This is a genomic window from Paenibacillus phytohabitans (genome assembly GCF_013141775.1).
Classification (GTDB): Bacteria; Bacillota; Bacilli; order Paenibacillales; family Paenibacillaceae; genus Paenibacillus_AQ; species Paenibacillus_AQ phytohabitans.
The window spans coordinates 1-48490 of the sequence record NZ_WHOB01000028.1; the positions used below are offsets into that span (position 1 = coordinate 1).

Below are 48490 nucleotides of genomic sequence, written 5' to 3' on the forward strand. Positions count from 1 at the left end.
CACCCTCCGATATCTTCCGTTGATCTAATGTTAGGTTTCTTGCAAGTGTACTGCCCTACCGCCCACTTTCGGTGGAATCAGAGGGATTTATCCCTTTAATTTCACCCAACCGCCCACTTTCGGCGGAATTAGAGGGATTTATCCCTTTAAGTCCCCCCAACAAACGAATATCATCATCTCCCATACAACAGAAAAGCCGCCTGGTCCGCAGGTTGACTTCCCCTGCGGCCCGGACGGCTTTATCCTATGAATTGTATTCAGTCAGCTTATCCCTCCGCATAATATTTAAGCGGTCAGCTGTTTATATTTGGCAGTCAGTTCCTCGAACCACTGTTTATCCTGCAATGTCAACGCAAAATCAATTAATTCGGCAATCTCTCCCGGCTGCAGCTCCGGCGAATCATTGAAGCTGATTTCAGCAGTAGCGACCGCTGCCCCATCTGCCCCATCCGCAAAGTCATAAGAAAACATCAGCTTGATATCACTCTCCAGAAACTCATTCCGCAGGAAGTAGAGCACCTCGCACATCAATACAGGTCTGACATGACTGTCGAAGACACAATCCATTACTTTGGCCCAATAATGCTGGTTGCTGAGATGCAGCTTATCATTGGTCAAGAGATACTGCTCACCCTGAAAGTCGTTGACAAATCTCAGTTCCACCGGCTCCATTTTAAAAATACCGGTAATTTGCTTCTTGGTGATATTCACGATGTCCTGTGTTTCTAATCTCATCATCTCATACACCCCGTTCCTTATATTTGGACTTTCAGTATTTTTCCGCAAATACATGATTCGACAATAATTTTAACTAATTTAAAAGTATTATCGACTATTTCTCACAATTTGTTAATGTTTTTCATTAAAATTTTAAAAAAATATGTTTCTAATTGTGATGAAATGGTTAATTATATGCCCCGCACCGTATTAATGTCATTATTTTAGCACTAAAGGCTATTCTGCCAAGAGAAATCACATGCAAAAAAGGGATCCTACCCAGGCTCTGTAATGAGCGGGCAGCATCCCTTTTCGGTGATGTCTGTATGATCCGGCAAGACATTTGCCGGCTTCTGATCGCAGGATTTAGCTTACAAACAATGGAACCAGCTGAATCCCCTCTTCCGGCGAAATCCGTACCAGCCCTTTATCCGAGATCCGCAACGTCGGAATGACCGCCAGTGCAAGCAGCGACAAGGTCATAAAAGCATAATTCAGTGTGCAGCCTGCATCATACAGCGCTTTGCTGATGGCCGCAGACTGGGCTGCCGCAATCTCGAACGGCTCTGCCGACATCAGTCCGGCAATTGCCAGCGGGAACAGAGTTGTTCCGGAAGCGGTAATAACCGCAACACCGCCCTGAGCTTCAGCTACTGCACCCGCAGCTTTAGCCATGAGGTTATCATCATTGCCGATGACCAGCACATTATGGCTGTCATGGGCTACCGTCATGGCAATCGCAGCAGGCTCATGGAAGCCGATCCCCTCAACCACGCCAACCGATTTGTTGCCGGTTCCCTTATGCCGCTCCAGGACGGCGATTTTGCACAAGCCCTCCTGAACCAGCAGCCTGGACTCAGCCACCGGCAGATTGATGATCAATTCCCCGGTCTCCACATGATTCTCGATCACTTTGATGACCCGTGTGGCCAGAGTACCTTCAGCAATTGGCGCATGGATCACGAAGTCCTCCGGAGCCGGAGGCTGCAGCAGATGCACGGAAGCCAGCACTTCCTCCGGGTAGGTGTACGGACTCAGCTCAGCTGTCATGATCCCGTTCTCCGCTACGACCACTCCGGCCGCAATCGTCATGACAACATGAACATCAGCCAGATTTCCGTCCAGCAGAATGATATCTGCACAGGAGCCCGGAGTAATTGAGCCGATATCACGGGCTACCCCGAACCGTTCGGCGGTATTGATCGTTGCCATTTGAAAAGCCGTGACCGGCTTAAGGCCCTGGGAGATGGCGTGCCGCACCACAAAATCCATATGACCTTCATCCCGCAGCGATTCTGAGCTGCGGTCGTCGGTCACCAGCATCATCCGGCGCGGGTCGAGCCCATGCTCGGTGTGCGCGGTGATGGTCTTCGCCACATCATGCCAGGCGGAGCCGCGGCGCATTTTGGCATACATCCCAAGACGTACGCGTTCGATTACATCCTCCGCCGTCACACACTCATGATCGCCGGTTACTCCTGCGGCGGCATAGACCGGGAGTCTCCAGTCATCCGCCGGCCAGGTGAAATGACCGTCCACATAACAACCCGCACGCAGGGTCGCCTGAATTTCCCCGAGCATTTTCTCATCGCCGTACACCACGCCTGGGAAATTCATCACTTCGCCCAGCGCAATGACATCCTCGCCCCAGGTAAAAGCCTCGGCTACTTCCTCCGGTCCGATCGATGCGCCGGTCGTTTCGAATTCCGCCCCTGCTGAAGGTACGCAGGAGGCAACCTGCATATAAGCCGCCAGCGGAGTTTCACGCATCTCATCCAGCATCAGCTTAATGCCCTTCAGCCCGAATACATTGGCAATCTCATGGGCATCAAAGAATCCGCCGGTCGTGCCCATAGGCAGCACTGCACGGGCAAACTCAGTCACCGTCAGCTGTGTACTCTCAATGTGACAGTGCCCGTCAAGCAGACCCGGGGCAATGTATTTGCCCGCCGCATCAATGATCTGTGTCCCCTCACCGATCGTATGCGAGACATCCTTGCCAACGTAGGCAATACGTCCGCCCTGTACTGCTACAGACATACCCTCCAGAATCTCTCCGGAGCATACATTGACCAGTTTGCCGCCAGTAATCACCAGTGTCGCCGGCTGGTCGCCGCGGGCTGTAGCCACAAGTCCGGGCACGCAGTCCGCGAGTGGTTTTCTTGTATAAGTCATAATACACACTCCCTTCCGGTTAATGATTTCCTATATTTATATTCTATTTAGCAAAAACGGCCCTGACGCCCCCCACGGGTCGCAAGCCGTTGTTTGAACTACCGCCAGGAGGATAGACCTGACTGCTTATCTAAGCAGAGCTTAACGATGCTTATACAGAGGTACCTAGCTAAAATACAAGCCGTCCGGCTGCTCCGGATCGCAACTTGCGCTGCTTACCTTTCACCACTTAGCGCATTTTTAAGATTATCTTACTTTTGACTCGTATACGTCAAGTGCCGCCTGAACGCCCTGGCCGGCCGGAACGGAGAATCCGTGGCGTACAAGTGCCGCCTCCAGCGCTCCAAGCAGACGCAGCACATTATTCTCCCGGCAGCTGAAGCCCATCGTGCCGATGCGCCAGATCTGGCCTTTTAACGGACCGAACGAGCTGGCAATCTCTATCCCGAAATGGTTCAGCAGCATGGAACGCACCGCCTCCCCGTCTATTCCCTCCGGAATCAGCACACAGGTGACTACCGTCAGCTTGCTCTCAGGATCACCGTACAGCTCCAGACCCATTGCGGTCAGGCCGGCCACAAGTGCTCGCTCATGATGCTTATGACGGGCATGACGGGCTTCCAGCCCTTCTTCCAGCACCAGCCGCAGCCCCTCACGCAACGCGTACAGCATGGAGGTCATCTCCGTATGGTGATTCAGCCGCTGGGGACTCCAGTAATCCTGCAGCATGCCGAGGTCAAAGTAGTTGCTGCGGACAACCGGCAGCTCGCTTGCCTCATCGCCGCCGGTTCTAAGCCCCCTCTCCACCTGTTTGCGCTTCAGCAGCTTGGCTTCGGCACGCTCGTTATAGGTGACCGGGGACATGCCCGAAGGGACAGACAGACATTTCTGCGTTCCGCCGACCACGGCATCCAGCATCCAGGCATCCGTCTCCACAGGCACCCCTCCAATGGTTGCCACAGCGTCCACAATCAGCAGGGCATCCTGCTCACGGCAAGCCCGCCCGATCTCGGCCAGCGGCTGCACACGTCCAGTGGAGGTCTCCCCGTGGACAATCGCCACCACATCCGGCTTGAAGCTGCGGATGGCCGCGATCACATCCTCCGGCGGAAACACGCTGCCCCAGGTCTGCTCTATAGTGAACACCTCAGCACCGCAGCGCTCGGCAATCTCATGCAGCAGATGTCCAAACCGTCCGAAGACCGGAATCAGCACCCGGTCTCCCGGAGCAATCAGACTGACCATTACCGCTTCAATCCCGGAGCGTGATGTGCCGTTCACCGGATAGGCCCACTTATTGCCTGTGGCAAACAGCTCCCGGAGCATCTCCATCGTCTCGTTCATAATATCTGTAAACTCGGGATCGAATTGACCCAGTACCGGATAAGACATGGCCCGCAGCACACGCGGATCAACCTCTACCGGTCCCGGAGTCATAATACACCGCAAGGACGGCGACAAATCTTCGTAGCGCTTCATCACTCTCTCCCCTCTCGTCTCTCTGAATCTTCTGAATCTCCGGAATTCCACCCTCTTGTGAACCCCTGAGCTTCAGTTCTCTGTATAAGCCAATTTATATAAGATTGCCGTCAGTACTTCGAGTCCCGCAGCCAGCTCTTCCGGTGAAGTATATTCATCAGGAGAATGGCTGACCCCTCCCCGGCTGGGCACGAATATCATTGCCGACGGGCAGCGCGGCGCGAACAGCTGGGCATCATGCCCCGCCCCGCTGACCATGCTCCGGTACGACCGCCCCTGCTCCACACAGATTTGTTCCAGAGACAGGCATAGCTCCGTATCCATAGGTGCAGGAGTTGTAGCCAGCAGAGGCAGCACCTCCAGAATCAGACCGCGCCTGCCGGCAATCGCTGTGAACTTATCAAGCATCCCTAAGCAAAAGCGCTCCAGTGTCACGGCTTCGCTATGCCGGATATCCAGCGTGAACTGCACTTCGCCCGGAATGACATTCGGCGTCCCCGGATAGACTTCCAGCCTGCCCGTTGTTGCCACCAGCGGGTCCCCTTCTGCCACAGCGGAACGCTCCAGTGCCAGCAGCATTTCTGCGCTGCCTGCCAGCGCATCCTGCCTCAGCCCCATCGGCGTTGTTCCGGCATGATTGGCTGTGCCGCACACCTTGACCTTGTATCTCCGCTGACCGGCGATCGCCTGCACCACTCCGATCTCCTGGAACGACCGTTCCAGAATAATCCCCTGTTCAATATGCAGTTCAACGTAGGCGGCAATATCACTGCGGACCGGACTGTGTCCGAAGGCAGTGCCGCCACTCTCTGAAGTATTATAATGGCTAGCTCCGGAGGCTTCAATGCTTCCGCCCAGACCGCAGGCAGCCATCGCCGCTCCAAGCGTTACCCCTTCGCCGTCTGCACAGTTCTCACGCTCACTCCCGTCGTAGAGCCCTGTAACATTGCCGGAACCCCAGAACGTCAACGGAAAGCGGCTGCCCTCCTCCTCACAAAAGGACACCACTTCCAGAGTCCGCAGCGGCTGGCCGAAGGTCATCTGCAAGTAATGGAGTGCAGTGACGGCAGCGGCTACTCCGTAAGCACCGTCATAACGTCCGCCGTTCACCACCGTATCGATATGTGAGCCGGTTAGAATTACTTTATCCGTTACCACTGATCCGGCCAGCTTGCCGTATACATTCCCGACCTCATCCGTTCTGACCTCAAGTCCGAATCCAGACATTCTCTCCTGCAAAAAATGCTGGACACGGTACCACTCCGGCGTGTACAGCAGCCGGGTAACCCCCGGGCCGGGAGCACTGAAGGCTGCGAGTTCATCCAGCAGCTTCAGCATCTCTCCGGCCGGGACATGCCGGACCGGCAGCTTCACCGGGCCGGCTGGCGGCTGGAGAGCCGCAGCCATTCACCGCCATCCGCTGCAACAATGCCTTCTCCGGCGGTATAAACCACATTGCCGCGGGAGAGGGTTGCCGTTACCTTGCAGGATAAGGTCATACCGGCATAAGGACTATGCTTGTGGCGGTAATATAAATCCTCCGCCTGCAGGGTATAATTCGCATTCGGGTCAAGCAGCACCAGATCGGCATCCAGCCCCGGAGCGATGGAGCCTTTGCGCTGCTCCAGTCCGAAACGCCGGGCAGGCAGCTCCGACAATAGCGCAGAGATCTGAGTGACCGGCAGGCCGCGCACCTGGACACCCTCGTGGAACATCAGCTCCAGACTGCTCTGCGCCCCCGATATCCCTCCCCAGGCTTCAAAAAAAGACAAGCCGGGCGCCAGCTTCAATTCCGCCGGACAAGGGGAATGATCTGAAGCAATCAGATCCACTAGGCCCGCAGCCACCGCATGCCACAGCCGTTCCCGCTCCCCGCTGCTGCGCAGCGGCGGAGCACATTTCGCCAGCGGCCCCAGCTCCTCCATGCTGTCCTCGTTCAGAATCAGATAATGAGGGCAGGTCTCCGCTGTCACATCCAGCCCCCGCTGCTTGGCCTCGTGAATCAGCTCCAAGGCTGCGGAGGTGCTGATGTGCACGAAATGCAGCCGGCAGCCGGTCCGTTCACTATATAGGAGTGCCCGGGCAACAGCCTCTAGCTCCGCTTCGGGCGGGCGGGAGGCGGCGAAATCACGCGCAGTGCTCCGCCCCTCGCGGAGTGCAGCTGCTCCGAGCGCCGAGGTCATCTCTTCACTCTCCGCATGCAGGGCGAGAATGCCGCCGATTGCAGCGATGCGGACCATCCCCTGATACAGGGTGTCGTCATCCACTTCGCGGAACCGGCCTTCGCCTTCACCGCCGGGATTCGAGATAAACGCCTTGAAGCCGGTAACACCTGCCGCCGCCAGCTCCTCCAGGTCTTCCAGATTGCCGGGCACGAGTCCGCCCCACAACACATAATCCACCGCCGAATTCCCGGCTGCAGCTTCTGTCTTCAAGCGGAGTGCTTCTATATTTACAGTCGGCGGATTACCGTTCAGCGGCATATCCGCATAACAGGTACAGCCTCCAGCGGCAAGCGAAGCCGATCCGCTGCGGAAGCCTTCCCAATGGCCGAACGCCGGCTCATTGAAATGAACATGCATATCAATCATGCCGGGGAGCACATATTGTCCTGCTGCATCAATAATTGTAGTGGCAGGTGAGCCGTGCAGCGCTTCGCCCAGTGCAGCGATTCTGCCGTCCTTCACACCGATATCCAGCTTACGGACTTCTCCAGGGAGTACAACATCCCCATTCCTGATAATAAGCTCATAGGATTTCTCCATGAAACGGTCACCTCCGGTCTAGTGGTATTCGTAATGGTATTCGTATTTGTATCGGTACGTTTAACTGCCGCGGTATGTGCTGTATCCTCCCGGCGCAACCAGCAGCGGCACATGATAATGCTCTGACGGGTCCGCAATGTTGAAGCGGATCGGGATGTGTTCAAGGAACATGCTGCCGGTCCTGCTTGCCGCTTCACCGCCAGCACCCGCCTGAGCACTCCTGAAGTAGTCGCCGGCCATGAAGACCAGCTCGTAGCTTCCGGCCAGCAGTTCTTCCCCTGCCAGCAGGGGAGCGTCCAATCTGCCGTCACTGTTCGTGACAGCCTCACATATCAGCGCGGGCATTACCTCACCGAATCTCCATAGCTGAAGCGACATGCCCGCTGCAGGCTTCCCTAGCGACAGGTCCAGCACATGAGTCGTTAACCGCCCGCTCATGACAGGTATCCTCCAAGCCTGCATCTATTGATGCAGCGGATTTCCGATTCCGGCAGAAGCATTTCTGCGTTTTTTCCCGCATACTGACTGCTGTGCCTTTTGCTTATTTTTTTGTTCATTCTTCTCTCCATACTAAGGATTAAGCCGCTGGTTCCGGTCATGAACGACACCTCCTGCTGATTTGTTAGAAGCAAGTATGCTGTAGAGTGCGGATCGGATGAGGCCTCTTGCACTATGTCCTATTCCTCCGCCAGCAGATCCTCCAGCCGGAAGCGGGTAATCTTGCCGATCTCCTGCAGCGCCTGATCCCATTCTTCCTGCAGGCTGCGGTCCACCCGCTCACGGATGGCGTTAATGATGTCATCTTTATTTTTGCCGCGCACAGCCAGAATGAACGGGAACTGGAATTTCCCGGTATAGGCGGCATTCAGCTCCGTAAGCTGCTTGAATTCCTCCGGCGTCAGCCGGTCCAGACCGGCCCCCTGCTGCTCTGCCGCCGATAGCGGAGTGACCTGCAGCCTTGTTGCCAGATCAGGGTGGGCTCTAAGCAGCGCAAGTACCTGGCTACGATCCGCCTTCCGCGCCGTTTCCACCATAGTGTCATGCAGCTGCTGCACGGATTCAAACGGACGCTCGCTATAGGCACCTTCTGCAACCCAGGGCGAATGTTCGAATATACCTCCAAGGCTCTCTACAAATTCCGGTTGCCCCATGCTGTTGATCTGTTCCAGTGTCACAATATCCGCAGGTGTATTCAATGGCTCATCCTCCATCCATCTAATTTGCATAGTTTAAATTCAAACATTCTTTAGGGTAAAAAAAGCCCATTTCCGCATTCAAGCCATCTACTTAGCCATCAGCACCTGAAGTACCGATCTCTCAGTGATTTAAGATGTTCGAACTGCATGAAATGGACCATACCTGTGTTACTCCATAAATCCGCGTGATAGTTATAGTACTTCCTGCTCGCGTAAACTTACTATCTTATATTGTACCTTCTATGCAGCATTCAGCAACTCAGAACCGCTGTTCACGGACATAAGGGGTTCCCAGCGATTCCGGCGTGCCGGAAGGCTTGTTGCGGTTGCGGTATCCCAGATACATCAGGACGAGAATCGTAACGACATAAGGAATCATTTTGAGGAAATAAGACGGTACCACACTGCCCAGCAGCTGTATCCGGAAGCCCAGGGAATCGAGTGCCCCGAAGAAATATGCGCAGAAGAGCGCACGCAGCGGATTCCATCTGGCAAAAATCACCAGCCCGACGGCGATCCAGCCCCGGCCGGCCGTAAGGCCTTCATTCCAGGTCGGTGCATAGGCCAGCACCATGTCTGCCCCGGCAAGACCAATCAGCGCAGCTCCGGCTGTAACGTAGCTATAGCGGATCAGCTGTACACGGATGCCCATGACGTCCGCTGTAGCCGGATTGTCTCCGACTGCCCGCAGATGCAGGCCCCATGAGGTATGGTGGATCAGCAGATGCAGCACCAGCACAAGCAGCAGGCTGAACCAGGTCAGATAATCCATCCGGCCAAAAATATCCCCGATCACCGGAACCGACTTCAACGCCCCCAGATCCAGCTTGGGTGAAGTGCCCGGAAGCGGAATACCGCTGATAGACTTGCCGAGATAGGCGCTGAGTCCGCTGCCGAACAGCGTCATGGCAAGACCTGACATTGTCTGGTTCGCCCGGAGGGTAACTGTAAGGAAGGAATGTACCATACCCAGAAGCGCAGTAATGGCCACAGCTGCGAGCAGGGCAAGGATCAGATTCCCGCTGCGGATGTAGACGATACAGGTCGTCACCGCCCCCATCAGCATCAGCCCTTCCGCACCGAGCTGAATGATTCCAGCCCGTTCGGTCAGAATGCCTCCCAGTGTAGCCAGCAGCAGCGGTGTTCCGGCGGATATGGCGGCTATTAATAACTGTGTAGTGAAATCCATGGGTAAACTCCCTTCTCTAAGCGAATGCTGTTATGCGCTCCGGCGGATGCGGAAACGGTGAATCATGTCGCCGGCAATCAGGAAGAACAGGATCGCACCCTGCAGCATTTCCGATATGGACGAAGGCAGTCCGATGGTCTGTACACTATAGCCGCCGACGATCAGTCCGCCGAACAGAATGGAGGTGACAATAAGACCCAGCGGGTTCAGCTTGGCAAGCCAAGCCACAATGATTGCCGTATAGCCATAACCGGGTGATATCCCCTGCATCAGCTTATGTGTAACCCCCGAGACCTCAGCCATGCCGGCAATACCGGCCAGGCCGCCGCTGATCAGCATGACGATAATGATATGCTTCTTGATATGAATCCCCGCGTAGCGGGCAGCTGTTGGGTTGGCACCGATCAGGCGCAGCTCATAACCCCAGCGGGTGAATTTGATCATCAGATAATAGATAAGGACGGCCACCAGCCCGAAGATCAGCCCGATATGCAGCCGCGTGCTTCCCAGGACCGGCAGCGACTGTGCAGCGGTGAACATAGGTGAACCCGGGAAGTTGAAGCCCTTCGGGTCCTTCCACGGTCCGAAGACCACATAGTCCAGAGCCAGCAGAGCCACATAGTTCAGCATCAGCGACGTAATCAGCTCGTTGACACCGAAATGCGTCCGCGGAACGGCGGTCATCAGACCCCACAATGCCCCGGCCGCCGTACCGAAGACCAGCATCAGTGTGATTGACCAGAACGAAGACAGATCAGGGAAATAAATCGTTACCGCTGTAGCCGCCATAGCACCTACAGTCAGCTGGCCTTCCGCCCCGATATTCCAGACGGAAATCCGGTAAGCCACCGCGATACCAAGTCCGCATAGCAATAGCGGAATGGCTTTTACCATGGTTTCTGTGAAGCCGTAGGAGGTTCCGAAGGCTCCGCGGAACATTTTTTCGTATACCACAAGCGGGCTCATGCCATTGGCGGCAATGAACACCGCACAGAGCAGCAGCGCCAGAATAACTGACAGAACAGGCGTCCACCACGGTGAACGGGTACGGCTTGAATCGTATTCCAGCCTGAGGGAGTACCATTTCCCGCTTTTCCCCGGTGAGGGCTCCAGCACTGCAGTATTGCTTCCAGTATTCGGACTCATACGGCGCTCCCCTCCATGTTCCGGATTCCGGCCATCATCAGTCCGATTTGTTCCCGGTCCGCATGCTCATGATCGCTTTCACCTATAATTGAACCGTTGTATATGACCAGAATGCGGTCAGACAATTGCAGCAGCTCATCGAGATCCTCAGAGATCAGCAGCACGCCGCTGCCGGAGCTCCGCAGCTCCATCAGCAGCTCGTGGACACCGGCTGTAGCGCCGACATCCAGCCCCTGGGTCGGATGAACGGCAACCATCAGCTTCGGCTGGTGGCTGACCTCGCGGGCGAACAGCAGCTTCTGCTGGTTTCCGCCTGACATCTGCTGCACCGGTGTATCCAGCTCCGGTGTCTTCACATTGAAGCGGCGGACCAGCTCCTGTGACCAGGAACGGTTCTTCGCAGCCTTCAGGAAGCCGAATTTCGAATGCTCATTACTGCGGTAAGACTTGAACAGCAGATTATCAACGGAGCCCAGGCGTCCGGCCAGTCCGCTCTTCATCCGGTTCTCCGGCACATGCGAGATTCCCGAATCGATGGCGCCTCTTACCGAGGCTGTTTTTACAGGACTGCCGTCAAAAATAATCTCGCCCGTCTTCCACGTTCTAAGCCCGGTCAGCACCTCGGCCAGCTCCTTCTGCCCGTTGCCGGCCACACCGGCCACCCCTACGATCTCGCCTTCACGTACGGTGAGCGACAGGGCATCGAGCGCCTTGCGCCCATGATCGGCAGCAACATCCAGCTCCTTAACAACCAGCAGGGGTTCACCTGCAGTAGCCTCGCGCTCCTGACGGCTGATCGTGACTTCTCTGCCCACCATCAGCCGGGCCAGCTCCAGCTCATCCGTCTTGGCCGTCTCCAGAGTAGCAATCATTTTCCCTTTGCGCATCACCGAGATCCGGTCGGAGGAAGCCATGACTTCCTTCATTTTATGGGTCGTCATGATTACCGTCTTCCCCGTCTGCTTCATCACCTTGAGGGTTTCAAACAGCTGCTCCGCCTCTCCCGGTGTCAGCACCGAGGTCGGCTCATCGAGAATAATAATATCTGCACCGCGGTACAGGGTTTTGACGATTTCAACACGCTGCTGTTCACCGACAGACAATTGCCAGATCGGCCGGTCAACCGGAAATTTGAGGCCAAACCGTTCTCCGAGCGCCTCAATCTCTTCATGTTTATGCTTGATCCACTTGCTGCCACGCCAGAAAGACGACTTTTCGCCAAGCACGATGTTCTCCGCTGCCGTGAGACTTTGCACCAGTCTGAAGTTCTGAAATACCATGCCTACCCCGAGGAGTGCCGCATCTTTCGGAGAACGGATTTTGGCTGGTTTGCCGTGAATGAGGATCTCCCCCGCATCCGCCCTGTACACACCTGACAGCATACTCATGACTGTGCTTTTTCCTGCTCCGTTCTCACCAAGCAGCGCGTGAATCTCACCCGCATTTGCCGAAAAATCGACTTGATCGCTGGCCGTTACAGAACCGAACTTCTTCACTATCCCGCGCATTTCAACCGAATGGTCCTGCATTGTGGGAAGCTCCTTTCCTTTATAGTTGTAGTACGGGTGGGGAAGATTCCGACATACGGAACCCGCCCCACCCATAAGGCCGTGCTGTATTCAATTCAAAGCTGCTGTTATTGCGGGATGGTACCTTCTACACCCTTAACCAGCCAGTTCATGGAAAGCACTTCTTCAAGCGTCAGCTTTTGGCCGTCTTGAACCACTACATTTCCTTTGTTGTCCGAGATCGGGCCGGTGAATACATCCAGCTCTCCGCTGATGATTTTGGCTTTGGCATCTTCCACCAGTTGCTTCACATCATCCGGAACCTTGTTGCCGAACGGTGCAAGCTCAACCATACCATCGGCCATATCGCCGGAGTACTGCTCGCTCTTCCAGGTTCCATCCATAACGGATTGAACGGCTTTTACGTAATAAGGGCCCCAGTTCCATACAGGGTTAGTCAAATAGTTGTCCGGTGCATATTTGCTCATGTCAGAGTCATTTCCTCCGGCAAAAGCTCCGCGTTCTGCAGCAGCCTGCAGCGTAGCCGGTGAATCCTGGTAAGCCAGTAGAACATCTGCGCCTTTATCCAGCAGGCTGATTGCCGCCTGACGTTCAGTAGCAGGGTCATACCAGGTGTTGGTCCATACTACATCCACTTTGACATCAGGGTTTACACTTTGTGCTCCCAGGGTAAAAGCATTTAGGTTATAAATAACTTCGCTGATCGGGAAGGCTCCAACATAACCAAGATGATTCTTCGTTGTCATTTTGCCTGCCGCGATACCGGACAGATAACTTGCCTGATAGTTTTTGCCGAAGTAAGTACCCATGTTATCGGCTGTTTTGTAACCGGAGGCATGAAGGAACTTCACGTTAGGGAATTTACCGGCTACGTTCAAGGTGAAATCCATATATCCGAAGCTTGTGGTGAAGACAATGTCATGGTTCTGGGCAAGTTCAGTGATGATGCGTTCAGCATCGGCGCTTTCCGGTACATTTTCCACGAAATCGGCTTTGATGCCCAGTTCCTTCTCCATGTACAAACGGCCTTGATCATGCTGATACGTATATCCGCCGTCACCCGGAGGCCCGATGTAGACAAAAGCAACCGTCGGCTTCTCTGCTGCCGGCTCTGTTGTTGCTGCTGCCTCAGTGGCTGCTGCCGCATTCGTTGCCGCAGGCGCCTCAGTGGCCGCCCCATTCGTATTCGACGCCGTATTGTTGTTGCCGCACCCCGTCAGAACCACCGCTAACAGGAACATGGTTACCAGGCTGAATTTAAATCCCTGACCCCTTCTTTTCATAATTCTCCTCCTCCAGGATATCTCTCATAATGGCTCCAGCCATTAATGTATCTCTACTATACTGAGACACAGCAGTTACGTAAATTTATATAACATAGCTTTGTGTCATTTTATAAGAATCGCTGTCGTTTTTGTGTTTTGTGCACTAGAATACCTTGAATTATGCTTAAAATATGTGATATTTCCTAACATAATTTTGGAAAATAGCGATTTCGCTGTCAGTTGTCCCTTGGCACACTCCATTCCCTGCGAAGCTCCCCAAAACTGACCGGCAGCTCCGCATCCGTGAAATTCCGTTCGGAATCACTCTGCAGCATCATTCCCTTGTAGCCGGAAGATTGAAAAATAGCCGATAACCCCCTATCGCTGTCCAGTGCCTGAAGCTCCGGAAACACAGATTTTGCGAACAACACAGGGGGATTCACCACACCTTCATTTATGCTTGCCACATAGTCGAGTCCGGGATTCTGCACAAAGGCATCCGTCAGCCGGTTCACCAGCGCCGCAGGAATAAACGGCTGATCCGCCTGAGCGATGACAACGGCATCAGGCTGTAGCGATGAAATGGCATTCAGGCCGCAACGGAGAGAGAAGGACAGCCCTAAATGAGCCGTCAGGCAGGTCTCCGTACGCCTGCTACTCCGGGAACTGCCGGGAGGCATCCATTTCAGAGGATCATCTGCCCGGACCACCACAATCAGCGGATCAAGACCGCACCGCTCCAGCTCACTTAGCGTGGCTGCTCCAACCGTTATTCCATCCGGCTGCTTCAGAGAACCACTCCCGGCAACTGCTTCCTTGCTCCGGCTTGCCGCCAGATAGATTCCGGCTACTTTCAAGTGCACTCCACTCCTTCCGTTAATTTGCAGAGGTATACTGCAGCTATTCACGTTCCAGCATTCTGCGGAACAGGAATACCAGCTTCAGCCTCATGAGATCATTGATTTTTTTGAAATCGACATCCAGCAGCTCACTAAGCTTCTCAATCCGGTAAGTGGCGGTATTGCGGTGGATAAACAGCTTCTTCGCAGTTTCATTCACATGGCCGTCATTATCCAGATAGACCTCCAGCGTATGGAGCATTTCCTTGACGTATTCCGGTTCACGGCTGAGCAGACCGCGCAGACTGCCGCTGCAGTATCTCTCCATCGTCTCCGCCGGGATCTGGTTCAGCAACAGATGGAGCTCAAGCTGCCGGTAATGCACCACATTTCCGTGTGCCCCCCACTGCTGGACCACCCCCATACATTCCTTAATCTCGGCAAAAGCTTCCTTCAGCCCTTCCGGCTTCACCTTCACCCCGCTGACGGCAGCCCGCGGATAATAGCCTTTATCAAACTTCAGATTGTGAAAACATTCATTAATCAGCTCCCGGAACTGCTCCGGGGCTAGCGGGCCTGCCGGATAGAGGGAGAGCAATCCCTCTTCCATTATCAAATGAACCGCCTGCAGCCCATGCAGCACCGGATGCTCCAGATATTCCTCCTTCAGCCGCAGCAGCTCCGCCTGCCTTGCTTCCCCAGCAGCGGCTACGTCGGTCAGCAGAAGCTGGAACGGGGCTTGCAGCAGCTGGACATCCAGCTTAAGCGCCGCCTGGGACAGCTCCGCACACGACAGCCCGCCGTTCAGACAACGCCGCAGCAGCCCGCTGAATTCCCGGTGCTCGGCATGCTCGAAATAATCCTCAAACCCGGAATGGATATGATACGAAATAAGTTCAGCACCCTGGATGAACAGGCTTTCCTCGACCGGCAGCAGCAACGGATCAATCCTGCAGTACAGAAGATAACCCGAGCATTTCTCGCCTTGCATCAGAGGAATCCGGTATCCCGAGCATTCACCCATGCGGAAGCGCTGATTCCGGTTCTGCCAGGGCCAGCCCTCCAGCAGCTGGCTGTCGGAATAACCGGAGTTATTGAAGACCGTAGCACCCCGGACGCTGATCACCGCCAGCGGATAGCCGATAACCTCAGAGACCGATTCGAGCAGCGGACGGCTGCGCCCGGAACGCAGGGCGAAGCGCATGAGCTTGCGCTGCTTCTCCATAATGCCCTGCAGCACACTTGTGCTGCGCGAGAGTTCGGCGCGGAACAAGCCGTTCATCTGATCGGAGAAGGTGAACTGGAACGGCAGCTCAATCAGCGGGAAATTCAGCGTTTCCGCTTCGGCAATCAGCTTCTCCGGCACCGCATCCCAGAAGCGGCCCAGCTTGATGCCAAGACCCGCCGATCCGCGGCGGTTCAGCGTCTGCAGCAATGCCGAGGCATCCTCGAGACTGTCTTTGATCAGATAGGCGGTAGTCAGCAGCATTTCCCCTTCTTTGATCCAATCCGAGATATCCGGGGCATCCATCACGTTGATGGATTTGACAATCCTGTGTTTCCCTTTGGAGCCTGCAATGAGTTTCGCTTCAGATAAAGGATAAATGGACAACGCTTCTTCAACCGTAAGATGCATGCCATCCCTCCTTCTATAGGTTCATCTTCTTTAGTTCTTCTTTATGTTACTTTATGTAACATTATAGATAAAATGACCCTTCATGGAAAGAGGAAAGTGAAAATATAAACCACCAATGTCATGTAATATCACGTAAGTCACAGAATTTTAACGTTTGGGTTGCTGGAGGAAAATTAAATCATTACTTATTGTCAATCTAGTAAATCCTCAAGCACAGGTTTTAATCTGATGTACAAAACAGAAAAAGCCCTGTTTCTCCTCATCGGGAGAACCAGGGCTTGCTGTATGCAGTGCGATGTTAAGATGGATAATTAGCTGCTGTACGCAGCAGCTGGCGTCCTTCAGGACGATCCGGCGGCAATAAGCGCCGGTTTGGCAAATCCGCTGAGGGGGATCAACCGGTAGCCGTGAAGCGTTCCGGACTGGAGGGCCCTTATTGGGGCGAATTATAGCCTTCCACAGGTTATGAGGACTCAGATTCCGTTAATAAGCTCATTTCCCCTCATTCCCGGCTTCATTGAACAAGATAACGGCTCCTGAGTCCGCAACCGGCAGAATAACAGGTTTTTGGGCAAAATAGGGACTTCTGAGTCCGTTCCATTCTGCGGCTGCCCGTTTGCTTAAGTTTCGTCCACATGGTCAGCACATTCTTCTTATTCCTCTATTACTCTATTAATCTCTTACTCTCTTACTCTCTTACTCTCCCAGTACTCAGAGTATCACCGCTCCCATACCTCCTGCACCCATGACAGGAGTTCGAGATCCTGCCCATACCCGCCGATAATGGACAGTCCAAGCGGCAGTCCGCCGGGTCCCGCCACCGGCAGCGTAACCTGCGGCAGCCCGGCCAGGCCGGCAATGCAGCTGAGCATCATGGCGCCGCTGCGGTTCAGCTCCAGCTGCGCGGGATCTCCGCCACGCTGCGGCGCCGGTCCGGGCACGGTCGGAATGACGAGGCAGCCGTCATTCCCGAGCAGCCCCCGCAGCCGCTCCGCGAACCCCCTCTGCAAGGAGCGGGCCGCGCTGTGGTCCGCTCCGGCCAGCCCCGCCGCCCAAGTGAACCGGGCGGCAATATCCGGTCCGAAGACCGGCCGCTCCCGCTCAATCCACACGCCATGCGTTGCCCATATCTCGGCGCCCTGAAGTTCACGGAAGACATCCATCCATGTCTTCAAGCCTTCCGGGGCAATCTCCATTTCGGCAGTCTGCAATGCGGAACCTGTCTGAAGCCTATTCAGTCCCAGCTTCAGATATTTGCCGCACTCCTGACCGGCTAATGACCAGCATTCCGGCGGGATGAACATCCGGGACAGCCTGTGCGCATTGGTTTGCTTGCCAGTTTGCTTGCCAGTTTGCTTGCCGGTTTGCTTGCCGGTTTGCGTACCGCTTGGCTTAATGTTGTGCGGCTTGGCTTTATCGTTCCTCATACCGTTCCTCATATCGGCTGGCTCACCGTTTTGAGCATCCGTTTGCTTGTCCTTTTGAATCTCACCCGGCCGATCCGTCACCCTCACGGGCTGTCCCAAGAGCACCTCGCCAGCCTTCAGCAGCAGCTCCGCGCTGCCTGCAATCCAGCCTACCGTATCAAACCCCGGGGCCAGCGGGATTACACCCTCTATATCAACCGCTCCATGCGTTGGACGAAAGCCGTATACACCGCAATAGGCAGAAGGGACGCGGACAGAGCCTCCGGTATCTGTGCCTAAGGCAAAATCCACACTGCCGGAGGCCACCGCTACCGCGGAGCCGCTGGACGAGCCACCGGGAATCAGGCCCTCCCCGTGCGGATTCACCGGGGTGCCATAATGATAATTCTCGCCGCCCAGGCTGTACATCAGCTCATCCGTATGGGCTGCCCCGCGCAGCGCAGCTCCGGCTTGCAGCAGCCTGCTCACAGCCGGGGCATGGGCAGCCGCCGGTTCATGGGTGCGCAGCCAGTCCGGGTTGCCGGCGGATGAACGGTGTCCGGCTACCGCGAATACATCTTTAACGGTGAAGCTTAAGCCATGCAGAGTTCCGTGTCCGCTGCCGGGAACCGCAAGCTCCGGAACTCTGAACGCACCGTGATGATTATGTAGAGCCATGCTGTTCCCACCTTTCTTCCCGGACGGACCGGGTACCTCTGTTTCTTTACAGCTACCGTTAATCCGCTACCAGCCGATGGCTGAACCGTCACAACGCGGGTCCGTACCGCCGCTGCGGTAGCCGTTGCCGTCAATCGAAATGGCGTGGGCATGGCCCATAACGCCATCATAGCTTCCGACCGCACGGACCAGATGCCCCGCTTCTGCCAATTCTGCCTGCACGCCTGCTGCCACCCGGCTCTCTAACTTCAGCTCCTGGGTAGGCTCCCCCCAGGTTCTGCCCCAGACGAAGCGGGGTTCATTCACTGCCGTCTGCGGGTCCATGCCGTAATGAAGCATCCGGGTCAGCAGCAGCGTCTGGGTCTGCGGCTGACCTTCGCCGCCCTGCGTGCCATACAGATAGGCGGGCTTGCCGTCCCGGCAGGCCATCGCCGGCATCAGCGTATGGAACGTGCGCTTATGCGGCTCCAGCGTATTAATATGGCCGGGATCAAGCGAGAAGAATGAGCCTCTGTTCTGCAGCAGAATCCCCGTATCTCCGGCCACAACCCCGGAGCCGAATTCGAAATACAGGCTCTGGATGAACGAAACCGCGTTGCCTTCCCCGTCCACGACCGCAGCATAGGCCGTATCCCGGCCGACCGGCTCACTGCCGATAGCCAGCGCCTGCTGCGGGGAGATGGATGCCGCCAGCTGTGCTGCATACCCCTTATCCAGCAGCTGATCCAGCGGAATCCTGCTGAAGGCCGGATCGGTCAGCACCCGGTCCCGGTCGCGGAAGCTCAGCTTCAGCGCCTCCGCCAGCAGATGATAATATTCATACGAGCCGTGCCCGATGTCGGCAAAGTTATAACGCTCCAGTATATTGAGTGCCATAAGCGCTGTGAAGCCCTGCGAGTTGGGCGGAACCTGATAGACCCTGTGCCCGTGGTAGTCCGTAGACAGCGGCTCTTCCCAGTTCCCCCGGTGATCGGCGAAATCATCCCGGGTGAGATATCCGCCCGACGCCTGCATATACTCACTTATCTCTTCCGCGATCTTTCCCTTATAAAAAGCATCCCGGCCTCCGGCGGCCAAGGCCCGCAGCGTCCCGGCCAGCTGCCGCTGCACAAACCTCCCGCCCGCCGCCGGAATCCGGCCGCCGGGAAGATAGATCGCCGCTGCCTCAGGAGACAGCGCGGCTCCGGCCAGAACGCTGCCACCGTGCTGGTCCGGTGACAGCGGAAATCCATCGGTGCAGTAGCCGATTGCCGGCTCCAGCACCTCAGCCAGGGTCAGCCGTCCATACTCACGCTGGACGGCCTCCCAGCTGTCCGCCATTCCGGGTACCGTAATGGCGCTGCGCACACCCCGCCGCGGGATGGCCATCTCCCCCGCGTAACAGTCCCTGCGGACGGCGTAGCCGGATCGTCCGCTGCCGTTGTAGGCCCGGACGCGCCCTTCACCGGCGCTGTAGCCCAGCCAGAAGGCGTCGCCGCCGAGCCCGGTCATATGCGGATAGACTACAGCCAGCGCAGCGCTGACTGCAACCGCCGCATCATAGGCGTTGCCGCCTTTGACCAGCATCCGCGCTCCGGCGGCGGATGCCAGATAATGGGGACTGACCACCATCGTTTTCGTGCCGATTACAGGTCCTGTCATCAAGCTGACCATCTCCCATCCCGGTGTCGTTCAAGTTAGTGTCATTTAACAGTACGCCCGAAACCTTTGTCAATCGGTTCCGGGAAACCGTAAATTCACGCTGTTATTTTTGTGAGCCATGCACAAACTTTACGTCCATAAGAGCCTGTAATATAGAACCGGGCATATGAATTGTATAGAATAAGCTGATCAAGCGGCCAAGCACCATTCCGCGCTGCGGAATCCACTTACGAAATGGGGCCTATCCTCTAATGAAAACCACTGGTAACGAATACATCCAGATTGCTATGGCCATGTCCAGAACAGGCATCCTCGGCTATGGCGGCGGACCGTCCGTCATCCCGCTGATCCGGCATGATGCCGTAACCCGCTATGGCTGGCTGAGCGATGAGGAGTTCGGCGAGACACTTGCCATTGCCAATGCGCTGCCGGGTCCGATCGCCACCAAAATGGCCGCTTACCTCGGCTATAAGCTAAAAGGCGTCCGGGGAGCCATCCTCTCTGTGCTGGCACATATCTTTCCCAGCGGAATTGCGATGATCGCGTTGTTATCCGCCGTAAATTACTTAAGCGGTTCCAAGGTTGTAGCCGGAATGATCGCTGCGGTTTCCCCTGTGATTGCGGTTATGCTGGGAATGATGGCTTATGAGTTTGCCCGGAAGGCTTTTAAGGGCCTTGGCGTAATGATTGGGGCTGGCTTCCTGCTGCTTGCCCTGGTGCTGCTTGAAGTGCTGCATCTGCATCCGGCCATAGTCATCGTGCTATACCTCGGCTATGGAACGGTCCATTACCGGATACTCGCGAAACAGAACAAAGGGGGAACCGCCTAATGGAATGGCTCAAGCTGATCTACGGGTTTTTCATGGCTAATCTGCTCGGCTATGGCGGCGGCCCCTCCTCCATTCCGCTAATGTACGAAGAGATCGTGCCGCATTACGGCTGGCTGACTGATGAAGAATTCTCCAATATGCTGGCGCTCGGCAATGCGCTGCCCGGACCGATTGCCACCAAAATCGCTGCTTATGTAGGCTACGATGTCTACGGCTGGCCCGGACTGGCCGCTGCACTGCTGGCGACGATTGTCCCCTCCGCTGCTGCGCTGATCATCCTGCTGAACGTGATGCAGAAATACAAGCAGTCGCCTGTCGTCAAAGGCATGACGCTGCTTGTCCAGCCGGTTATCGCCATTATGATGGTTGTGCTTACCTTCAAAATGGCCAAAGGCCCGGCAGACTCCATCGGCATCTGGCAGACCCTGATCATTGCCGCAATAGCCTTCTGGGCACTGAAGCACTTAAAACTCCACCCCGCGCTGGTTATTCTCGCTGCTTTTGCCTATGGAGGGCTGGTTCTTCAGTACACGGTCTAGCCGGCCCTCACGTTCCCCTGGCTGATAACCTTCTCCGGGACCACGCTCACTTCAGAATATATTGCGACAGCACCGCCTGCACCTCATAGATATTGACGGACTTGTTGAAGGTTTTCTTCAGCGGCACCGCCGCACCGGACACATAGAGGCACAGCTCCGCATCGAGATCGAAATGCCCTGCCGTTTCCACCGAGTAATGGGTGATGCTTTTGTAGGGAATCGAATGATATTCCGTTTTCTTGCCGGTCACCCCCTGCTTATCTACGAGGATCAGACGTTTGTCCGTAAAAATAAACATATCCCGGATCAGCTTGTAGGCGCGTTCGATCGTTTCCTGCGGGGCCAGAATCTGCGCATATTCCCGCTTCACATCTTCCAGCGGGACCTGGGAAGCATTGCCCAGCAATCCGTTAAAAATCGCCATCATAATCCCCTTTTCCTATAATAGATTGGCAGCAATTCCTCCTCCGCCATAGTCCATACTACTTGCGGATTTATGGATTTATACCAGAGTAAGGGGATTTCCCTCTTGCTTATTCCCGGCTTATTGGTTAAAATGACTTTAAATTTAGAAGAAGGAGGTGTAGGAGAATGGATCACAATCGGACCAATAGTGTTAGCAGCCGGCTGATTAATATTATGGCTGGTATCGTTCATGTAAATGCCCTGGACGGGAGAAGTCTGTCCATTTACACGAACTTAATAACACTACAACATTGTGAAATGCCTTTCTCGCCTACACTTCAACGGATCTCATAAACCGGAGAATACTCAGGCCGCGGGGAAATTTCCCTGCGGCCTTTTTATGTTGTTTTGTAGTAGTCAGGGCGTTCCTATAAAAGGAGAATAACTATGATCATCTCATGCCAAAATGTCCAAAAATACCACGGTGCCCAGCTTGTTCTGGAGAACATCACCTTCGATATCCGCCAAGGCGAAAAAATCGGCCTGATCGGCCGCAACGGTTGCGGCAAGACCACCCTCTTCCATCTGCTGAGCGGGGAAGAACGTCCCGATCAGGGACAGATCTCCATCCGCCGGAACAGCGTCATCGGACTGCTCGCGCAGATCCAGGAGGCGAGTGACGATGAAACCGTATATGCGGTTCTGCAGCGCAGCTTCGTGGAGCCCTTGCAGTGGCAGCGCCGCCTGCGGGAGCTGGAGCAGACAATGTCCGCTTCCGGTGCAAGTGACGATGAACAGGCCTGGAACCGGCTGCTTAAGGAATACGGCAACCTGCAGGAGAAATTCGAAGCCGCTGGCGGATATGAAATTGAATCCTCCATCAGCCGTATTGCCACCGGCCTTGGCATTGGAAGCGGCCAATATGACCGCCGGTTCTCTTCCCTCTCCGGCGGGGAGAAAACCAAGGTCGGCCTCGCCGAGCTTCTGCTGCGCCGTCCAGATATTCTGCTGCTCGATGAGCCGACCAACCACCTCGATATGGATGCTATCGAATGGCTGGAGCAGTTCCTGCAGAGCTATGACGGCACTGTGCTGGCCATTTCCCATGACCGCTATTTCCTCGATGCCGTCGTTAAGAAGGTCATTGAGATCGAAGACGGGGAAGCCTTCACCTTCCATACGAATTACAGCGGCTATCAGGTCGAGAAGGAGGCCAGACTCCTGCAGCAGTTCGCCGATTATCAGGAGCAGCAGAAGAAGATTAAGCAGATGCAGGAGAGCATCAAGCGGCTGATTGAATGGGGAAAGCTGAATCCGCAGAACGTTTCGTTCCCCCGCCGCGCAGCTTCCATGCAGAAGGCGCTGGACCGGATGGTCAGAGTCAAACGTCCGGTTCTGGAGCGCAAGTCCATGGATCTGCAGCTGGAGCAGGATGACCGGACCGGTAATCAGGTCGTAATCCTTGACCAGATTAGCAAAGCCTTCGGAGAGCGTAAGCTCTTCTCGGCTGCCAGTGACATTCTCAGATATGGAGAGACTACGGCACTGATCGGCGGCAACGGCGCAGGCAAAAGCACGCTGCTGCGGATTATTCTCGGGCAGGAAGCCCCGGACAGCGGCAGCTGCACGCTGGCTTCCAGAGCCGTTGTCGGCTACCTGGCCCAGGAAGCTGTACCCGAGGAGAACGGCCAGTCCGTGCTCCGTTATTTCCGCGAGGAAGCAGGGCTTGAAGAAGGAGAGGCCCGCGGGCAGCTGGCCCGGTTTCTCTTCTACGGCAGTGATGTGTTCAAGAACATCACCAATCTCTCCGGCGGAGAATGGACACGGCTGCGCTTCGCGGTGCTGATGCACCGCCGTCCGAATCTGCTCATTCTGGATGAGCCGACCAACCATCTCGATATCGATTCCCGCGAAGCGCTGGAAGAGGCGCTGGAGGAGTTCCCCGGGACCGTGCTGGCTGTATCGCATGACCGTTATTTCATTAACCGCTGCTTCGCAAAGCTATGGAATATTAATAGCGGACAATTCTCATCCTTCTCCGGGAATTATGAATATTACAAGGAGAAGCAGGCTGAGAAAGCCGCGGCGGCCGAACGGCAAGCTACAGCAGGGAGTACGGCTGCTGCCGTCAGTAAGCCCCGCCCAGCCGGTGGTGCCGCATCCGCCGTTCCTTCCCGCAAGCCCCGTCCAGCGGCCTCCTGGGAGCAGGATATTGCTGCTGTTGAGGCTCAGCTAAGTGTTATCGACGGCGAGATGCTGAACCCGCGGTTTGCCAGCGATTCCGGGAAGCTGGCTGAGCTTATGACGGCACGGGATGCCGCGCAGCAGAAGCTGGATGACTTGTACAGCAGCTGGTTAAGCGAAGCGGATAACTCTTAGATCATTTATGTTAATTCTTTTACGTTTATTCTTTAGACTGATTTCTAATCCCATAACAGAGGTGAGCAAGGTGACATTAACCCCGGCGATAGCACAATACTGGGAGTCTTATCTGCAAGACCATCCTGAGGCAGCGGAGAATTTCGACAGCGCCTGGGCTTTTGGCGACAACCCCCGGCTGGCCGATGAACTGCTTGAGCTGGTCCTGGCTGGAATCAAGACCGGAACGGCACAAAATTATGAGTTAAATGAAGCACGCGGTACACCTCTGCCCTTTGCGGGCGGGCTATCCGTGCTGCTGGACAGTACGGGGCAGCCGCGCGGAATCATCGAGACTACGAAGGTTGAGATTGTTCCGTTTGCGGATGTAACGGCTGAGTTCGCGTATTCTGAAGGGGAAGATGACCGCAGCCTCGAATCGTGGCGCTATAACCATGAAGTATTCTTCACCAGAGAGCTTGAGGGTGAAGGTAAGCCATTCGACCCGGGTATGCGGGTCATCTGCGAGACCTTTCGACTGGTGCATATCAATAAAGAACTGTGAATCCTAGCACTTAAAAAGGCTGCTTCTTCGTAACCGAAGAGGCAGCCTTCATTGTATAGTTGCAAGTTAGTATAAGGTTAGAGCTTCAGCGATGAATCTTAAAATTTCCAGATGCCCGTAATCCAGCCGATAACCGAGATCCATAATGGAATACTGATTAGGACGCCCCATACCAGGCCGGTGGCAATATTACCTTCTGCAGGACGTGTTACACCTTCCTGCGTCAGCGGAAGTCTTAACTCTTCTTGTTCCATGCGATCCCCTCCTAAAATTGTTATCGACACAGCAGAGGAAAAAATGTAGACCGCCTGGCCCAAAAAGTTGTGTTTCTGATAAATTTTTAGATATAAAGGCTCAGCGGTCGATTAATGCAAAGGCTTACATAAATAATATTAACCAATTTTTGTCTACTTTAAAACTTATATACTCCCGGTCATCTATTATATGCAGTACTTTAGTCCAATATTACTGCCTTTTCAGGATTATGTAAATATTGGAACAGTGTGTGCAGCTGCTCCGCCGTATTGCGCTCCTCCGACAGTTCAGGCAAGGCATCCTCGGCAAAAAAGCCTACCCCGCTTGTCTCCACACCCGCTTCCGCTGACCCGCCGGTAATCCGGCACAGGATGAACATTTTGTAGACATGATAAGGCTCCGGGGGATGCTGGTGAAACTTCTTGTCCAGCACAGCGAGCAGACGCACGGCTTCCGCCTGATAACCGGATTCCTCTGCTATCTCTTTAACAACTACCTCACTCGGAGACAAGCCGATGTCCGCCCAGCCTCCGGGCAATGCCCATTTCCCGTCCAGCTTCTCGTGTACCAGCAGAATCCGGTTATCCTGAAAAATTACTCCGCGGATATCCACTTTCGGTGTGCTGTATCCGCCCTCTCCCGCGAAGGAGAGCCCGATGCGCTCCTTGCTCTCATACGTATAGTTAGCCAGAATATCTACGCTCAGCTCCCGCAGCGCCTGGTAACGTTCGATATCATATACATCCTTGGCATAGGTCAGACCAGTCTGGGCAATCCCCTGTATTTCTTTGGCCCAGGTTAACCATTTCTGTTCCATAAGTACACCGCCTTTAATCAGATATGGGATAGAACATACTTTTACAGAACTCCAGCAGCTCTATTCATTATATTAATATTAGCGCTACTCACACAGCATCAGATGACGGGAGAACGCACCCTTCTTCGCTATACAGCGGTCGATGATCGTGAAGCCGGCGGAGTGAATCATCTCATCCATCGCTTCAATCGCCACAATTACAACCCGGTCAGCAATCCGGCGGGTATTCGTGAGAATGGCGAACTGCTCCTCGGGAGTTATCCGCGAATACAGATTATAAGGCATATCCACAATAGCGACGTCGTAATGCTCCGTAATGTCGGCAATATCCCCAAGCGTGACTTCACTCTCGAAGCCGAAATGGGCGATATTCGTCCGCGCTCCGGCAGCAATAAGCGGGTTAATATCACGTCCTACAATATCAATCCCCATAGACAGTGCCTCAACCATTACTGTACCAATCCCGCAGCAGGGATCTATCATCTTCACTCCGGCTATGCGGGGAACCGCCATATTGACCGCCGCCCGTGCCACCCGCGTGCTGAGTGCTATGGAGTAGCTGCGCGGCTTCTTCATCTGCCGGAACCAGGTTGCCTTATTCTTATGATAAGCGCCGAAGTACCAGCGTCCGCCCAGCGTTACAATTCCATACACCAGCTCCGGATGATTCACATCCGCCTCGCCTTCAATCCGCAGCCCGATTTCCCGTTCAATCACTCTGCGCTCATCGTATTCAATTTTATGCTCAGGTGCCAGATCATTCGTCTTCACAAAAATAACCTTAAAGGTCTTCCCCTCCAGCTCCACCTGCTCCGTCTGCCGGTAGACTTCCGGGAGCGTGTCCCCTTCATACATCACATCAATCCGCTCTTTGATAAAAGGGCTGCGGCTGACGTCCACCCGGGTCCCGCTTGAGAATATAGCCGGCGGGATCTCCCGTCCAAACAGGCAGCGCAGCTCCATGCCGCATAGGGATGTCTCGTCCTCAGAATGGGCGTACGTATAGATATAAGACCTGTTTCCGCCCTGGGGCATTTGTGCTTCATATTCAAGACTTGCTGGTACATTCGCTGACACTGTTATTCCGCTCCTATCGCTTCCGCCGCTGGCGGCGCTTCTGTTTCTGATTCTATACTCAACTTTTCCGGGCTATCCGCCGGCTCCGCAGCTCCATGCCCGCTATCATAGCTGATCCTTGCCTTGGCGATTTCGCCACGGTTTCCATTCACCCATTCTACCAGTAAAGTCAGCGGGCCAAGAAGAGATTCACCCAGCGCTGTAAGACCGTACTCTACAGTCAAAGGGACAGTAGGTGTGGCTTTGCGCCAGACCAGCCCATCACGTTCCAGATGGCGGAGCGTCTGGGTCAGCATACGCTGCGAGATGCCGCTGGAACGGCGCTGCAGTTCCTTGAAACGCAAAGACTGCACACCAAGGTTCACAATAATCAGCATACTCCATTTATCGCCAACACGGTCCAGGATCTGCCGGGTAACCGTGCAATCCTCCAGCATAGTAAGCTGCTGTACCTGTAGCCGTTCGTTCGATTGATTGTTCAAGGCAGTTACCTCCATGTAACCTAAGCAGCTAATAGTGCCTTCTTGCCGCTTAAGCTAACTAAGTCTATCATGGTTACTGTTAGTAATCAACAACCTGAAAGGAACTGATGAATCATGAAAACTATCGCTATCGTAGGCGCAGGACCGGGCCTGGGATTATCTATCGCCAAGAAGTTTGGTGCACATGGCTTCCGTGCCGCTTTGATCGCCCGCAACGCGGACAAATTAAATAATTTAGTAGAGGAACTCGCAGCACTGGGCATTGAAGCCGCTGCCTTTCCGGCGGATCTCTACAATAAAGAGCAGCTGACCGCTGCCTTCCAGGACATCAAAGACAACTACGGCTTCATTGATGTCCTGGAGTTCAGTCCAACCAGCGGCAGCTATCCGCCGACTCCGGCAACGCAGGTTACGGAACAAATTGCCCTTGACGCGTTCCAGTCACAAGTCATCGGCGCGATCCGCAGTGTGGAGCAGGTGCTGCCGGAGATGCTGGAGAAGAAAACCGGCGCTATTTTATTCACAACCGGGCTGTCCTCCCTGTACCCGATTCCGATGATGGGCAATATGGGTATAGCTCTCAGCGGGCTGCGCAACTATGCGATGAACCTGCACTCGGATCTGGCGCCGCAAGGTATTTATGTGGCCCATCTGGCTATCGGCGCATTTATCAGGCCGGGAACTGCGGCCGATCCGGATCTGATTGCCGATGCATGGTACAATCTGTACGCTGCCGGAACCGAGGCCGAGGATACCTTCCCCCAAGGCGTTACACCGGCCACCATCCTCTGGTAAGCGGTTTGAACAAACCTTTTTGATCCCTAATGATATCTCCAGTATAATGGATGCATTACACTGCCGAACCTAAGCCCGTCCGGACCTGTTATCTTGCCCTGGCATGATACGGGTCTTGGCGGCATTATGCAGCGATTCCAAGGAGGTACATAATTACTATGTCTTACGAAACTTATTTTCAGGCTGAGCGTGAGGCTCAGCTAACCGAACTCAAGCAATGGCTGGCAATTCCCAGCATCTCAGCTATCTCTACCCACAAGGAAGATGTGAACGCCGCCGCAGGCTGGCTGGTAGAGACCCTGAAGCGTGCCGGACTGGACAATATTGAGCTGCACCCCACTGCAGGCCATCCTGTTATATATGCAGACTATCTTCATGCCCCGGGCAAGCCGACGATTCTGGTGTACGGACATTACGATGTGCAGCCGGTTGATCCGCTGAATCTGTGGACTACCCCTCCGTTTGAACCGGAGATCCGTGACGGCAAGCTGTACGCGCGCGGAGCCACTGATGACAAAGGCCAGGTGTTTATGCACATCAAAGCCATCGAAGCCATTCTCAAGCAGGAAGGCACACTTCCTGTCAACATCAAGCTGTGCATCGAAGGCGAAGAAGAGATCGGCAGCGTGAACCTGCCTCCATTCCTGGAAGCCAACCAGGACAAGCTTGCGGCAGATGCCGTACTTGTCTCGGATACCTCCCTGCTGGAACGCGGACGCCCTGCAATCTGCACCGGACTGCGCGGACTGTGCTCACTTGAAGTCACTGTGAATACCGCACTGACAGATCTTCACTCCGGCTCTTACGGCGGCGGCGTTCCCAATGCGCTGCATGCCCTAGTGTCGCTGCTCAGCTCGCTTCATGATGACAAGGGCCGTGTGTCCGTTGAAGGCTTCTATGAAGGCGTGCCTACGCTCTCTCCGCTGCTGCGTGATGAATTCGCCAAGCAGGGCGTAGATGAAGACAAAATCAGAGCAGGCCTTGGCCTGGAGCAATTATACGGCGAGGAAGGCTATAGCTTCGTAGAACGGGTTGGCGCACGTCCGACGCTTGAATTGAACGGCGTATACGGCGGCTTCCAGGGCGAAGGCAGCAAGACTGTTATTCCAAAGGAAGCCCATGCTAAGATTACCTGCCGCCTTGTCGGCGACCAGGACCCGCAGCATATTCTGGATGCTGTAGAAGCGCATCTGCAGGCTAATATCCAGAGCGGCGCGAAAGTGCATGTGAAGCAGATGGAGAAAGCCCGCGCCTTCAACATCGATCCTTCTCATCCAATTCTGCAGACTGCTGCAGATGCTTACGGCAAAGTGTACGGTGCCCGTGCCCTCTTCACCAAAGACGGCGGCTCGATCCCGATCATGGAGAGCTTCTCCCGCATTCTGAAGGCTCCGGTGGTTCTGATGGGCTTTGGCCTCGATGACGAGAACCTGCATGCTCCGGATGAGCATTTCAATCTGGAGAATTTCGATAAAGGCCTGCTGACGATTGTAGAGTTCCTGAAGACCGTATAATCCGGCACAGCATTTCCCAAGCTGATCCACAATAGCTGCAACAGCAAAGCCAGGCTCCCGGAGAATCGGGAGCCTGGCTTTTTGCGGATCATAATACTTAATACGTATGACTGCCCTATAATCCTATTCTCGCCGGTTGTATAACGAAAATAAGCAACGAAAAAACCCTTGCGGACAAGGATTTGGAATTAAAATATGGAGCGGGTGATGGGAATCGAACCCACGCTATCAGCTTGGAAGGCTGAAGTTCTACCATTGAACTACACCCGCAACTCAAATTGAGTACAAGAAACATTGTAGCATTACTACGAATAAATTGCAACCCTAGCAGGATCTCCAAGATCCCATTACGATGGCATTTCCAGCAGCGGCTTCAGAAAAGACAGTTCGAACTCCTCTGCCTTGACCGGCTTGCTGAACAGAAACCCCTGAGCTTCATGGCAATGCTGCTGGCGCAGGAATTGCAGCTGTTCCTTGTTCTCAACGCCTTCCGCAGTTACCTTAAGCTTCAGGTGGTGAGCCATGGACGTTATCGTGGAGACAATCGCCGCATTGTTGCTGTCCTCCATCACTTCCGAGACAAAGGAGCGGTCAATCTTGAGCCGGTCAATCGGCATGTTCTTGAGATAATGCAATGAGCTGTAGCCTGTTCCGAAGTCATCAATACTGATGCATACGCCAAGTCTCTTCAGGCGGTTCAACTGGTCAAAGGCAGTCTCCTTATCCAGTGTCATGCTCTCTGTAATCTCCAGATCAACATAGCTGGGATCGAGACCGATCTCCTGCAGAATTGCCCCAATCTTACCAGCCAGATTCGGCTGCAGGAACTGACGCATCGATAGATTAATAGAGACACAAATGGGCCGATAACCGGAATTTTGCCATGTTTTATTCTGCTGGCAGGCCGTTCTGAGCACCCATTCCCCGATTGGAACAATCAGCCCGCTCTCTTCTGCGATTGGAATGAAATCAACGGGAGAGACGAGTCCGCGTTTGGGATGATTCCAGCGCAGCAGCGCCTCCATGCCGACAATCTCTTCAGTCTCAAGCAGTACCTGAGGCTGATAGACAAGATAGAATTCATTACGCTCCAGGGCTCTGCGCAGATCATTCTCCAGCTTGAGGCGTTCCTTCGCCTTCATCTGCATAGCCGGAATATAGCGGCGGATATCCACCCCTTGCTCCTTGGCATTGTGCACAGCAGTATCCGCGTTCTGGATTAGCTGCTCTGCCGAATCACCGTCTCCGGGGAAGATGCTCATCCCCAGACTAAGCGAGATGTGGTATTCTCCGGACTCGAGGCTTACCGGTGTCTCGAACAGCCGCAGCAGCTCATTCGCCCGGACCAGACAGTTCTCAAGACCGGTCCGCTCTGTCATCAGAAAAGCAAACTCATCCGCTCCCATACTATAGAGCTCCTCATTCACTCTAACCTGACTCCCGATCCGCTGGGCGACCAGCTGCAGCAGCAAATCTCCTGCATAATGTCCGAGAGAGTCATTAATATTCTTGAAATGATTGATGTTCATGATGACCAGGCCCGAGAATCCGCGGCTTTTGTCCTTCTCACTCTGAATCACAATCTCTTCCATACGCTGCATCAGGCGGCGTCTGTTCGGAAGACCTGTAAGATCATCGTGGAAGGCCAGATAATTAATCCGCGCCTCTGCCTGCTGGTTCTCCTCAAAGGGCTCCTCAATCGTCAATCTGTAGACACCAGTCAGCAGAAGATAATAAGCAACTCCGCTGCTGAGCATCCCGAACAGATAATCCATATCTCCGACACTGAACAGATTCATGAAGAAGACCTGGCCCAGTGCAAAGAATACAAGGGAGCGGATAATAATCAGCAACGAAGCCGACTTCTCAATTTTGCCCGGATATACAATAATTCCTACTCCAAGCAGATAAACGAACAGTACGGCCATATTCACCAGATCTCTTACGGTCTCCACCCACGGATAACCCGCCAGTCCAGGGATAATCAGGTTGCCGGCGCCAAACGCTGCCACAGATAGCAGAATTAACATGAATGAATTCCGGAATACCTTGTGCTTGCTGTCAACCGACACCGGCTGATCTGCCCTGCAGAAGATAAGTACGATCCCCAGTGCACTGGCAAGCCGCGAGAAGGTCAGCAGCCATAGGGACTGTCCGGAACTAATATAAGAGGCAACTCCGGGAATGCCTACAAAACTGAGAACATGCAGGAAATCAAAGATGCTTACACCCAAAAACAGCGCGGATGTATAAAGTCTTGCTTTGGATAATTTATTGGAGAATAACAACCTGCCCTGGGCAAAAATCGCAAAGCCGAAAGCCACAGTGCAGCAGCCCGAAATAAGATAGAATGCCAGCAGTAAATCTTTATCCTCTATATGGCCCAGCGGTGTACGAAAAATCTGGATCAGAAGGAACAGCGCAGCCCCTATAACCGCCGCATGAATGGTCTTTCTCTCTTCTTGTCTCATAAGTCCCTCGCGTCTAAAAATGATATCTATAATAACTAGTCGATGTGTATTATGTCCTATGTATAAATATCGGTTGAATACTCCCGTAAAGTTACATCGTTCATCCTACAATATTATAAAGAAGCCATCTCTGGCAGAAAAAAAGCACCTTCCTCTAAATAGAGGTCAGTGCTTTCTTCTTCCGGACGTTTATTTATCCCCGAAATTAACCTCAGGTGTAGTCAGCTTGTCATAGAAGTCAACCGCCTTGTCTTTATCGGCTGAAGAACGCAGCGCCATCGCCGAGCGCGGATGCTCGTCCAGAGTTCCCGTGATCATGTATGGGATGATATATCCCCACTCTTCCTTCTCGCGCAACGGAATCATCAGGTTCTCAACGATATCCAGAACGGGACGGAGGGTGTATCTGGTGTTCTTCAAATGGGTAACCAGCAGCTCTGTAGGACAATTGCCGGCAGCACGGCCCATGCCGTAGCAGGAAGCGTCCAGCAGTTCGACACCTTTTTCCGCTGCAATCAGTGTATTGGAGAAGGCCAGCTGCAGATTGTTATGCGTATGTACACCCAGGCGTTTATCCGGCAAATGTGTTCTGAACTTCTCTACCAGGTAATGGATGTCATTGTGATCCAGACTGCCGTAGGAATCTACGATATATACAACATCAACAACGCTTTCGCGGATCTGTTCGAACGCTTCCAGCAGTTCATTCTCCATGACATTGGATAGAGCCATAATATTAATCGTAGTCTCATACCCCAGATCGTGGAAGGTCTGCACCAGCTCAAGCGCCTTGTCCACATCTTTGCTGTAGCAGGCTACACGAATCAGATCCAGCATACTTTCACTGCGGGGCAGAATATCATTCACGTCTACACGGCCGATATCGACCAGTGCCGACAGCTTGGTGTGGCCTTTTTGCGGGATAACCTTGCGCAGGAAATCATCATTCAGAAAACGCCATGGACCGGCACCCTCCGACCCTTTCAGCAGCTTCGGTGAGTTTTTATATCCGATTTCCATATAATCAACACCGGCTTCATTCAAACCAGCGTATAATTTCTGAACAAATTCAATACTGAAATCCCAGTTATTCACCAATCCCCCGTCACGGATGGTACAATCGACAATTTTGCTCTGATTAGTCTTCACAATCTGTTCTCCCTTCGGGCTTAGCTTCATATTATATCCTCATAATAAACAAGGCCACAAACTTACTATGCTTACATTATCGTTCAATCATACTTTAATGAAGAATAAATTGTAAAGAAAATTTCAGTAATTTCCATATAGATTTCAGGAGATCAAAACAATGATATTAGTCACGGCAAAGTTTCTAACAAAATGCTACAGTACAAGAAATAATTGAGATTGATTATCAATCTCTCTCGGAGGGATTACAATGGCTTCTGCATCCTGCTCCTTGCTGCGTTTACAACCGGGCACTACCGGCTCTATTTATAGAATTGAAGGCATGAACCCCATCTTGCGCCGCCGTCTTGCCGATCTGGGAGTATCCGAAGGTGTAATGATCCGCCTGAAGGGTAAAGGTCCTTTTATGGGCCCCATTACGCTGGAATGCAACGGTCAATTATTCGCTATCCGCCGGAAGGAAGCTTCGATGATTGAGGTGAAAGTTTCATGAGCTCCATCGCCCTTGTAGGGAACCCAAACACCGGAAAGACCTCGCTTTTCAATACACTCACATCTTCGTATGAATATGTCGGGAACTGGGCAGGCGTTACTGTTGAGAAGAAGGTCGGCAGCCTGAAGAACGGAGCCGGCAAGCTGATCGACTTACCCGGAATCTATTCACTTCATCCGCTCTCCCGCGATGAGGGCGTAGCCGCCCAATATCTGATCGAAGAATCACCCGAAGCACTCATCAATATTGTCGATGCATCACAATTGGAACGAAATCTGCTGCTTACCCTGCAGCTGCTCGAATACGGCAAGCCGATTGTACTCGGATTGAACATGATCGATGTTGCCAATGCCCGCGGAATTCAGGTCAACCCTGAAGTACTGCAGGCACAGCTTGGGATAACCGTGTTACCGCTGATTGCCAGAACAGGCAAAGGCAGCAGCCAGGTGCTCAGCGTTCTGGAGAAGCCGGCTAATATTCCGCCTGTGAGCTTCCATCTGAATTATGGTGAACTCGTTGAAGCGACGATAGCTTCTATTTCAAATCAACTGCAGCAGATCTCCGGGCTGCCTAACCTGCGCTGGGTTTCCCTGCAGCTGATGGAGCAGAATCCGGTAGTACTGGAGCTGCTCAAGAAACGTATGGATACTTCCGAGCTGATGCTCCTCTGCGATGCCTGTCAGACCCAGTTGCAAAAGCAGAAGCTGGCGCTTACCCTTCCGCAGTGGATCCGCTCCATCCGCATGGACTACATCCGCAGTGTATGCGCGGCAGCCATCGATGCGACGAAGCAGAAGCCGCATAATCTGACGGAGCGGCTGGATTCTATCCTGACTCACCGTTTTCTGGGATTGCCTCTGTTTATCGTCTTTATGTACGCTATGTTCAAAACGACCTTTGACTGGGTAGGCGGACCTTTATCGGATCTTCTGGACGGCTTCATTGGGGGCCCTCTCAGTGACGGAGCCAACTCATTGCTGCAGGCGATCGGTGCATCAGGCTTTACTCATGCTTTGATTGTCGATGGTATTATCGGCGGTGTCGGCGGTGTGCTTGTCTTCGTTCCCCAGATTTTCATTCTGTTCCTGATGATCTCCTTCCTGGAGGATTCCGGTTACATGGCACGCGTCTGCCTGCTGATGGACAGCACGATGGAACGGATGGGCCTGAACGGTAAAGCCTTCATCCCTTTCATTATCGGCTTCGGCTGTAACGTGCCGGCGATTATGGCTGCACGCAGTATCGAACAGCCCAAGGACCGGATGCTGACAACGCTGCTGATGCCGCTGATGTCCTGTTCAGCCCGGCTGCCGGTGTACCTGCTGTTTGCAGCGGTCTTCTTCCCGGCCCGGCAAGCAACGGCTGTGCTGGCGATGTATGTGATGGGAGTAGTCTTCGCCCTGATTCTCTGTAAATTATTCTCCAAACATCTGTTCAAGAATGAATCCTCCATCTTCATCATCGAGCTGCCTCCTTACCGGATGCCGCAGTTCAAGACACTGGGCCGCAGCACCTGGGAGAAGGGCAAAGGCTTCCTGCGTAAAGCAGGAACCATCATTCTTGCCGGTTCGGTCATTATCTGGCTGATGTCCTACGCGGGTCCTGCCGGATTCAATGTAGAGATGGATAACTCGTTCCTGGCCAAATTCGGCGGGCTGATCGCACCGCTGCTGCAGCCGCTCGGCTTCGGCACCTGGCAGGCCGGTTCCACACTGGTTCCCGGCTTCCTCGCCAAAGAGGTTGTGGTCTCCACCATGAATATCATCTACCATGCGCCGGATAGCGCAGGGCTGGAAGGACAAATTGCTTCAGTCTTCACACCGCTTAGTTCGATCAGCTTCATGGCCTTCATCCTGCTCTACATTCCTTGCTTGGCTACGGTCGGAGTAATCAAGAAAGAGACGGCATCCTGGAAATGGACCTTCTTCTCCATGGGATATTCACTGGTACTGGCGTATGCCGTGTCACTGGTTATTTTCCAGGGCGGCCGGCTGTTGGGATGGTCGTAGAGGCAGCAAGTCCAAGATTTACTGAGAGGAAGCGAGAGCAGCAATGATAGTCAATATTCTGATTGTAGCGCTTATCTTCGGGTACTCCGGCTGGATGCTGTACCGTCATGTTCAAAAGGGCAAAGAAGGCGCCTGTGCCGGCTGTGACAAAAGCAAAACATGTTCGGCAGCATCGCTGGATTCACCCTTGTCCTGCTGCGGAACTACAGCCGATCCCAAACACTAGATCCGTCTGCGTCCCTAGAGAAAAGAATACAATTCGTTTAGAATCCTTGGCATGCGGGTATGTTAGTTATAAGCAATTACAGCCAGACCATACCAAGGAGGAATTACCATGAACACCAAAAAGACATTGTTTACTACGGTAGCATTGGGAGCAGCCTACTTGCTGAAGAATAAGAATACGCGGGACAAGATCATGAATGGGGTCCAGTCCTTTACTGCACAGATGAAAGCCAGAAAATAGGATGTAACTCAACCTAAACTCGCTTCTTCCAAAAATAGCCCTATCTTAAACAGCCGCAGTCCCGGGAATCCGGAGACTGCGGCTGTTTAGCTTCATACGGGTCATAACAGTTTTATGATGAGGACTGCGCAGTATCTGCCTCGAATCCAGAGCCAGGAGCTAAGCGGAGCAGATATTCCAGCAGCGTTCGCACCATCACCCCCGTTGCCCCCTTCGGGTTCACTCCCCGCTCTTTCGACAAAAATGCCGTTCCGGCAATGTCCAGATGAATCCAGGGCAGACCTTCGGCAAATTCGCCGATGAATAATCCGGCTGTAGTAGCTCCGCCGTATCTTCCGGCAGCATTGCGGATATCGGCGACCTCGCTTTTTAGCATCTCGCGGAACTCCGGATAGACGGGCAGGGCCCATATCTGCTCGCCTGACAGCCTGGAGGCCTCCAGAAGCTCCGCCAGGAACTCTTCATCATTCGTTACAGCGCCCGTAGCCACATCGCCCAGAATGGACAAGACGGCCCCGGTTAGCGTGGCGACATCAATAATCCGTTCCGCCCCCCACTCCCGCGCGTACGTGATTGCATCACCCAGAACCACTCTTCCTTCCGCATCGGTATTCAGCACTTCAATCGTTCTTCCGCTGAGGGAGGTTATAATATCACCCGGTTTAAAAGCATTGCCTGCCGGCATATTCTCCGCCGACGGAATAAGCATGACGACATTGATCCGGGGGCGCAAACGCCCCAAAGCCTCCATGACTCCGAGTACTGCGGCTGCACCGCCCATGTCACTGATCATATCCTCCATGCCAGGAGCTCTTTTGAGCGAAATGCCTCCAGTGTCGAAGGTGATGCCCTTGCCGACAATCCCCACCACATTCTCCCACTGATTGGTTCCCTGATAGCGAATGGCTATCATACGCGGCGGATTCACACTGCCTTTGCCTACGGCCTGTAATCCGCCCATTCCTTTAAGCTCAATCTCACGTTCATCCAGCACCTCAGCTGGAAAGCCATGGCGTTCGGCTACTTCGATGGCTGCTGCAGCAAGCTCTGAAGGGGTCAGCAGATTACCCGGGAGATTGGTTAAGTCCCGGGCCAGATTCGTTGCTTCCCCAAAAGCCTGCCCCCGCAACAAGCCTGACTTCCAGCGCTCATCCTCTGACTCTTCGGTCTGACGCTCCATATGCAGCCTTACGGCGCTTAAGCCGGCGTAGCCCGGCTGCTCCAGCTTGTATTGTCTGCGGCGGTAGGCCCCAAGGACCAGGCCTTCTGCGAGGGCCTGGCCTGCTGTCTCTGCCTTCAGGGCCTCAGGCAGCTGGTTCAGCTGATCCGGGATCTGCACAATCAGAGTATCTGCCTTCAGTCTATGAGCCGCCCTGGCGGCCTGCGCCATCAGCAGCCGCAGGTCATGGACTGCTGTGCTGCCATTGCCGCTTCCGGCCAGAATGACTACCGGCAGCTCCGGACGGCTAGTCACCGGCAGCAGGTAAATTTGCCCCAGCTTGCCGCTAAACAGCCCTGCCCTGGACAACAGGCTGATCCTCTCCGCCCATTCGGCCGAAAGTCCTTCTCCCTGCGCCTGTGCCTCCGAGACTATGAAACATAAGGCATCGCCTTGCAGCGAAGCTGCCTCTGAACCGCTGCTCCATTCAATATTCATGCTGCATCCCTCCACTGACTCACTGTATTATTGCAAATAACGCAGACAGGGCTGATCTCCCGCACATGACCGTGCACTGCAGGAATCAGCCCTTAATATATTGATTATAACCCGGAAGCCTGGAAATACCGAGTCTATTGTTCGATTAATGAATGAGCGGAAGCGAAATCACGAACCGGGTTCCCTCATTCAGCCGGCTGCTGACAGAGATGCAGCCTCCATGATTCTTGATGATACGGTCACTGACCGAGAGTCCTAATCCCGTACCATTCTCCTTCGTGGTAAAGAAAGGATTGAACAGCCTATCCAGTGTGCAGATATCCATGCCTTTGCCATTGTCAGAGATAAAAATCCGCACCTCTGTTCCTTCTTTGCGCGCTCCGACCTCTATTCTGCCCATGGAATCATCCGCTCTCTCCGAGATCGCTTCCATAGCATTCCGAATCATGTTTAAGACGACCTGCTTCATTTGTTTCGTGTCTCCGGAGATGAACAGATCTTCCTGAAGCACCTGCAGATTAATCTGGCAGCCCTTCATCAGAGCTTCACTCTCCGTAAGCAGAACGACTTCCTTAAGGAGCGCCGAGACAGGAATCATACTGACCTGTGGCACCGAAGGCTTGGAGGAAGTCAGAAATTCATGAATAATGTCATTGGCACGATCAATCTCAGCCAATATAATCTTCGCATACTCCTCCTTGCCGAGCAGGTGAAGATGGGGATGCAGCAATTGTATAAAACCCCGGATCGCAGTCAGCGGGTTGCGGATCTCATGAGCAATTGAAGCCGATAATCTGCCGAGCATCGCCAGACTGTCGTTCTGGTATGCTGTCTGTTCAATCAGCTTGAAGTCTGAGATCTCTTTGAGCGTGAACAGGTAGCAGCCCTTCATCTGCTCACCGCTGCAGAGAGAGGCGCGCCAGTACCGGCCATACTCATCTACAAATTCATAGCTTGGCTTACCTTTGACCACCATTTCACGGTAGCTCCGCAAAACGAGCTTCTTCTTAAAACGGCTTAGTTGAATATGGCTTATCAAATGAGTCAGGGTGCAGCCAAGCAGAGAATGACGGCCCAGCTCCAATATGCCGTACATCTGCTTGTTTACAAACGTCAGAACTCCCTCTTCATCAAAAAGCAGAATCCCGCTGTCGATATGCTCCAGAACATCCTCATATGTAGTATCCATCGGTCCGGATTGAAACGTTCTTGCCGGTAAAAGCAAGCTTTCCTGATATTGGCTTATCACGATACGAAGTTCCCCCTTTTACTGCAATTGACGAAGACGCTTAAGCGACATCAAATTACTATGTATATGAGTATATGACGAAGCCGCCAGAACATTCGGAAATCGTATTATATTATCCAACCGTTTCAACTATATTCCAATCATATCCAAGAGAAGAAGACAACGCAATCGGAGAAACTGTCGAATGATAAAAATATTCTTAAAATGATTCTTAAGACACATTAAATATCGTTAGAATGTTTCGTTTCCTGCAAATACAATGAAAAGAGCCTCCGCATTTCGCGAAGACTCTCCTCTTTTATGACATTGCGTGGAAGCATTAAGCTTGGTATTCAGGCTTTCTGCTGCAGCCGGTGGCGCCGCTGACTCATAACCGCCAGACGCTTCTTCAGTTCACGTTCCCATTTGGTATCGCCAATTTGTTTGGCTACGGCCAGCAGGTCAAGCGACATGTCGATTTGGCTGCGCACAATAGCGAGCGGATCCTCGCTCTCCATATTTATCACATTCTCGAAGATCGCTTCCTCATCTTCCATTACATAATCCTGGAAATCAACATCCGTAACTCCGTCGCCATGGGCATATTCTGCCAGGATTTCATATTCATTTTCGACTTTATAATGTACCTCTACCCGGTGGCATACCGGACAAAAAAGCAGGGGAACATTATGGACTTGCGTGCGATAATGCTTTAGGGTCCCCTTAGTTCCAACCATACTCGCTCCACAGCAAAAGCTCATTTTTGTTCACCCTCCTTGATTTTTTCCGTTGAATTCCTATTATTATATTACACAATGGCAGGAGAGATTCCTCTCCTTGAAGCTATATATTAACCTTTACGCCTATTTTCAAACGGCTTGTCCGCTAAGGATGGGCCGTTTTGGTGCAAAAAACCCCCTTGCCGGGAAATACTCCCGCAAGGAGGTTCTCTTCGTATATCAAAGATCGCAGCTGATGAGGACCGGCAGCTTACAGATTCTTGTCGCCCGGTTTCCAGTTCATAGCGCACAGCCCGCCGGATTGCAGAGCCTGCAGTACACGCAGAGTTTCTTCTACACTGCGGCCTACATCATTGTGGTTAACCACTTGATATTTCAGTTCGCCGTCAGGATCGATAATGAACAATCCGCGGAGTGCGATACCTTCTTCTTCGATCAGGACGCCATAATCGCTGGCAACCTTCTTCGTGATATCAGACGCCAGCGGGAAGTTAACCGGACCAAGGCCATTCATATCCTTAGGGGTTGTCAACCAGGCTTTGTGGCTGTGGATGGAGTCGATGCTCACACCAAGAATTTCTGTATCGAGTTCTGCGAAATCAGCCGCAGCATCACTCAGTGCTGTAATTTCGGTCGGACATACAAATGTGAAATCAAGCGGATAAAAGAAGAATACAAGCCATTTGCCGCGATAGTCGGACAAGCTAACCTTACCGAAATCCTTACCGTCGCCCGTTACTGTCTCCATGAAGAAATCAGGGGCTGGTTTACCTACCAAACGTTCTGCCATTGCTTAAATCCTCCTTTGATTATGTAAGAAAAACAACTACGGTGCCGTTAGCCGGTGCAATATGCTTTTCTTGATTTTGATGGATGGTTACATTGTTGCTGCTACAGAACAAATGTTATCATCGTACAAAATCAAAGTCAATATTACATTGATTACTTTTTTATAATTATTATAAATAAGCAATATTTTGTGAAGTTTTTCTTCTTTCTGCGTCAAAGGAGGGCATATGTGGTAGAACTAGGCTTTGCGGATAGCGGCAACAATCAGATCGCCCATCTCTGTAGTACTGATTGCCTTGCTCTTGTCTACAGCGATATCGCTGGTCCGGTGGCCGGCATCGAGTACCTCTGCGACAGCTGCTTCTATGGCAGCCGCTGCCTCTTCGTAGCCGAAGGTCATGCGGAACATCAGCGCAAGCGACAGAATCGTCGCGATCGGATTCGCGAGCCCCTGGCCGGCAATATCAGGCGCAGAGCCATGTACCGGCTCGTAGAGGCCGTAGCTGCCTTCTCCCAGTGACGCGGAAGCCAGCATACCAATAGAACCGGTCAGCATCGCTGCTTCATCACTCAGGATATCTCCGAACATATTCTCAGTAACGATGACATCGAAGCTCGAAGGACGGCGCAGCAGCTGCATTGCACAGTTATCCACCAGCACATGCTCCAGCTCTACCTGCGGATATTCCGGCGCCAGTCTGTTCACTACCTCACGCCAGAGGCGCGAGGTCTCCAGCACATTGGCTTTATCGACACTGGCCAGCTTATTGCGGCGTTTGCCGGCAATCTCGAACGCCTGGCGTACAATGCGCTCTACTTCCGTTACGTTGTATACGCAGGTATCCACAGCCTCTTCCCCGTGTTCACCCTGACGGCGCAGCTTCTCACCGAAATAAATACCGCCTGTCAGCTCACGCACCACCATCAGGTCCGTGCCTTCCAGTACTTCCGGTTTCAGCGTTGAAGCATCCTTCAGGCAGTCGAAGACAACTGCAGGACGCAGATTGGAGAACAGACCCAATGCTTTGCGGATGCCCAGCAGTCCCGTTTCCGGACGCAGCTCCTTCGGATTGTTGTCCCACTTCGGTCCGCCAACGGCTCCCAGGAGTACTGCATCTGCACTGCGGCAGATTTCCAGCGTATCCTCCGGCAGCGGTGTTCCCCGCTCGTCAATGGCAATTCCGCCGAAGAGGGCATGCTCCGTTTCAAAAGCAAAGCCAAACACTTCTTCCGTTCTTTTCAATACTTTTTCCGCTTCTGCCACAACTTCAGGTCCGATACCGTCCCCGGCAATTACGGCGATTTTCTTAACCTCGCTCATTCCTGTCACTCCTTAGGTAGTCCTGCTGCTCGCAGACATAGTTCTTCTGTATATTGTTGTATCATAACAACAGACAAAGGACAAAGATATAGATTCTATTGAACTGATAGGCGAAGCCTATAGGAGTACGATTACCGTATCTTGCACTGATAAAAACTGCACCGCAGTTTGCTCTTGATTCTTAAGTTGTTTACAATTAGTAGGCAAATGTTGTATTTAACCGTTAGGCCATCTTAATGAGGGAGTGATACTAAGGTGCAATATACTAAGCTTGGCAAGTCCGGTATGAAGGTTAGCCGCCTCTGTCTGGGAACGATGAATTTCGGGCCAATTACCGACGAGAAGGAAGCCTTCCGCATCATGGATGCTGCGCTGGACGCCGGAGTCAACTTTTTTGATACCGCTAACGTATATGGTTGGGGTGAGAATTCCGGCCTGACCGAGACCATTATCGGGCGTTGGTTCAAGCAGGGCGGCGGACGCCGTGAAAAGGTTGTGCTCGCCACTAAGGTTTATGGCGCAATGAGTGACAAGCTGGATGGTCCAAACGATGAGGCCGGCCTTTCTTCTTATATTATCCGCAGGCACCTGGAAGCCTCTCTGCAGCGTCTGCAGACCGATCATGTCGAACTCTACCAGATGCACCATATCGACCGCAACGTGTCGTGGGACGAGCTGTGGGGCGCCTTTGAGCTTGCTGTCAGCCAGGGCAAGATCGGTTATGTCGGCTCCAGTAACTTTGCCGGCTGGGATATTGCCGTAGCCCAGCAGGAAGCGAAGGCCCGCGGGTTCCTGGGTCTGGTATCGGAGCAGCATAAATACAGCCTCACCTGCCGTCTGCCGGAGCTGGAGGTTCTGCCTGCTGCCCAGCATCTCGGTCTTGGAATTATCCCGTGGAGCCCGCTTGACGGGGGACTCCTCGGCCGCAATGCCTTGAAGAAGATCGAAGGCAGCCGCAGCGGGGGCAATTCAGAACGTGTAGAGCAGCATAAGAGCCAGCTGGAAGCCTTTGCGGAGCTGAGTCTGGAGCTGGGCGAACCGCAGGATAATATCGCACTGGCCTGGCTGCTGGCTAATCCTGCGGTGACGGCTCCGATCATAGGACCGCGTACGCTGGAACAATTCGAAAGCGCGCTGCGCAGCCTGGAGATCACTCTGGACGAGTCCGTGCTGAAACGTCTGGACGAGATTTTCCCGGGACCCGGCGGTGCTGCTCCGAAGGCTTATGCCTGGTAAGCAGGGTTTAAGAACCCGGATCTGACTCGTATTCTTGTTCTATAGCAGGTCATAAAAAGAGCTGTTCACCGGCAATTATTCCGGTAAACAGCTCTTTGTGCGATTTATTGTGCGGTGTCCACTGTCACAGAACCATTGCTGGTGGACAATGTAACTTCATGGGTTCCGCTGCCAAGCACAGCTGTTCCATTGTTATCATCGCCATCCCAGGTGACATTCCCTTTAAGCGAACCATTGCTCGTATCCGCATGGATTGTCGCATCCGTAACAGCCGGCAGGCCTACTATAATCTTGCCATTGCTGGATTTCAGCTCCCAGTCGCCTGTCACCGCAGAATTGACCGTAATTTTGCCGTTGCTGCTCTTGGCAGATAAGGAGCCGTCGATATTGCCCAGTGTAATCGCCCCGTTCGAGCTGACCAGCTCCACTTTACCCTGTATATTCTGCACGGTTACTGTACCATTGCTGGTGTGAGCCTCCACGCCTCCGGTAATATCATGGATATCCATTGTCCCGTTGCTGGTGTCCACATCAATGCCTGCTGTCAGACCGGCAGCTTCGATGGATCCGTCGCTGGTCTCTACCTGGGCGGCTAAATTCTGCGGAATGCTAACATTCAGGTAAGGAGCTTTGACATTAATTCCGAACTGGATGTTCGCGAGCCAGCCGGAATCTCCTTCCAGCTCCATGACAAGCGTGTCGCCTTCGGTCGTCACTTTCCATTTACGCTCTAGTGCGCTTGCTGCTTCACTGTCCGTATTGCCCGGCAGCTCCAGCTTTCCTTCATATTCCAGGGTGTTTCCTTGTACGCCTTCAATCTTAACCTTGCCGTCAGGCAATTCAATCCGTACATTCTTAATTTCCTGATTCACTTCTACCGTCCCGCTTACCGGGACAAGCGTTGTATTGCCCAAGATACTGCTCAGCGAACCGCCGGCCAGTACCGTCTGTGCCCCGCTTGCCGCGACAAGCACGATAATCAGCACAATCGCCCAGCCGCTCACACGGCTCTTGACATCCGATTTAATGAAGAGCCTAAGCAGCATCTCCAGCCCGAACAGAATAAGCAGTGCCGGCCAGATATAGCCCAGCGCCTCGTAAGTGATTACATCGTACTGGGCAAGTACTACAATGACCCCAATCACAATGCAGCCTATTGCGGCGGTAAAGCTGCCGATTTTCCATCTCCCCATAATTCATTTCCCCATTTCACTATACTTTAGAATTGTTCTTCAGCATTCTCAGTCCATATCCGATCAAGGCAAGAGACAGCACGATCGCCCCGATGTTCATGTCATTGAGTATTCTCCAGAGGGTTGGAAATACCGTAATGAGCATTAGCATAATACCCGCTATGACACAGCCTATGCCTACCCATACCGGATTAACATCATCATGCGGATACACCGGAGGTGCCGGCATTCCCATAGTCCAAGGTGCCCCGAAGCTGTCTGGATGGAACATCATCCGCTCATGCTCAGCCGCAGAGAGCTTCATCCAGGCCGCTTTTTGCAGCGCATCGAATAGTTGATAGAACCAGAGTGCTGCCAGCGCGAACGGAAATACGGTGGGCATCGACGGAATGAACATAATACACAGCGATGCTCCAAGCATATACTCAAGACCCAGTTTTTTAAAGCCTAAATACATATGGCCCAGTCCCGGAACCATCGCCAGGAGAAAAGTGAGCCAGCGTCTTTTCTTAATCATATAATAACCTCCTAAAAGTTTTGCGGAACATCCGCTTCTTCGAACTCTCTTTACAGCAAAACTGCTTCGAAAGCATATGCTGAGTTTTGCGGAACATCCGCTTCTTCGAAATCTTCTTGCAGCAAAGCTGCTTCTATCGTACGCAGGTTTTAATTAGTATGAATTTGCCGGAATAGCCCCTGCTGATTGTTGGATTATTTGCCTTGAGGGCCGAACCAGGCGCTGACTGAAGTGGACATTTGCCCATTAATTTCGGTAATGCCGTAGGCAAGGTGTTCAAACACACCGAACTGCAGCAGGAGAAAAGTCAGCCCCACGGCAACGCCATAATGCATCCAGGAGGTTCCCGGGGCGGTGCGCCGTCTGGACATCGTTGCTTTAATCACCCGTTCCCTGCGGCCATTCTCCATACGGTCAATCTTAGCCATCACATCCGCTGTAAGATCAGGGAAGTCCATAGGCTGTATTGCTTCCTGGCCAAGGCTGTCCAGCCCGGCTTCCATCTCATTCCACAGCGCCGCGAGACCGCGTGCCTCTTCCAGCCATTGCGCGCAGTCGGGACAGGACTCGGCATGCAGGCGGATTGTCTGCTGCGCCTCAGGCGGCAGCTGGCCATCGATATAATGCGGCATCCATTCTTTTACTGTTGCACAATTCATCGCCATTCCTCCCCGCTTTTGCGCATCATCTGTCTGGCCCGATACAGCTGCGATTCAACCGTTTTGACCGAAATCCCTTTCTGATCGGCAATCTCCTGATACGAGTGTCGCTGAAAATAGTACAGCTGCACAACCGACCGGTACGGCTCTGTCAGACTGTTCAAATTCTCACCGAGCTCCTGGGAGGCTTCCTTGCGGAGTGCCGCCTGCTCAGGCGTTTGCGAAGTCACCCAATCATTCTCTGTGTAGTCCGCAGTGCTCCGGTGCCGCCATTCCCGGTCATTGGCCCGTTTCCAGTCCAGACAGGTCCGGTAAGCAATCCGGTACAGCCATGTGGAGAATGAAGACTGTCCTCTGAAGGAGGGAAGAGCCTTATAGGCCTTGATGAAGACTTCCTGGGCCATATCCTTGGCCGACTCGGCTTCTCCTGTGATTTTGATGCACACACTGTATACCATGCCCTGATAACGTGTCACCAGGTGCCCGAAGGCCTGATGCTCTCCGCTGAGCACAGCAGTAATCCACTCCGTCTCTTCCAAGTAATTCTCCCCTCCTTCAGTTACATAACGTTAGACGCCGGGCAGGCTGATCCCCCTGCAGAACATGCGAAATTATTAAAAAAATAAATTTTGTAGCCTATTTTACTTTACTATATCCTACATGGGGCTTATCCTCTACAGAAAGGGAATTCCTTTTTCTTGTCGAATTCATTTATCATCATGGCTAGGCAGCATACAAATAGAAACGGTTCCTCCTCCTTAAGAGGATGTTATCCGTTTCAGCGATAAAGATAAGGAAAGCGGTGGACAGAAATGATTCGAGCTATGCTAGTGGATGATGAACGTCTTGCACTTATAAAACTTCAGCTCATGCTTGAAGAATTAACGTCAGTACAGATCCTTGCCGCCTTTACAGACCCTTATGAAGCGGTAAAAGCAGCACCGGAGCTGGACCCGGAAGTTATTTTCCTGGATATTGATATGCCCGAGATGAATGGAGTTCAAGCTGGTGAAATCCTGCAGAATCTTTGCCCCCGTGCCAAAATCATATTTGTGACTGCATACAATAACTACGCTGTAGATGCTTTTGAGCTAAACGCACTTGATTATGTATTGAAGCCGGTAAGCAGAAGCAGGCTGGTGAAGACTATTCAGCGGCTGGAGGAACGGATCGAGCTGGAGCCCGACAATAAAATTACAGATCATCAAATCATGGTCCGCAGCCTCCAGTCCCTGCGTTTCGAGCGCGGCGGACAGCCGCTAAGCAATATTCGCTGGCGTACCTCGAAAGCCCAGGAGCTGTTTGCTTATCTTTTTCATAACCGTAACCGGTTTGTCAGCAAGGACAGCCTGATCGATCTCCTGTGGCCTGATTTCAATCTCAAAAAAGCCTCAACCCACCTGTACACTACCATTTATCAGGTAAGGCAGTGTTTGAAGCAGGGAGAAATCGATCTCCCCATCAATAATGTCAGCGGCGGAGAAGGGTACACCCTGGAGACCGGGGGCGCTTTAATTGACAGCTACGAATGGGAGAAAGGCCTTCTTACTCTGGAGCCGGTCAGCGCTGGCAATATTCAAGAGCATCAGCGTCTGCTGGATTTCTACACTGGTGATTATTTGGCCGACTACGATTATTTGTGGGCTGAGAGTGAACGTCAGCGGCTCCGGACGATCTGGCTGCATCATGCGCTGAGTCTGGCAGCGTTCTATATAGAGACCAGCAAACTCCCGGAGGCTGTTACGATATATCAGCGTATTGTCCATCTTCAGCCTTATTTCGAACAGGGATATTTCGGACTTATGAAAACGTATGATATCATCGGTGAACGCTCAGGGGTCGAGGAGCAATATAACACGATGACAGCTCTTTGGAACGGGGAACTGGGAATCGGCCTGCCGGCAAATATAACCCGCTGGTACGAGGAATGGAAACAGCATAATTTCAGAAGTCTGTGAATCAATCTTATTCTTCTGCTGAATATAAGAACAAGACAACCCGCCCGTAGCATTTGCTTCGGGCGGGTTGTCTGTATACCAATGTAACCTTGTTTATGCTGTCACTTATTACTCCGGTTTATTGCGTGTCTTGAATCTCCGTGCCAGGATAATCCCCAGAACGATCAGTCCCCCACCCATCAGATACAATGGAAGCGGACTTTCTTCCCCTGTCTTAGGGAGATCTCCAGGCAGGCCATCTTCACCGGAGGTTGTATCAGTTACCGTACCTGTCGGCACCTCATCAACACCCACCTCAATAATGATATCCTGATCATTGCCGTCTTCATCCGTTACAGTAATGGTGAACTTATCCTTGCCGGTATATCCCGGATCAGGAGTATAAGTCCATTTGCCGTCTGGTGTAATAACTACTGTACCATGTGACGGTTCCACACTAATGCTTGGAATGCCGCCCAGCGGAATTTCCCCATCGATTGGAATATCCTCAACAGTCGTTGCTGACGTAGCCTGTGGTGTCGGTGCGCTGCTTACTGCAGGTGCAGTAGGACTTAAGGTCGCTATTGGTGTAGGTCCCGGTGTAAACGTCACGCCAGGTACTCCTGTTGCGGAAGGACCTGGTGTACTAGTTACACCTGGCGTTACCGTACTAACCGGAGTAGGTGTTGGAGTAACCACCGGGTTCGTTCCGGGAGCTCCTGTCGGTGCCGGTATGTCTTTATTCGTAATTGGAGCCAGCACCTTTTGTACCTTCGAATCAATGATGATGCTGCGCTCCGTTGAATCCAAATAATAGCCGGTTGGAGCCACGGTTTCCTGCAGTGTGTATACACCAAGCTTCAAATCCTTAAATTCAATCTCACCATTCACGTTGGTAATCCCTGTTGCCACTACGCTCTTGTTGGAATCATAAAGCTTAAACTCAGCCCCGGCAAGCTTTCTCGCTGCGTTACCTTCGGCGATCTTAACGAGCTTGATTGAACCCAAGGTCTCTTGGTTTGTGATTGGAGCCAGCACCTGCTGTACCTTTGAATTAATCGTAATAGTGCGCTCCGTTGGATCTAGATCATATCCCGCTGGAGCCTTTGTTTCTTCCAGTGTGTACGTACCCAGCTTCAAATCATCGAATACAATTTCACCGTTAGCGTTGGTTGTCTTCGTTGCAACCACAATCTTGCTGGAATTCGTGAGCTTGAACTCTGCTCCGGCAAGCTTTTTCGTCGCGTCAGCAGCGTCTACCTTGATGAGCTTGAGCGAACCCAGGGTTTCCACATTCTTAATTGGAGCCAGCACTTGCTGTGCCTTC

The 48490-nt window shown here is 53.1% G+C and carries 44 protein-coding genes and 1 tRNA gene; 12 read left to right on the top strand and 33 right to left on the bottom strand.

The genetic code is table 11. The annotated features are described in order from the left end of the window. Positions 1–285 precede the first annotated feature (285 nt). From GC101_RS11480 to ggt, 15 genes are all read right to left on the bottom strand, one after another. Positions 286–738: an IDEAL domain-containing protein gene (locus tag GC101_RS11480; RefSeq protein ID WP_039301415.1), complete on the bottom strand. Its 453-nt coding sequence runs from the start codon at positions 736–738 to the stop codon at positions 286–288. A 345-nt stretch (positions 739–1083) separates the two neighbouring features. Next, positions 1084–2892 carry an adenine deaminase gene (locus GC101_RS11485; RefSeq protein WP_171717386.1) on the bottom strand — a complete coding sequence of 603 codons (1809 nt, stop codon included), beginning with the start codon at positions 2890–2892 and terminating at the stop codon, positions 1084–1086. Between the two features lie 246 nt (positions 2893–3138). Beyond that, positions 3139–4371 carry a pyridoxal-phosphate-dependent aminotransferase family protein gene (locus GC101_RS11490; protein WP_171717387.1) on the bottom strand — a complete coding sequence of 411 codons (1233 nt, stop codon included), beginning with the start codon at positions 4369–4371 and terminating at the stop codon, positions 3139–3141. Between the two features lie 72 nt (positions 4372–4443). Further along, entirely contained in the window at positions 4444–5778 is a 1335-nt protein-coding gene (locus tag GC101_RS11495) for a Zn-dependent hydrolase (RefSeq protein ID WP_171717388.1), read from the bottom strand. After that, a complete protein-coding gene (locus GC101_RS11500) occupies positions 5742–7136 on the bottom strand; it encodes an allantoinase (RefSeq protein WP_171717389.1) in 1395 nt (464 codons plus the stop codon). The genes GC101_RS11495 and GC101_RS11500 overlap by 37 nt, the downstream gene beginning before the upstream one ends. Before the next feature lie 60 nt (positions 7137–7196). Further along, positions 7197–7574: a hydroxyisourate hydrolase gene (gene uraH, locus GC101_RS11505; protein ID WP_171717390.1), complete on the bottom strand. Its 378-nt coding sequence runs from the start codon at positions 7572–7574 to the stop codon at positions 7197–7199. Between the two features lie 239 nt (positions 7575–7813). Beyond that, positions 7814–8332 carry a 2-oxo-4-hydroxy-4-carboxy-5-ureidoimidazoline decarboxylase gene (gene uraD / locus GC101_RS11510; protein WP_246354300.1) on the bottom strand — a complete coding sequence of 173 codons (519 nt, stop codon included), beginning with the start codon at positions 8330–8332 and terminating at the stop codon, positions 7814–7816. Positions 8333–8591: 259 nt separating this feature from the next. Next, positions 8592–9521, bottom strand: a complete 930-nt coding sequence (locus GC101_RS11515) for an ABC transporter permease (protein ID WP_039301426.1) — start codon at positions 9519–9521, stop codon at positions 8592–8594. A gap of 30 nt (positions 9522–9551) precedes the next feature. Then, complete coding sequence (locus GC101_RS11520) at positions 9552–10667, bottom strand: ABC transporter permease (RefSeq protein ID WP_152679797.1); 1116 nt, start codon at positions 10665–10667, stop codon at positions 9552–9554. Next, on the bottom strand, positions 10664–12196 hold the full coding sequence (locus GC101_RS11525) for an ABC transporter ATP-binding protein (RefSeq protein WP_171717391.1): 1533 nt from the start codon (positions 12194–12196) through the stop codon (positions 10664–10666). The genes GC101_RS11520 and GC101_RS11525 overlap by 4 nt, the downstream gene beginning before the upstream one ends. Before the next feature lie 107 nt (positions 12197–12303). Further along, positions 12304–13479 carry a BMP family ABC transporter substrate-binding protein gene (locus GC101_RS11530; protein WP_171717392.1) on the bottom strand — a complete coding sequence of 392 codons (1176 nt, stop codon included), beginning with the start codon at positions 13477–13479 and terminating at the stop codon, positions 12304–12306. 218 nt (positions 13480–13697) lie between these two features. Beyond that, positions 13698–14318 (bottom strand): NTP transferase domain-containing protein, encoded by a 621-nt coding sequence (locus tag GC101_RS11535; RefSeq protein ID WP_171717393.1) that lies wholly within the window; start codon positions 14316–14318, stop codon positions 13698–13700. Between the two features lie 43 nt (positions 14319–14361). Then, positions 14362–15936, bottom strand: coding sequence for a PucR family transcriptional regulator (locus GC101_RS11540; protein ID WP_171717394.1), 1575 nt, complete (start codon positions 15934–15936; stop codon positions 14362–14364). 719 nt (positions 15937–16655) lie between these two features. Continuing rightward, entirely contained in the window at positions 16656–18020 is a 1365-nt protein-coding gene (locus tag GC101_RS36095; protein ID WP_171717395.1) for an amidase family protein, read from the bottom strand. 66 nt (positions 18021–18086) lie between these two features. Continuing rightward, positions 18087–19661, bottom strand: a complete 1575-nt coding sequence (ggt, locus tag GC101_RS11550; protein WP_171717410.1) for a gamma-glutamyltransferase — start codon at positions 19659–19661, stop codon at positions 18087–18089. Positions 19662–19912: 251 nt separating this feature from the next. On the opposite strand from ggt, the gene chrB reads away from it, so the two are divergent. Together chrB and chrA are read left to right on the top strand one after the other, a co-directional pair. Further along, on the top strand, positions 19913–20491 hold the full coding sequence (chrB, locus tag GC101_RS11555; protein WP_039301445.1) for a chromate efflux transporter ChrB: 579 nt from the start codon (positions 19913–19915) through the stop codon (positions 20489–20491). Continuing rightward, positions 20491–21030: a chromate efflux transporter ChrA gene (chrA, locus tag GC101_RS11560; protein ID WP_039301448.1), complete on the top strand. Its 540-nt coding sequence runs from the start codon at positions 20491–20493 to the stop codon at positions 21028–21030. Before chrB ends, chrA begins: the two co-directional genes overlap by 1 nt. 46 nt (positions 21031–21076) lie before the next feature. Here the strand turns inward: chrA and GC101_RS11565 are convergent, their stop codons facing one another. After that, entirely contained in the window at positions 21077–21454 is a 378-nt protein-coding gene (locus GC101_RS11565; RefSeq protein ID WP_039301572.1) for a PH domain-containing protein, read from the bottom strand. Between the two features lie 428 nt (positions 21455–21882). Between GC101_RS11565 and abc-f the strand changes: the two genes are divergently transcribed. Both abc-f and GC101_RS11575 read left to right on the top strand, forming a co-directional pair. Next, complete coding sequence (gene abc-f / locus GC101_RS11570) at positions 21883–23814, top strand: ribosomal protection-like ABC-F family protein (protein ID WP_171717396.1); 1932 nt, start codon at positions 21883–21885, stop codon at positions 23812–23814. Between the two features lie 70 nt (positions 23815–23884). Next, positions 23885–24358 (top strand): ASCH domain-containing protein, encoded by a 474-nt coding sequence (locus tag GC101_RS11575; RefSeq protein ID WP_343049661.1) that lies wholly within the window; start codon positions 23885–23887, stop codon positions 24356–24358. Between the two features lie 98 nt (positions 24359–24456). Here GC101_RS11575 and GC101_RS11580 read toward each other — a convergent pair whose 3' ends face one another. The 4 genes from GC101_RS11580 to GC101_RS11595 all read right to left on the bottom strand — a co-directional run bounded on the left by GC101_RS11580 (position 24457) and on the right by GC101_RS11595 (position 26989). After that, positions 24457–24612: a hypothetical protein gene (locus GC101_RS11580; protein WP_156122990.1), complete on the bottom strand. Its 156-nt coding sequence runs from the start codon at positions 24610–24612 to the stop codon at positions 24457–24459. Positions 24613–24812: 200 nt separating this feature from the next. After that, a complete protein-coding gene (locus tag GC101_RS11585) occupies positions 24813–25430 on the bottom strand; it encodes an NUDIX hydrolase (RefSeq protein WP_171717398.1) in 618 nt (205 codons plus the stop codon). Between the two features lie 84 nt (positions 25431–25514). Further along, positions 25515–26465 (bottom strand): TRM11 family SAM-dependent methyltransferase, encoded by a 951-nt coding sequence (locus tag GC101_RS11590; RefSeq protein WP_171717411.1) that lies wholly within the window; start codon positions 26463–26465, stop codon positions 25515–25517. Positions 26466–26509: 44 nt separating this feature from the next. Further along, positions 26510–26989 (bottom strand): winged helix-turn-helix transcriptional regulator, encoded by a 480-nt coding sequence (locus GC101_RS11595; protein WP_216626569.1) that lies wholly within the window; start codon positions 26987–26989, stop codon positions 26510–26512. A 114-nt stretch (positions 26990–27103) separates the two neighbouring features. Between GC101_RS11595 and GC101_RS11600 the strand changes: the two genes are divergently transcribed. Beyond that, complete coding sequence (locus tag GC101_RS11600; protein ID WP_171717400.1) at positions 27104–27784, top strand: SDR family NAD(P)-dependent oxidoreductase; 681 nt, start codon at positions 27104–27106, stop codon at positions 27782–27784. 158 nt (positions 27785–27942) lie between these two features. Next, positions 27943–29298 carry a dipeptidase gene (locus tag GC101_RS11605; protein WP_171717401.1) on the top strand — a complete coding sequence of 452 codons (1356 nt, stop codon included), beginning with the start codon at positions 27943–27945 and terminating at the stop codon, positions 29296–29298. A gap of 196 nt (positions 29299–29494) precedes the next feature. Here the strand turns inward: GC101_RS11605 and GC101_RS11610 are convergent. The 3 genes from GC101_RS11610 to GC101_RS11620 all read right to left on the bottom strand — a co-directional run bounded on the left by GC101_RS11610 (position 29495) and on the right by GC101_RS11620 (position 32918). Then, positions 29495–29568: transfer RNA gene (locus GC101_RS11610), tRNA-Gly, on the bottom strand. A 77-nt stretch (positions 29569–29645) separates the two neighbouring features. Next, the gene (locus tag GC101_RS11615; protein ID WP_171717402.1) at positions 29646–31769 is read right to left on the bottom strand and encodes a putative bifunctional diguanylate cyclase/phosphodiesterase; all 2124 of its coding nucleotides are present in this window, start codon (positions 31767–31769) and stop codon (positions 29646–29648) included. A gap of 189 nt (positions 31770–31958) precedes the next feature. Next, positions 31959–32918, bottom strand: a complete 960-nt coding sequence (locus GC101_RS11620) for an aldolase catalytic domain-containing protein (RefSeq protein ID WP_171717412.1) — start codon at positions 32916–32918, stop codon at positions 31959–31961. Positions 32919–33168: 250 nt separating this feature from the next. Between GC101_RS11620 and GC101_RS11625 the strand changes: the two genes are divergently transcribed. From GC101_RS11625 to GC101_RS36525, 4 genes are all read left to right on the top strand, one after another. Continuing rightward, on the top strand, positions 33169–33411 hold the full coding sequence (locus tag GC101_RS11625) for a FeoA family protein (protein ID WP_042134498.1): 243 nt from the start codon (positions 33169–33171) through the stop codon (positions 33409–33411). Further along, on the top strand, positions 33408–35420 hold the full coding sequence (feoB, locus tag GC101_RS11630; protein ID WP_171717403.1) for a ferrous iron transport protein B: 2013 nt from the start codon (positions 33408–33410) through the stop codon (positions 35418–35420). The genes GC101_RS11625 and feoB overlap by 4 nt, the downstream gene beginning before the upstream one ends. A 43-nt stretch (positions 35421–35463) precedes the next feature. Next, positions 35464–35646, top strand: a complete 183-nt coding sequence (locus tag GC101_RS11635; RefSeq protein WP_039301473.1) for a FeoB-associated Cys-rich membrane protein — start codon at positions 35464–35466, stop codon at positions 35644–35646. A gap of 108 nt (positions 35647–35754) precedes the next feature. Continuing rightward, positions 35755–35886 carry a hypothetical protein gene (locus GC101_RS36525; RefSeq protein WP_256704057.1) on the top strand — a complete coding sequence of 44 codons (132 nt, stop codon included), beginning with the start codon at positions 35755–35757 and terminating at the stop codon, positions 35884–35886. Between the two features lie 112 nt (positions 35887–35998). Here GC101_RS36525 and GC101_RS11640 read toward each other — a convergent pair whose 3' ends face one another. The 5 genes from GC101_RS11640 to leuB form a co-directional block, all read right to left on the bottom strand. Further along, on the bottom strand, positions 35999–37543 hold the full coding sequence (locus GC101_RS11640) for a leucyl aminopeptidase (RefSeq protein ID WP_171717404.1): 1545 nt from the start codon (positions 37541–37543) through the stop codon (positions 35999–36001). A gap of 145 nt (positions 37544–37688) precedes the next feature. After that, positions 37689–38792 (bottom strand): ATP-binding protein, encoded by a 1104-nt coding sequence (locus GC101_RS11645; protein WP_042134493.1) that lies wholly within the window; start codon positions 38790–38792, stop codon positions 37689–37691. A gap of 332 nt (positions 38793–39124) precedes the next feature. After that, positions 39125–39532: a hypothetical protein gene (locus GC101_RS11650; protein ID WP_039301477.1), complete on the bottom strand. Its 408-nt coding sequence runs from the start codon at positions 39530–39532 to the stop codon at positions 39125–39127. A 229-nt stretch (positions 39533–39761) separates the two neighbouring features. Beyond that, a complete protein-coding gene (locus GC101_RS11655) occupies positions 39762–40301 on the bottom strand; it encodes a peroxiredoxin (protein WP_039301479.1) in 540 nt (179 codons plus the stop codon). 237 nt (positions 40302–40538) lie between these two features. Further along, on the bottom strand, positions 40539–41621 hold the full coding sequence (gene leuB / locus GC101_RS11660; protein ID WP_039301483.1) for a 3-isopropylmalate dehydrogenase: 1083 nt from the start codon (positions 41619–41621) through the stop codon (positions 40539–40541). A gap of 255 nt (positions 41622–41876) precedes the next feature. On the opposite strand from leuB, the gene GC101_RS11665 reads away from it, so the two are divergent. After that, the gene (locus GC101_RS11665) at positions 41877–42857 is read left to right on the top strand and encodes an aldo/keto reductase (protein WP_076248689.1); all 981 of its coding nucleotides are present in this window, start codon (positions 41877–41879) and stop codon (positions 42855–42857) included. 104 nt (positions 42858–42961) lie between these two features. Here the strand turns inward: GC101_RS11665 and GC101_RS11670 are convergent, their stop codons facing one another. The 4 genes from GC101_RS11670 to GC101_RS11685 form a co-directional block, all read right to left on the bottom strand. Further along, positions 42962–44050 carry a DUF4097 family beta strand repeat-containing protein gene (locus GC101_RS11670; RefSeq protein ID WP_171717405.1) on the bottom strand — a complete coding sequence of 363 codons (1089 nt, stop codon included), beginning with the start codon at positions 44048–44050 and terminating at the stop codon, positions 42962–42964. Positions 44051–44069: 19 nt separating this feature from the next. Next, on the bottom strand, positions 44070–44567 hold the full coding sequence (locus tag GC101_RS11675) for a hypothetical protein (RefSeq protein ID WP_039301491.1): 498 nt from the start codon (positions 44565–44567) through the stop codon (positions 44070–44072). A gap of 194 nt (positions 44568–44761) precedes the next feature. Continuing rightward, a complete protein-coding gene (locus GC101_RS11680; RefSeq protein WP_171717406.1) occupies positions 44762–45226 on the bottom strand; it encodes a zf-HC2 domain-containing protein in 465 nt (154 codons plus the stop codon). Next, the gene (locus GC101_RS11685; protein ID WP_042134488.1) at positions 45223–45765 is read right to left on the bottom strand and encodes an RNA polymerase sigma factor; all 543 of its coding nucleotides are present in this window, start codon (positions 45763–45765) and stop codon (positions 45223–45225) included. The genes GC101_RS11680 and GC101_RS11685 overlap by 4 nt, the downstream gene beginning before the upstream one ends. A 273-nt stretch (positions 45766–46038) precedes the next feature. Here GC101_RS11685 and GC101_RS11690 point away from each other — a divergent pair, with 273 nt between their 5' ends. After that, positions 46039–47184: a response regulator gene (locus tag GC101_RS11690; RefSeq protein WP_171717407.1), complete on the top strand. Its 1146-nt coding sequence runs from the start codon at positions 46039–46041 to the stop codon at positions 47182–47184. Positions 47185–47292: 108 nt separating this feature from the next. Here GC101_RS11690 and GC101_RS11695 read toward each other — a convergent pair. Continuing rightward, positions 47293–48490 (bottom strand): MSCRAMM family protein (locus GC101_RS11695; RefSeq protein ID WP_171717408.1); only part of this gene is annotated, 1198 nt, incomplete at its 5' end.

Excerpts from the sequence above, each read along its gene's own strand:
- GC101_RS11650 (WP_039301477.1), bottom strand. The coding sequence starts at position 39,532 with ATGAGCTTTTGCTGTGGAGCGAGTATGGTTGGAACTAAGGGGACCCTA.
- GC101_RS11605 (WP_171717401.1), top strand. The coding sequence starts at position 27,943 with ATGTCTTACGAAACTTATTTTCAGGCTGAGCGTGAGGCTCAGCTAACC.
- GC101_RS11525 (WP_171717391.1), bottom strand. The coding sequence starts at position 12,196 with ATGCAGGACCATTCGGTTGAAATGCGCGGGATAGTGAAGAAGTTCGGT.
- chrB (WP_039301445.1), top strand. The coding sequence starts at position 19,913 with ATGAAAACCACTGGTAACGAATACATCCAGATTGCTATGGCCATGTCC.
- ggt (WP_171717410.1), bottom strand. The coding sequence starts at position 19,661 with ATGACAGGACCTGTAATCGGCACGAAAACGATGGTGGTCAGTCCCCAT.
- GC101_RS11530 (WP_171717392.1), bottom strand. The coding sequence starts at position 13,479 with ATGAAAAGAAGGGGTCAGGGATTTAAATTCAGCCTGGTAACCATGTTC.
- GC101_RS11540 (WP_171717394.1), bottom strand. The coding sequence starts at position 15,936 with ATGCATCTTACGGTTGAAGAAGCGTTGTCCATTTATCCTTTATCTGAA.
- GC101_RS11635 (WP_039301473.1), top strand. The coding sequence starts at position 35,464 with ATGATAGTCAATATTCTGATTGTAGCGCTTATCTTCGGGTACTCCGGC.
- GC101_RS11675 (WP_039301491.1), bottom strand. The coding sequence starts at position 44,567 with ATGATTAAGAAAAGACGCTGGCTCACTTTTCTCCTGGCGATGGTTCCG.
- GC101_RS11580 (WP_156122990.1), bottom strand. The coding sequence starts at position 24,612 with ATGGAACAAGAAGAGTTAAGACTTCCGCTGACGCAGGAAGGTGTAACA.
- GC101_RS11615 (WP_171717402.1), bottom strand. The coding sequence starts at position 31,769 with ATGAGACAAGAAGAGAGAAAGACCATTCATGCGGCGGTTATAGGGGCT.
- GC101_RS11515 (WP_039301426.1), bottom strand. The coding sequence starts at position 9,521 with ATGGATTTCACTACACAGTTATTAATAGCCGCCATATCCGCCGGAACA.
- GC101_RS11485 (WP_171717386.1), bottom strand. The coding sequence starts at position 2,892 with ATGACTTATACAAGAAAACCACTCGCGGACTGCGTGCCCGGACTTGTG.
- GC101_RS11655 (WP_039301479.1), bottom strand. The coding sequence starts at position 40,301 with ATGGCAGAACGTTTGGTAGGTAAACCAGCCCCTGATTTCTTCATGGAG.
- GC101_RS11680 (WP_171717406.1), bottom strand. The coding sequence starts at position 45,226 with ATGAATTGTGCAACAGTAAAAGAATGGATGCCGCATTATATCGATGGC.
- GC101_RS11585 (WP_171717398.1), bottom strand. The coding sequence starts at position 25,430 with ATGGAACAGAAATGGTTAACCTGGGCCAAAGAAATACAGGGGATTGCC.
- leuB (WP_039301483.1), bottom strand. The coding sequence starts at position 41,621 with ATGAGCGAGGTTAAGAAAATCGCCGTAATTGCCGGGGACGGTATCGGA.
- GC101_RS11590 (WP_171717411.1), bottom strand. The coding sequence starts at position 26,465 with ATGCCCCAGGGCGGAAACAGGTCTTATATCTATACGTACGCCCATTCT.
- GC101_RS11640 (WP_171717404.1), bottom strand. The coding sequence starts at position 37,543 with ATGAATATTGAATGGAGCAGCGGTTCAGAGGCAGCTTCGCTGCAAGGC.
- GC101_RS11500 (WP_171717389.1), bottom strand. The coding sequence starts at position 7,136 with ATGGAGAAATCCTATGAGCTTATTATCAGGAATGGGGATGTTGTACTC.
- chrA (WP_039301448.1), top strand. The coding sequence starts at position 20,491 with ATGGAATGGCTCAAGCTGATCTACGGGTTTTTCATGGCTAATCTGCTC.
- GC101_RS11690 (WP_171717407.1), top strand. The coding sequence starts at position 46,039 with ATGATTCGAGCTATGCTAGTGGATGATGAACGTCTTGCACTTATAAAA.
- GC101_RS11495 (WP_171717388.1), bottom strand. The coding sequence starts at position 5,778 with ATGGCTGCGGCTCTCCAGCCGCCAGCCGGCCCGGTGAAGCTGCCGGTC.
- GC101_RS11480 (WP_039301415.1), bottom strand. The coding sequence starts at position 738 with ATGATGAGATTAGAAACACAGGACATCGTGAATATCACCAAGAAGCAA.
- abc-f (WP_171717396.1), top strand. The coding sequence starts at position 21,883 with ATGATCATCTCATGCCAAAATGTCCAAAAATACCACGGTGCCCAGCTT.
- GC101_RS11490 (WP_171717387.1), bottom strand. The coding sequence starts at position 4,371 with ATGAAGCGCTACGAAGATTTGTCGCCGTCCTTGCGGTGTATTATGACT.
- GC101_RS11600 (WP_171717400.1), top strand. The coding sequence starts at position 27,104 with ATGAAAACTATCGCTATCGTAGGCGCAGGACCGGGCCTGGGATTATCT.
- GC101_RS36095 (WP_171717395.1), bottom strand. The coding sequence starts at position 18,020 with ATGGCTCTACATAATCATCACGGTGCGTTCAGAGTTCCGGAGCTTGCG.
- GC101_RS11520 (WP_152679797.1), bottom strand. The coding sequence starts at position 10,667 with ATGAGTCCGAATACTGGAAGCAATACTGCAGTGCTGGAGCCCTCACCG.
- GC101_RS11625 (WP_042134498.1), top strand. The coding sequence starts at position 33,169 with ATGGCTTCTGCATCCTGCTCCTTGCTGCGTTTACAACCGGGCACTACC.
- feoB (WP_171717403.1), top strand. The coding sequence starts at position 33,408 with ATGAGCTCCATCGCCCTTGTAGGGAACCCAAACACCGGAAAGACCTCG.
- uraH (WP_171717390.1), bottom strand. The coding sequence starts at position 7,574 with ATGAGCGGGCGGTTAACGACTCATGTGCTGGACCTGTCGCTAGGGAAG.
- GC101_RS11565 (WP_039301572.1), bottom strand. The coding sequence starts at position 21,454 with ATGGCGATTTTTAACGGATTGCTGGGCAATGCTTCCCAGGTCCCGCTG.
- GC101_RS36525 (WP_256704057.1), top strand. The coding sequence starts at position 35,755 with ATGAACACCAAAAAGACATTGTTTACTACGGTAGCATTGGGAGCAGCC.
- GC101_RS11670 (WP_171717405.1), bottom strand. The coding sequence starts at position 44,050 with ATGGGGAGATGGAAAATCGGCAGCTTTACCGCCGCAATAGGCTGCATT.